At 44.8% G+C, this 57,642-nt stretch carries 55 protein-coding genes and 1 riboswitch; of the genes, 17 read left to right on the top strand and 38 right to left on the bottom strand.

What is annotated here, in order from left to right; all coding sequences use genetic code 11:
• Positions 1 to 545: 545 nt before the first annotated feature.
• Positions 546 to 998 (top strand): RNA-binding protein, encoded by a 453-nt coding sequence (locus tag F0251_RS20890; protein ID WP_102425826.1) that lies wholly within the window; start codon positions 546 to 548, stop codon positions 996 to 998.
• On the opposite strand, the gene murI is transcribed toward F0251_RS20890, so the two are convergent.
• From murI to btuB, 3 genes are read right to left on the bottom strand one after another with little or no spacing between them, the layout of a single operon-like run.
• Positions 961 to 1,767 carry a glutamate racemase gene (murI, locus tag F0251_RS20885; RefSeq protein WP_205416605.1) on the bottom strand — a complete coding sequence of 269 codons (807 nt, stop codon included), beginning with the start codon at positions 1,765 to 1,767 and terminating at the stop codon, positions 961 to 963. The two genes, F0251_RS20890 and murI, sit on opposite strands and share 38 nt — an antisense overlap.
• 60 nt (positions 1,768 to 1,827) lie before the next feature.
• Positions 1,828 to 2,493, bottom strand: coding sequence for an ATPase (locus tag F0251_RS20880; protein WP_105057896.1), 666 nt, complete (start codon positions 2,491 to 2,493; stop codon positions 1,828 to 1,830).
• A 48-nt stretch (positions 2,494 to 2,541) separates the two neighbouring features.
• Positions 2,542 to 4,377, bottom strand: coding sequence for a TonB-dependent vitamin B12 receptor (gene btuB, locus F0251_RS20875; protein WP_105057897.1), 1,836 nt, complete (start codon positions 4,375 to 4,377; stop codon positions 2,542 to 2,544).
• Between the two features lie 39 nt (positions 4,378 to 4,416).
• A riboswitch (cobalamin riboswitch) is annotated at positions 4,417 to 4,621 on the bottom strand.
• Between the two features lie 154 nt (positions 4,622 to 4,775).
• Here btuB and trmA point away from each other — a divergent pair.
• Positions 4,776 to 5,885 (top strand): tRNA (uridine(54)-C5)-methyltransferase TrmA, encoded by a 1,110-nt coding sequence (gene trmA / locus F0251_RS20870; RefSeq protein WP_055318286.1) that lies wholly within the window; start codon positions 4,776 to 4,778, stop codon positions 5,883 to 5,885.
• A gap of 86 nt (positions 5,886 to 5,971) precedes the next feature.
• Here the strand turns inward: trmA and F0251_RS20865 are convergent, their stop codons facing one another.
• Together F0251_RS20865 and fabR are read right to left on the bottom strand one after the other, a co-directional pair.
• Positions 5,972 to 6,343, bottom strand: coding sequence for a YijD family membrane protein (locus tag F0251_RS20865; protein WP_004740556.1), 372 nt, complete (start codon positions 6,341 to 6,343; stop codon positions 5,972 to 5,974).
• Positions 6,343 to 6,984 (bottom strand): HTH-type transcriptional repressor FabR, encoded by a 642-nt coding sequence (gene fabR, locus F0251_RS20860; protein ID WP_004740554.1) that lies wholly within the window; start codon positions 6,982 to 6,984, stop codon positions 6,343 to 6,345. Before fabR ends, F0251_RS20865 begins: the two co-directional genes overlap by 1 nt.
• A gap of 327 nt (positions 6,985 to 7,311) precedes the next feature.
• On the opposite strand from fabR, the gene sthA reads away from it, so the two are divergent.
• Positions 7,312 to 8,712 carry a Si-specific NAD(P)(+) transhydrogenase gene (gene sthA / locus F0251_RS20855; protein WP_105057898.1) on the top strand — a complete coding sequence of 467 codons (1,401 nt, stop codon included), beginning with the start codon at positions 7,312 to 7,314 and terminating at the stop codon, positions 8,710 to 8,712.
• 172 nt (positions 8,713 to 8,884) lie between these two features.
• Here sthA and dinF read toward each other — a convergent pair whose 3' ends face one another.
• The 4 genes from dinF to F0251_RS20835 all read right to left on the bottom strand — a co-directional run bounded on the left by dinF (position 8,885) and on the right by F0251_RS20835 (position 12,413).
• Positions 8,885 to 10,240 (bottom strand): MATE family efflux transporter DinF, encoded by a 1,356-nt coding sequence (dinF, locus tag F0251_RS20850; RefSeq protein ID WP_171731728.1) that lies wholly within the window; start codon positions 10,238 to 10,240, stop codon positions 8,885 to 8,887.
• A gap of 119 nt (positions 10,241 to 10,359) precedes the next feature.
• Positions 10,360 to 11,238, bottom strand: coding sequence for a class I SAM-dependent methyltransferase (locus F0251_RS20845; protein ID WP_105057899.1), 879 nt, complete (start codon positions 11,236 to 11,238; stop codon positions 10,360 to 10,362).
• A 97-nt stretch (positions 11,239 to 11,335) separates the two neighbouring features.
• A complete protein-coding gene (gene lexA, locus F0251_RS20840) occupies positions 11,336 to 11,956 on the bottom strand; it encodes a transcriptional repressor LexA (protein WP_004740541.1) in 621 nt (206 codons plus the stop codon).
• 94 nt (positions 11,957 to 12,050) lie between these two features.
• Positions 12,051 to 12,413 (bottom strand): diacylglycerol kinase, encoded by a 363-nt coding sequence (locus tag F0251_RS20835; RefSeq protein ID WP_061034231.1) that lies wholly within the window; start codon positions 12,411 to 12,413, stop codon positions 12,051 to 12,053.
• Positions 12,414 to 12,634: 221 nt separating this feature from the next.
• Between F0251_RS20835 and plsB the strand changes: the two genes are divergently transcribed.
• Positions 12,635 to 15,058: a glycerol-3-phosphate 1-O-acyltransferase PlsB gene (plsB, locus tag F0251_RS20830; RefSeq protein ID WP_171731727.1), complete on the top strand. Its 2,424-nt coding sequence runs from the start codon at positions 12,635 to 12,637 to the stop codon at positions 15,056 to 15,058.
• Between the two features lie 100 nt (positions 15,059 to 15,158).
• Here the strand turns inward: plsB and ubiA are convergent, their stop codons facing one another.
• Positions 15,159 to 16,013, bottom strand: a complete 855-nt coding sequence (ubiA, locus tag F0251_RS20825; RefSeq protein ID WP_008224247.1) for a 4-hydroxybenzoate octaprenyltransferase — start codon at positions 16,011 to 16,013, stop codon at positions 15,159 to 15,161.
• Positions 16,014 to 16,553: a chorismate lyase gene (locus F0251_RS20820; RefSeq protein WP_162884274.1), complete on the bottom strand. Its 540-nt coding sequence runs from the start codon at positions 16,551 to 16,553 to the stop codon at positions 16,014 to 16,016.
• 161 nt (positions 16,554 to 16,714) lie between these two features.
• Here F0251_RS20820 and F0251_RS20815 point away from each other — a divergent pair, with 161 nt between their 5' ends.
• The gene (locus F0251_RS20815) at positions 16,715 to 17,122 is read left to right on the top strand and encodes a flagellar basal body-associated protein FliL (protein WP_004740536.1); all 408 of its coding nucleotides are present in this window, start codon (positions 16,715 to 16,717) and stop codon (positions 17,120 to 17,122) included.
• 72 nt (positions 17,123 to 17,194) lie between these two features.
• On the opposite strand, the gene glpG is transcribed toward F0251_RS20815, so the two are convergent.
• The 6 genes from glpG to ftsY form a co-directional block, all read right to left on the bottom strand.
• The gene (glpG, locus tag F0251_RS20810; RefSeq protein WP_171731726.1) at positions 17,195 to 18,037 is read right to left on the bottom strand and encodes a rhomboid family intramembrane serine protease GlpG; all 843 of its coding nucleotides are present in this window, start codon (positions 18,035 to 18,037) and stop codon (positions 17,195 to 17,197) included.
• A gap of 48 nt (positions 18,038 to 18,085) precedes the next feature.
• Positions 18,086 to 18,406 (bottom strand): thiosulfate sulfurtransferase GlpE, encoded by a 321-nt coding sequence (glpE, locus tag F0251_RS20805; RefSeq protein WP_171731725.1) that lies wholly within the window; start codon positions 18,404 to 18,406, stop codon positions 18,086 to 18,088.
• Positions 18,407 to 18,831: 425 nt separating this feature from the next.
• Entirely contained in the window at positions 18,832 to 19,689 is an 858-nt protein-coding gene (gene rpoH / locus F0251_RS20800; protein ID WP_004740532.1) for an RNA polymerase sigma factor RpoH, read from the bottom strand.
• 177 nt (positions 19,690 to 19,866) lie between these two features.
• Positions 19,867 to 20,835 (bottom strand): permease-like cell division protein FtsX, encoded by a 969-nt coding sequence (gene ftsX / locus F0251_RS20795; RefSeq protein ID WP_105057902.1) that lies wholly within the window; start codon positions 20,833 to 20,835, stop codon positions 19,867 to 19,869.
• Positions 20,825 to 21,499, bottom strand: a complete 675-nt coding sequence (gene ftsE / locus F0251_RS20790) for a cell division ATP-binding protein FtsE (RefSeq protein ID WP_004740528.1) — start codon at positions 21,497 to 21,499, stop codon at positions 20,825 to 20,827. Before ftsE ends, ftsX begins: the two co-directional genes overlap by 11 nt.
• Positions 21,500 to 21,576: 77 nt before the next feature.
• Positions 21,577 to 22,806, bottom strand: a complete 1,230-nt coding sequence (gene ftsY, locus F0251_RS20785; protein WP_171731724.1) for a signal recognition particle-docking protein FtsY — start codon at positions 22,804 to 22,806, stop codon at positions 21,577 to 21,579.
• 230 nt (positions 22,807 to 23,036) lie between these two features.
• On the opposite strand from ftsY, the gene rsmD reads away from it, so the two are divergent.
• Complete coding sequence (gene rsmD, locus F0251_RS20780) at positions 23,037 to 23,639, top strand: 16S rRNA (guanine(966)-N(2))-methyltransferase RsmD (protein ID WP_171731723.1); 603 nt, start codon at positions 23,037 to 23,039, stop codon at positions 23,637 to 23,639.
• A gap of 10 nt (positions 23,640 to 23,649) precedes the next feature.
• On the top strand, positions 23,650 to 23,916 hold the full coding sequence (locus tag F0251_RS20775; protein ID WP_004740523.1) for a DUF1145 domain-containing protein: 267 nt from the start codon (positions 23,650 to 23,652) through the stop codon (positions 23,914 to 23,916).
• Between the two features lie 77 nt (positions 23,917 to 23,993).
• Here the strand turns inward: F0251_RS20775 and F0251_RS20770 are convergent, their stop codons facing one another.
• From F0251_RS20770 to F0251_RS20755, 4 genes are all read right to left on the bottom strand, one after another.
• Positions 23,994 to 24,578 carry a YhgN family NAAT transporter gene (locus F0251_RS20770; protein WP_008221866.1) on the bottom strand — a complete coding sequence of 195 codons (585 nt, stop codon included), beginning with the start codon at positions 24,576 to 24,578 and terminating at the stop codon, positions 23,994 to 23,996.
• 171 nt (positions 24,579 to 24,749) lie between these two features.
• Positions 24,750 to 24,986 carry a YecH family metal-binding protein gene (locus F0251_RS20765; protein WP_008221868.1) on the bottom strand — a complete coding sequence of 79 codons (237 nt, stop codon included), beginning with the start codon at positions 24,984 to 24,986 and terminating at the stop codon, positions 24,750 to 24,752.
• A gap of 90 nt (positions 24,987 to 25,076) precedes the next feature.
• A complete protein-coding gene (locus F0251_RS20760) occupies positions 25,077 to 25,697 on the bottom strand; it encodes a lysoplasmalogenase (RefSeq protein ID WP_061034239.1) in 621 nt (206 codons plus the stop codon).
• A gap of 927 nt (positions 25,698 to 26,624) precedes the next feature.
• The gene (locus F0251_RS20755; RefSeq protein WP_171731722.1) at positions 26,625 to 26,999 is read right to left on the bottom strand and encodes a DUF4145 domain-containing protein; all 375 of its coding nucleotides are present in this window, start codon (positions 26,997 to 26,999) and stop codon (positions 26,625 to 26,627) included.
• A gap of 244 nt (positions 27,000 to 27,243) precedes the next feature.
• On the opposite strand from F0251_RS20755, the gene F0251_RS20750 reads away from it, so the two are divergent.
• Complete coding sequence (locus F0251_RS20750; RefSeq protein ID WP_004740515.1) at positions 27,244 to 27,573, top strand: DUF2500 domain-containing protein; 330 nt, start codon at positions 27,244 to 27,246, stop codon at positions 27,571 to 27,573.
• Positions 27,574 to 27,642: 69 nt separating this feature from the next.
• On the opposite strand, the gene F0251_RS20745 is transcribed toward F0251_RS20750, so the two are convergent.
• From F0251_RS20745 to rhtB, 7 genes are all read right to left on the bottom strand, one after another.
• Entirely contained in the window at positions 27,643 to 28,656 is a 1,014-nt protein-coding gene (locus F0251_RS20745) for an acyltransferase (RefSeq protein WP_171731721.1), read from the bottom strand.
• Positions 28,657 to 28,780: 124 nt separating this feature from the next.
• Positions 28,781 to 30,001, bottom strand: a complete 1,221-nt coding sequence (gene arsJ / locus F0251_RS20740; protein ID WP_116869917.1) for an organoarsenical effux MFS transporter ArsJ — start codon at positions 29,999 to 30,001, stop codon at positions 28,781 to 28,783.
• Between the two features lie 222 nt (positions 30,002 to 30,223).
• On the bottom strand, positions 30,224 to 30,715 hold the full coding sequence (locus tag F0251_RS20735) for a cyclin-dependent kinase inhibitor 3 family protein (protein ID WP_171731720.1): 492 nt from the start codon (positions 30,713 to 30,715) through the stop codon (positions 30,224 to 30,226).
• Between the two features lie 18 nt (positions 30,716 to 30,733).
• Positions 30,734 to 31,738 carry an ArsJ-associated glyceraldehyde-3-phosphate dehydrogenase gene (locus F0251_RS20730; protein WP_171731719.1) on the bottom strand — a complete coding sequence of 335 codons (1,005 nt, stop codon included), beginning with the start codon at positions 31,736 to 31,738 and terminating at the stop codon, positions 30,734 to 30,736.
• Positions 31,739 to 31,896: 158 nt separating this feature from the next.
• Positions 31,897 to 32,238 (bottom strand): helix-turn-helix transcriptional regulator, encoded by a 342-nt coding sequence (locus F0251_RS20725; protein WP_004740493.1) that lies wholly within the window; start codon positions 32,236 to 32,238, stop codon positions 31,897 to 31,899.
• Between the two features lie 99 nt (positions 32,239 to 32,337).
• Positions 32,338 to 33,558, bottom strand: coding sequence for an EAL and HDOD domain-containing protein (locus tag F0251_RS20720; RefSeq protein WP_102423317.1), 1,221 nt, complete (start codon positions 33,556 to 33,558; stop codon positions 32,338 to 32,340).
• 45 nt (positions 33,559 to 33,603) lie between these two features.
• Positions 33,604 to 34,221 (bottom strand): homoserine/homoserine lactone efflux protein, encoded by a 618-nt coding sequence (gene rhtB / locus F0251_RS20715; RefSeq protein WP_171731718.1) that lies wholly within the window; start codon positions 34,219 to 34,221, stop codon positions 33,604 to 33,606.
• 81 nt (positions 34,222 to 34,302) lie between these two features.
• Here rhtB and F0251_RS20710 point away from each other — a divergent pair, with 81 nt between their 5' ends.
• Positions 34,303 to 35,283, top strand: coding sequence for an alpha/beta fold hydrolase (locus F0251_RS20710; RefSeq protein ID WP_171731717.1), 981 nt, complete (start codon positions 34,303 to 34,305; stop codon positions 35,281 to 35,283).
• Positions 35,284 to 35,476: 193 nt separating this feature from the next.
• On the top strand, positions 35,477 to 36,304 hold the full coding sequence (locus F0251_RS20705; protein WP_171731716.1) for a Cof-type HAD-IIB family hydrolase: 828 nt from the start codon (positions 35,477 to 35,479) through the stop codon (positions 36,302 to 36,304).
• 66 nt (positions 36,305 to 36,370) lie between these two features.
• On the opposite strand, the gene F0251_RS20700 is transcribed toward F0251_RS20705, so the two are convergent.
• Positions 36,371 to 36,838, bottom strand: coding sequence for an EVE domain-containing protein (locus F0251_RS20700; protein WP_004740480.1), 468 nt, complete (start codon positions 36,836 to 36,838; stop codon positions 36,371 to 36,373).
• A gap of 39 nt (positions 36,839 to 36,877) precedes the next feature.
• On the opposite strand from F0251_RS20700, the gene F0251_RS20695 reads away from it, so the two are divergent.
• Positions 36,878 to 38,413, top strand: coding sequence for a COG3650 family protein (locus tag F0251_RS20695; protein WP_116869915.1), 1,536 nt, complete (start codon positions 36,878 to 36,880; stop codon positions 38,411 to 38,413).
• 2 nt (positions 38,414 to 38,415) lie between these two features.
• Positions 38,416 to 39,012 (top strand): tRNA-uridine aminocarboxypropyltransferase, encoded by a 597-nt coding sequence (locus F0251_RS20690; protein ID WP_171731715.1) that lies wholly within the window; start codon positions 38,416 to 38,418, stop codon positions 39,010 to 39,012.
• A 127-nt stretch (positions 39,013 to 39,139) separates the two neighbouring features.
• On the opposite strand, the gene F0251_RS20685 is transcribed toward F0251_RS20690, so the two are convergent.
• The 8 genes from F0251_RS20685 to F0251_RS20650 all read right to left on the bottom strand — a co-directional run bounded on the left by F0251_RS20685 (position 39,140) and on the right by F0251_RS20650 (position 49,208).
• Positions 39,140 to 41,620, bottom strand: coding sequence for an EAL domain-containing protein (locus F0251_RS20685; protein WP_171731714.1), 2,481 nt, complete (start codon positions 41,618 to 41,620; stop codon positions 39,140 to 39,142).
• A gap of 193 nt (positions 41,621 to 41,813) precedes the next feature.
• Complete coding sequence (locus F0251_RS20680; protein ID WP_061034251.1) at positions 41,814 to 44,312, bottom strand: EAL domain-containing protein; 2,499 nt, start codon at positions 44,310 to 44,312, stop codon at positions 41,814 to 41,816.
• A gap of 169 nt (positions 44,313 to 44,481) precedes the next feature.
• On the bottom strand, positions 44,482 to 45,198 hold the full coding sequence (yigB, locus tag F0251_RS20675; protein ID WP_171731713.1) for a 5-amino-6-(5-phospho-D-ribitylamino)uracil phosphatase YigB: 717 nt from the start codon (positions 45,196 to 45,198) through the stop codon (positions 44,482 to 44,484).
• Between the two features lie 15 nt (positions 45,199 to 45,213).
• Entirely contained in the window at positions 45,214 to 46,146 is a 933-nt protein-coding gene (xerC, locus tag F0251_RS20670) for a tyrosine recombinase XerC (RefSeq protein ID WP_061034253.1), read from the bottom strand.
• Positions 46,115 to 46,813 carry a DUF484 family protein gene (locus F0251_RS20665; protein WP_116869913.1) on the bottom strand — a complete coding sequence of 233 codons (699 nt, stop codon included), beginning with the start codon at positions 46,811 to 46,813 and terminating at the stop codon, positions 46,115 to 46,117. Before F0251_RS20665 ends, xerC begins: the two co-directional genes overlap by 32 nt.
• A 45-nt stretch (positions 46,814 to 46,858) precedes the next feature.
• A complete protein-coding gene (gene dapF / locus F0251_RS20660) occupies positions 46,859 to 47,689 on the bottom strand; it encodes a diaminopimelate epimerase (RefSeq protein WP_008221911.1) in 831 nt (276 codons plus the stop codon).
• An 11-nt stretch (positions 47,690 to 47,700) separates the two neighbouring features.
• Positions 47,701 to 48,954, bottom strand: coding sequence for a diaminopimelate decarboxylase (lysA, locus tag F0251_RS20655; RefSeq protein WP_061034255.1), 1,254 nt, complete (start codon positions 48,952 to 48,954; stop codon positions 47,701 to 47,703).
• A gap of 41 nt (positions 48,955 to 48,995) precedes the next feature.
• Positions 48,996 to 49,208 carry a lipoprotein gene (locus F0251_RS20650; protein ID WP_017061011.1) on the bottom strand — a complete coding sequence of 71 codons (213 nt, stop codon included), beginning with the start codon at positions 49,206 to 49,208 and terminating at the stop codon, positions 48,996 to 48,998.
• Between F0251_RS20650 and cyaY the strand changes: the two genes are divergently transcribed.
• Complete coding sequence (cyaY, locus tag F0251_RS20645) at positions 49,188 to 49,502, top strand: iron donor protein CyaY (RefSeq protein ID WP_008221918.1); 315 nt, start codon at positions 49,188 to 49,190, stop codon at positions 49,500 to 49,502. The two genes, F0251_RS20650 and cyaY, sit on opposite strands and share 21 nt — an antisense overlap.
• Positions 49,503 to 49,572: 70 nt before the next feature.
• On the opposite strand, the gene F0251_RS20640 is transcribed toward cyaY, so the two are convergent.
• Complete coding sequence (locus F0251_RS20640; protein ID WP_061034256.1) at positions 49,573 to 52,101, bottom strand: class I adenylate cyclase; 2,529 nt, start codon at positions 52,099 to 52,101, stop codon at positions 49,573 to 49,575.
• Positions 52,102 to 52,445: 344 nt separating this feature from the next.
• On the opposite strand from F0251_RS20640, the gene hemC reads away from it, so the two are divergent.
• The 4 genes from hemC to F0251_RS20620 are packed head-to-tail and all read left to right on the top strand — an operon-like array spanning position 52,446 to position 56,533.
• On the top strand, positions 52,446 to 53,384 hold the full coding sequence (gene hemC, locus F0251_RS20635; RefSeq protein ID WP_171731712.1) for a hydroxymethylbilane synthase: 939 nt from the start codon (positions 52,446 to 52,448) through the stop codon (positions 53,382 to 53,384).
• Positions 53,385 to 53,386: 2 nt separating this feature from the next.
• Positions 53,387 to 54,115, top strand: a complete 729-nt coding sequence (locus F0251_RS20630) for a uroporphyrinogen-III synthase (RefSeq protein WP_061034257.1) — start codon at positions 53,387 to 53,389, stop codon at positions 54,113 to 54,115.
• 19 nt (positions 54,116 to 54,134) lie between these two features.
• Complete coding sequence (locus F0251_RS20625; RefSeq protein WP_105057918.1) at positions 54,135 to 55,352, top strand: uroporphyrinogen-III C-methyltransferase; 1,218 nt, start codon at positions 54,135 to 54,137, stop codon at positions 55,350 to 55,352.
• Positions 55,352 to 56,533, top strand: a complete 1,182-nt coding sequence (locus F0251_RS20620; protein ID WP_105057919.1) for a heme biosynthesis protein HemY — start codon at positions 55,352 to 55,354, stop codon at positions 56,531 to 56,533. Before F0251_RS20625 ends, F0251_RS20620 begins: the two co-directional genes overlap by 1 nt.
• The last annotated feature ends 1,109 nt before the right edge of the window (positions 56,534 to 57,642 follow it).

The following is a 57,642-nucleotide window of genomic DNA, read 5'->3' as shown; positions in this document are numbered from 1 at the left end:
ACTACTGTGTAATTTTAAAGCTATTACCATTCCAACAGAATGATAATGAATTGACTGTGCCGATAATAAATTATCGATTGGTCACTCAGTTCATTGAAATCAATTTGAAACCGAAGTTTCATTTTTTGATATTCATCAACGAGTGCCCACACAGATTGATAGGTTTAAATTGTTAAAGAGCGCTAGCGTTTTGTGATTAACATCTCAGTCGCTAGGGGTGCGTACTATACTCGCACCGTTTTTAGAGTCAAGGGTTATTTTCAAACTCTTTTTCTCTACCGATTTCGCTGTGTGACTTTCGTCTCACTCCGTGTCGGTGAGGCGGCATTATAGAGAGATTGAGAAGGAGCACAAGAGCTTTTTCAAATAAAAGTTTTGTTCGCCTAAAAAGCCACCAGATCCGCATTTTTCGAATAAAAACTAAACATTTGAGACGTATCACAGCAATACATTGGAAAAATGAAAGGCATGAACGTAAGATTCATGTGTCTATTTTGTTAATGGTAGATGCGTCTATTTCGTTTATTAATATGTAGTATTCCGATATGAACTCAAAAAAATCGATGTTGTTAATTGTCGCACTGGCTGTATTAGGCGGCATTGTTTTCTCTCAGGTAGATATATCGCCTGCAATTACCTTTATCCTTGGTGTCTTGGCTTCCGCTTTTGTTGTTAACTTTTCAAGCACCGACTCAAAATCAGATTCAGAACCTAAAGCTTCAACAAAAACGCTTTATGTGGGTAACCTTCCATACAAGGCGAACGAATCGCATGTTCGTGAATTATTCTCAGAACATGGTGAAGTGTTTGCAGTACGCTTAATGAAAGACAAGCGAACTGGTAAAAGAAGAGGCTTCGGATTTGTTGTTATGGCAAGTAATGATGTGAATCATGCAATCTCTGCCCTTAACGACAAAGATTACATGCAACGAACTTTAAAAGTACGTGTTGCGAATGATCCTAAGCATCCTGAAGCGGACGAATCTGAACAGAACTAAACCCTAACTGCTTCAACATACTATTTAGTGCACTTTCTTTCTTGGGAAGTGCACTACAAAAAACCTCTCTTACTCCCCCTTCTTCATGACCATCTTCTAAACCCAACAAATCTTGGACTCGTTTCGCTATCGCTTTACCCGAATCCACCAATGCCACACTTTCGCCTAATACTTGCTGAATCTCAGACTTTATCAGTGGGAAATGGGTACAGCCTAAAACAGCAACATCAATGGTATTAATCATCGGCTGAAGGATTTGCTTGAGCTCTTCTAAGTTGATTGCCTCTCCTCTGAGCTTATCTTCGGCCATATCCACCAGCCTCGTCGAGCCAAGAAGTTCAACCCTCTTATTAATTGAGAAGTTTTTGATCAGTTCGTGCGTGTATTCACGGGTAATGGTCGCCGGAGTAGCAATCAGCCCCACCGCTTTGTTTGCTAGCAAAGAAGCCGGCTTGATTGCCGGAACAACACCGACAATAGGGATAAGATTATTGGCTCTGAGTGTAGGTAAGACAATCGTGCTCGCTGTATTACAAGCTATCACTACGATATCTATCGCGTGACTAGCCACAAAACTGGCGACTATGCTCTGAACTCTTCTAATCAGAACCTGCTGATTGAGCTCACCATATGGGTAAGCTTCATTATCGAATACATAGATATAGTTATGATTAGGCAATAGCTGACTTATCTCTTTATAGACAGATAGCCCACCCACCCCTGAATCAAAGACCAATATGTTTTTTTGTAGACTATCCGACACGACGATTACCTATATGTAGTTTCGCAGCAATAATACCCCTTCACTTAGTTTTCGCCAATCTTCACGCTATAGAATACAAGCTCGATAACGTTGATGTACAAAACGCTCACCTTGCTCTATCGCTTCTAGTTCTATATCAAGCTTTCCTTTAAAGCATGGTGCAGAGGTCACTAAGGTATGGAATTCTCCATCTTCACCACACGGATCCACATGGTTAGGTAATCCCTCTATTAGTTCATTGGTATATTTCAACCCACAGTAGCTAATATCTAGTGCGTTGCTGTCTACTGTGACTAGAAAGGTTTCGATTTCTCTGTCTATTATCTCTCGAGCTAACGCCTTACTGCTCTCTCCCATGAGAGGGAACACACATTCCCAGCCAGCAGGTTCAATATAGCTTCTTCGGTAGTCGGCAATACCGTTACAAAACATGTCACCAAATGCCACGCTATCAATTGATAAGCCAGAATCTTTCAATGCAGAAACAATCGTACTTTGATAGACCTCATTACTTGGGAACACTTCCGGAAGCTCGATTGTGATAAGCGGCAAACCGATTAATTGCGCTTGCATGGCAACCACATCAATAGGAGTGACTTGGAAAGGAACTTCATCTCCAACATAGGTAGTATAGAGAGCAACAACTTCATACTCAGCACTCTCAAGCAAACGCTCTAGGGTTAAGGTGGAGTCTTTGCCTGATGACCAACTTATGACGACTTTCTTTTTCATTGATATACCCAATAATAAAAAACCGCCCGAGGGCGGTTTAGGTGTTAGTTAGAACTGGTAAGTAGCATTGACGTAATATGTACGCTCTGGCGATGGGTATCCACCAGCAGTTTCATACTCTTCGTCTGTTAAGTTATCTACTCGACCATTTAAGGTTAGGTTTTCATTCGCATAGTAGTTAACTGAAACATCGAACAAGCTATACGCGGCAAGATCTTCAGAGAAGTCAGGTCGCTCACCTACATATTGGTAACCTAGTGAAACATCAACCTCGTCGAAACTAGCCACTGCATTATACTTGTATATCTTCTTAGCTCGGCGTATTAGTTGCTCACCAGATTGATCTTCTGGGTCTTGAAAGTTAGCGCTCACTTGATGATTAATAAAGCTAGTATCAAATCCAACGACCATTTCCACACCACGCAGTTGGCTTTCGCCATCGGTATTGTAGTACTTGCTTGTTGCGTAGTTGTAATCAATTAGGTCTTCGACGTTCGTGTCATAGCCAGTAATCGACCAGTCAATACCCTTGATTAAGCCACCAAAGGTCAGCTCAAATGAATCTGCCTTTTCAGCTTCTAACTGTGCATTCCCGTAGTAGCTATATAGTTGATACAAGTTAGGTGCTTTGAAGGATGTACCATAAGCTGCTTTTACAACAAGCCACTCAGCATAACGATAGCCTAACCCTGTATTGTAAGTAGTTTCTGTACCAAACTGCTCATTGTCATCAACACGAAGACTCAATTCTCCGAACACTTTATCCGCATCTGCGTTTAATGCAGCGAAGTACGCAACATTCGTTCTGTCGTATTCAGTATTCGAAGGCTTAACAATATAAGCCTCATCACGCCAATCTACACCGCCACTAAGAGTCATTGCCGAAGTCAGTTTGTATGAATTCACCCATTGAACATTTAGCTGTTCAAGCTCATCAGATGTTGCTGACGCTGAGTTCTTGCCTAAAGCCTGTTCGTAGTTCCAGTTATCTTGATTCTGATAGTTAACTAGGAAATCAGACTTAAGTTCACTGCCACTATATTTAACACCAGCAGCAAAGGTAGAGTTCTGAACTTCTGCCTCTTTGTAAGAGTGGACAGGAGCTCCCGTTATATAGTCAACATACGAACCATCATATTGAGAGATAGTCTCAAACATGCGGAAGTTAGCAAAACCACTCCATTGCTGATCAAAGTTATGAACATAGCCAATAAGTGCATTGCGCGATTCAAAACCATGTCGGTCACCATCATTTATTCCCGACATAGGATGAACGTTGTATCCCTCATCGGAGTCATAGCCAACAGATACGTTTAAGTGACCATTTTCACCAACCTTAGTACCACTAACAAAGCTCAACTCTTCATAATCTAAGCTTCCGAGACCAGCACTTACTGCCGTTTTTTCATTGTCGGAATTTGCAACGGTAATAATGTTGATAACGCCACCGATAGCTTCAGAACCATACATAGCAGCACGGGCACCTCGAACGTATTCCACTCGATCGACAAATGTAATTGGTAATTGGCTAAAATCGACACCACCTTTTGCTGCTCGCGCAAAACGAATACCATCAATTAGAACAAGTACTTGATCAGAGTTAGCACCACGAACAAAGATCGAAGCTTGCTGACCTCGACCTCCATTTTGTGAAACCTGAATACCCGTCAATCGTCTAAACACATCTGTTAGAGACTTAGCTTGGATTCGATCGATATCTTGGCGTGTTACTACTTCAACTTGAGCGACAACACTTTCCGTGCTCTGCTCAAAACGGTTAGCCGTAACCACCATGGTTTCATCAGCAGATGCTTGTTGGGCGTGTAAATTGGAGATAGGTGAAAGCAGCGATGCTACAGCAACCGCTAAAAGGGATTTGTTCATGTTGTGATCCTAAATCGCGTAAATTCCTACCAAACCACATGTTATGGTTTAGCCGCTGGCAGGTATTCGGACTCAAGAGCACAACCTTATGGTTACCTGATATTCGACTTCCCACAAAAAGCTATTTGCAGTGTCTTATGAATACTCGTTCTCTTTTACCGCTGCGCGTCAGTTCTGGATTCACACCAGATTCCCTCTTCAGCCATCTATACATCTAAATGGCACCAGCTTGCCGAAGATAGTATTGACCTCTGAATCATTTGTCTAGTCTAAGATAGTTATAAGCTATAGTTTTCATGGCCTATTTACACTGATTGGCTCTCAACACTGGACAAGCGCCTGTGATTGAATAAAATCTGCGCTCTTGATTTAAAAGCACGACAGCAAAAGGCATAACAATGGCGAATTTAGATGTAAACCCGCAACGCTACCAAGAACAACTGGCAGAAAAGACTGAGCGTCTGACTGAAATGTTCTCAGAATATAATGTGCCTGAGCTGGAAGTGTACGAATCTCCAGAACAACACTACCGCATGCGTGCTGAGTTCCGCGTGTGGCATGAAGGTGACGATATGTATTACGTCATGTTCAATCAAGAAACTAAAGAAAAATACCGTGTAGACCAGTTCCCTGCTGCTAGCCGTCTTATCAATGACTTAATGCCTTTGTTAGTTGATGCAATGAAGGACAACCACTCTCTACGCCACAAGCTATTCCAAGTAGACTTCTTATCTACGCTTAGCGGTGAGATTTTGGTGTCTCTGCTTTACCACCGTCAACTAGGGGAGCAATGGATTCAAGATGCTAAAGCGCTAAAACAACAATTGAACGATGAAGGTTTCAACCTAAACCTGATTGGTCGTGCACGTAAGATGAAGATCGTATTAGACCGTGATTACGTTATTGAGAAACTAGACGTAAATGGCGATAGCTACATCTACCAACAAGTAGAGAACAGCTTCACTCAACCAAACGGTAAAGTGGCTGAGAAAATGTTGGAGTGGGCCGTTGACTGTACTCAAGACAGTAAAGGCGATCTACTAGAGCTTTACTGTGGTAACGGTAACTTCTCATTAGCACTGGCACAAAACTTCGAGCGTGTATTAGCGACTGAGCTAGCGAAACCATCAGTTGAATCAGCGCAATACAACATTGCAGCCAACAAGATTGATAATGTTCAGATCATCCGTATGTCTGCGGAAGACTTTACGGTAGCGATGGAAGGCAAACGTGAGTTCCGCCGTCTGCAACAAGCAAACATCGATTTGAAGAGCTACAACTGCAACACTATTTTTGTTGATCCACCACGTTCAGGTATGGATGTAGACACTTGTAAGATGGTTCAAGGCTACGAGCGCATCATGTACATCTCTTGTAACCCTGAAACATTGAAAGAGAACCTAGAAATCTTAAGCGAAACACACGATATTACTCGTTTTGCTCTGTTCGACCAGTTCCCTTACACACACCACATGGAAGCAGGCGTATTCCTAGAACGTAAAGCATAACACTCGCTTTCCTAATCTAGGTAAAAGCCAAACTGCAGATACAAAAAAACGAGCCAATCGGCTCGTTTTTTTATTTATAGGTTGGGTTAAGCTGTCTTACCGATAAAGCCTAACTTCTTACCTACCCAAGCGAGCAGTAGCATGGCAACGATAATCGCGAAAAAGTTAGAGCCCGCATCTGGGTGTTGTGCTTTGACAAACGCAGAGTGACCAAATGCGCCCACGAAGAAACACGCTAAACCAACTAGCGGGATATCTTCCGATACTGGGTTAGTGAGGTACTCTTGGTAAAGTGCTTGTACAGCTAAAACTAAAGCAATCAGTGGGAAGATTGAGAAGCCCACTTCGCTCATTGTTACCCAAGATAAAAGTGCATCGCCACACACACCAGCAATCAGAGCCAGTACCAGTGTTTTTCTTTCTGAGCCACGGTTTACAGTATTATTTTCATTCGACATTATTCTATCCCGCCTTTTAATCGGTTACGTTCACGTTCTTTACGATACCAAAAAGCCCCTTTGGCCATCATTCGCAATTGCATGATCAAGCGCTCAGCCAGTTCGTCTCGCTGACGTCGATCTAAATCTAATGCTTCTGCCCCTGAGTTAAAGACCAATATGACCGAAGCTTCTGCTTGCGTAAAAGCTTCATCTCGTGTCATGCCAGTCGTGATTAGGTATTCGGTTAACTCAGCAGAAAAGTGCTGTATCTCACGAGCCACCGCTGTACGAAACTCAAATGAAGTTCCTGAGCGCTCTCGCAATAACAGTCTGAATACGTTAGGGCTGCTTTCAATGAACTCCATAAAGGTTTCAACCGATGTGCGAATAACACTGCCTTCTTTTACTATACGCTGCCTAGCTTGACGCATTAGCTGGCGCAGTAGTAAGCCCCCCTCATCTACCATGGTTAAGCCAAGCTCATCCATATCTTTGAAGTGACGATAAAAGGAAGTCGGTGCTATTCCAGCCTCACGAGCGACTTCTCTCAAGCTTAGGTTGGAAAAACTACGATCGGCACTGAGTTGGCTAAATGCTGCATCGATTAAGCTGCGACGAGTTTTTTCTTTTTGCTGTGCGCGAATGCCCATTGGTTTCATACTTTATCAATTTCTTCTTTTACAGCCTAAACAGGCATGTCTAATACTCTGTTCAATATAACGCGAATCACTTATTTATATAAGATACTCCGGTTATATAAGACACCAAACACGCCTCTTTGTTCACGTACCGAAGTAAATACGTTCGCAGAAAAAATTTCAATATCCACACCGCCATTTGGAGACATACGACATACCAAAAATTATTTTTTCGCTAGCACTGCGTGATCCCGCCGACTCTCTGATGCCCTTTTCATGTACGCAAGAACAGAATCAGTTAAAATCCCGCTACAGCAATGTTAATCAAATATAACAAGGAAGATATCTATGCCACACTCCAACCACTTTGATGTAATCGTAATTGGTAGTGGCCCCGGAGGCGAAGGGGCAGCGATGGGATTAACCAAAGCCGGGTTGAACGTTGCAATCATTGAAAAAGAGAGCAGCGTTGGTGGTGGTTGTACCCACTGGGGAACCATTCCTTCGAAAGCTCTGCGTCATGCTGTAAGCCGTATTATCGAATTTAACAATAACCCTTTATTCTGTCAGAACAACAAAAGCATTCACTCGACGTTTTCCAACATTCTGGGGCATGCGAAATCCGTTATCGATAAACAGACTCGACTGCGTCAGGGCTTCTACGATCGTAACCAATGTACGCTGGTGTTTGGTACAGCTCGTTTCATTGATACCAACACTATTTCTGTAATGCAAAGTGATGGTACTGAAGAGCATTACAGTGCCGACAAGTTTGTCATTGCGACAGGTTCTCGTCCATATCAACCAGACAACGTCGATTTTCTACATGAACGTATCTACGACAGCGACTCGATTCTTTCTCTTAAACACGACCCGCAACACATCATCATCTATGGTGCCGGTGTTATAGGTTGTGAGTACGCGTCTATCTTCCGTGGTTTGGGCGTAAAGACCGATCTCATTAATACTCGAGACCGTCTGCTGTCATTCCTAGATAATGAAACCTCTGACGCACTTTCTTACCACTTCTGGAACAGCGGTGTGGTGATTCGTAACGATGAGACCTTTGAGAAAATCGAGGGCACTGACGATGGCGTTATCATTCACCTGGAGTCAGGCAAAAAGATGCGTGCTGACTGCTTGCTGTATGCCAATGGTCGAACCGGTAACACTGATAAACTGAATTTAGGCGCGGTTGGTCTAGAAGCGGACTCTCGTGGTCAAGTATCAGTGAATACCAATTACCAAACTAATGTTGACCATGTATACGCGGTCGGTGATGTGATTGGCTACCCTAGCCTAGCAAGTGCTGCTTATGACCAAGGTCGTTTTGTTGCACAAGCGATTGTTAAAGGTGAAGCGGAAGGTCACTTGATTGAAGATATCCCTACGGGAATCTATACCATTCCTGAAATCAGCTCAGTCGGTAAAACCGAGCAAGAGCTGACGGCAGCGAAAGTACCTTACGAAGTAGGACGCTCTTCATTCAAGCACTTAGCTCGCGCTCAAATCGCTGGTAAAGACATCGGCAGTTTGAAGATTCTGTTCCACCGTGAAACCAAAGAAATTCTAGGTATCCACGTATTTGGTGAGCGTGCCGCAGAAATCATTCATATCGGCCAGGCAATCATGGAGCAAAAAGGAGAAGCGAATACTATCGAGTACTTCGTTAATACCACCTTTAACTACCCTACAATGGCTGAGGCGTATCGTGTTGCCGCTCTTAACGGCCTCAACCGTTTGTTCTAAATAAAGAACTAGTAGGAGTATTTGACCACCCATAGGCCAAATACATAAACAGCAAGCCATGAGCTTGCTGTTTTTATTTAAGGTATTGAAATAGTATAGTAGCAAGAGTAATTAGATCATGATGTTCTAAATGCCATTTGGTCTGTACACCTTCTATTTATACCCATTAGAACTAGGCGAGAAATTCGCCCTTCTTCCACTGCGACACAAATAACACACCAAGACCTATACCACGCATTGCCATAAAGCTGAGCATCGCAAGCCACAGAGCATGATTTTCTAAGCTAGCCGCTAGGAAGAAAATCGCAAAGAAGCTGCAGGTCGCGACAAACATACTATTACGCATGTCCTTGCCTTTAGTTGCGCCAACAAAAATACCATCGAGTAAGAAGCACCACATTGAAACCAGTGGCATTGCGATCAACCAAGGCAGATACACCTCAGCTTGGCTTTTTACATCTGGGATGGTGGTGATCATATTAATTAGATTAGACCCAGCGATCGCGAACACTATGGTCAGAACCAAACAAATGTTGAAGCTCCAAAAGAAAGTACCAATCAACGACTGATTTAATTCATCTTTGTCTTTGGCTCCTATCGCCTTACCCACCATAGCTTCCATCGCATAGGCAAAGCCATCCATTCCGTAAGAAATGATCATCAAGAAACTCATCAATACCGCATTGGCTGCCACGACATCATCACCGAAGCTTGCCCCTTGGAAAGTCATGAAAGTGAACGTAGCTTGCAAGCACAAAGAGCGTAGGAAGATATCGCGATTCAGTTTTACGAAGCGGCTTAGACCTTGGCTGGTTTTCTTAATCAAAGCCCACGGTGATGGTAACTGTCTCTTTATCCAGATTCGATAAACGCAGATCAGTCCAAACGTTAGACCTGCATAGTCAGCCAATACCGATGCCAGTGCAGCACCTTCCACCTGCCAACCGAAACCAATCACAAAAACAACGTCCAACACGATATTGGTGATGTTAGTAATAATCACCATCCACATCGGCGCTTTTGCATTCTGAGTTCCAAGTAGCCAACCCAAAATAACGAAATTCGTCAGTGCTGCCGGTGCACTCCATGCTCGAATCGAGAAATACTGTTGGCCATAATGCTTCACTTGATCACTGGCACTACTTAATGAAAAAACCAGGTCAGCCACTAGGCCATGTAACAGTAAGAAGACACCAGCAAACCCGAGAGCCATAGTCGCGCCCTGCACGAAGACCAAACCAAGCTGCTTACCATCATTTGCACCGTAAGACTGCGCGGCAAGTCCGGTTGTCGACATACGTAAGAAACCAAGCAGCCAGAAAGTCACACTGATCATGGTGCCACCTAACGCAACACCACCTAAATACCAAGAATGTTCTAAGTGACCGATAACAGCAGCATCCACTAAACCCAGCAGTGGGACAGTAATATTAGAGAGCACCATCGGGATCGCGAGCAATAGCACTTGTTTGTGCATTGCTTGATTGGATAGCATTTGGAAAATAGTTTGGGGATTAAATAGCTTCACGACCACCTCTTTGATTAGAGGCGATAGTTTAACCTAGTGAGTGTGCTTTCACTATGTTGTGAGATTTTGGCTTATAACAGATGTAGCTTCGAGTATGTGTAAGTAGTGCTGCTCTAGCGCTACCACTTCACCAGTACCAGTTGCGGCGTTAAACGCTTTTTAACCTGAGAAATTTTGCACAATAGTCGCTGCCATAACTTCCAACGATTGCATTGCTGTTCTAAAGGCGAAAATGCTTTAACCCATTGCGCCCATGGTAGCCAATTAAGAATGCTGTCGACTGGAGAAGATAAGCCATGCGCATAGTCACCAGAGCCTAGCTTTTTCCCTAAAGTACTTGAGCTCTTATCTCCCGCTAACACAACACACGCATGCGCATGAGTAAAGTAACGGCTCAGCGATTGAATAAAGTGCGCGGTTTGCTGCTCATTGCAATCCAACAGTGCATGTTCACATACCACCATTACCGAAGCTTGCTCTGGAATATTGAGTTCATCCAACCATGTTAAGTCATCTACTGAGCCACACTCCAAGCGGTAGCGTTCATTTTTGTGGAACAAGCGTTGTCGCCAAAGTAGATTCTCGGTTACATCCAGCTCTACCCAGTGACAGCGGCCATTGTCTAATCGGTAAAAACGGGTGTCGAGCCCTGCTCCCACATTAATAATCCAAGCATCAGGATTGTGAGATAGAAATTGCTGAACTTGAGAGTCACAAAGTTGAGTCAATGTCGCGTAGAGAAGTTGTTGTTGGTCGAGTTCGCCAGTAAGGCACTCAGGTGCTAGCTGGCAACGCTTACAAGCTTGAGCTGCAATAGGGTCATAGACTAGGCCATCATCGGCAAGGCTTTCTCGGCTGCGAAACCAAAGGTGTTGAACGAGGTTTGTCGGAACTTGAAGTTCTTGGTGTGTAGATGCTTGATCAGCGGAAACCTTTTGATCAGAGGAGCGCGGCTTAGCTGTAAGCGGCTTTATTTGAGGCTTGGTTTGGATTGGCATCATCATCTTCCTTGTATCTCGACAAAGAAGATGATAATGAATATCAATTACAATAACAAGTTATTGAGAATAAATATCAATAAGATGTTTGTACTGATTACATCCAGTCCGTGTTGCGAATGATACCAACAGCAAGACCTTCAATAGACAAGTGCTGAGATTCTAGATCGACACGGATTGGAGAAAACTCTTCGTTTTCAGCATGTAACAGCACTGTCGAACCTTTGCGTTCTAGGCGTTTTACCGTTACATCATCATCAACACGAGCAACCACAACCTGACCGTCGCGGACGTCTTGTGTTTTGTGAACAGCAAGCAGATCGCCATCCATAATACCGATGTCTTTCATACTTTCGCCATTTACACGAAGTAAGAAGTCAGCTTGAGGTTTGAACATGCCTGGGTCAACTTGGTAATGCATTTCTACATGTTCTTGAGCCAAAATAGGCTCACCTGCGGCAACCTGACCGATCAAAGGCAGACCTTGCTCTTCGTTCGCTGCATCTTCAAGCAAAATACGAATACCACGAGACGCACCCGGGATAATCTCAATCGCCTCTTTACGAGCAAGAGCTTTCAAATGTTCTTCTGCAGCATTTGCAGAACGGAAGCCTAATTCACGGGCAATTTCTGCGCGTGTCGGTGGCATACCGGAATCTTCAATCTTACCTTTGATAAGGTCAAAGACTTGTTGTTGGCGGGGCGTTAACGGCTTCATGATTCACCTGTCTTTTTATACAGTTGACTGTGAGTATATCCAGTAACTGGACAAAAGCAAAGCAATTGGTTGTTTTTAGTTCATTTTTCGCTAATTACAAAACCAAGATCTCGAACCACACATAAGCCGCAAGCGCTAAACAGATGAAAACGGCTGCCGAACCGACATCTTTCGCCATTCCCGAAAGTTCATGATGTTCACTACCAATACGATCAACAACTGCTTCAATTGCAGTATTGATAAGCTCAACCACCATTACCAGCACGACCGATGACACCATTAAGATTCGCTCGACCTGGCTTACATCTAAGTAAAATGCTAACGGAATAAGAACCGTAGCCATAAAGACTTCTTGTCGAAATGCTGCCTCGTTTTTAAACGAACTTGTGATGCCTTGCCATGAAAAGCCTGCTGCTTTCACGATGCGTTTTAATCCGGTGTTTGATTTTTTGGTCATTTTTAACCCTATACTCAATCAGTCGATGAATGATATTCCACAAACTTAACGGCAATATGACTATTTCCATTAAAAGGTTAGACCAGTTTCTGGTATTCTTGCATCGATTAAATTTACGCCTAGGCTTATCCCTATTTTACTTGAAAGGGTTACCCTCTCTCATCATAGAAATAGAGATACGCTTAAGCACATTGAAATAACTATTGAGGCTGTGAACCTATATGTCTTCTGGACAATCTTTTTCACGTTCATTAATGAAGCTACCTTTATCCGTATTGGTAAAAGGCACATCAATCCCTTCGAATCCAGTTGAAGATTTGAACATTGATTTAGGCAAACCAATTGTATACGCCTTACCGTTTCGCTCAAGCGTCGACCTACTGACACTACAAAAGCATGCGCTAGAACTGGGATTACCGGATCCGCTAAGCAAGCTTGAAATCAGTGGTAAATCACTGCCACGCTACGTTTTTATCTCTTCACGCAAAACTCTGTTGCAAGACGATGATTACGTACCAGCCTCTTCTATTGAAGTCTTCTCTGAGCTACTTGCATTGCATGCAGACGACTCAGAGCTGGATGTGCAAGTTATCCCTGCAACCGTATTATGGGGCCGTAAGCCTGGTAAAGAGAATAACCAGAAGCCTTACCTACAAGCAATGAACGGCTTAGAAAAATCGAAAGCTGTACTACTCGCAGGCCGCGACTGCCTAGTGCGCTTCAGCCCTGTAGTATCTCTGCGTTACATGGCGAATTCACACGGTACCGACAGCACCATCGCACACAAGCTGGCGCGTGTAGCTCGAATCCACTTCTCTCGTCAAAAACTGGCAGCCTCTGGTCCTAACCTGCCAAGCCGTCAAGCATTGTTCGATCGCCTACTAAAATCAGAAGCGATCAAGAAGGCGATTGAAGACGAAGCGAAGTCAAAGAACATCTCCATCGAGAAAGCGAGCAAAGAAGCTCAAGACATCATGGATGAGATCGCAGCGAACTTCTCTTACTCACTGATCAAACGTGGCGAGAAGATTCTAGGTTGGTTGTGGAACAAGCTTTACCAAGGCCTACATATCAACAACGCTTCAACCGTTCGTAAGCTAGCACAAGATGGTCACGAGATTGTTTATGTCCCTTGTCACCGCAGCCATATGGACTATTTACTGTTGTCTTACGTGCTTTACCATGAAGGTATGGTGCCTCCGCATATCGCTGCCGGTATCAACTTGAATTTCTTTCCTGCCGGCCCGATTTTCCGTCACGGTGGTGCGTTCTTCATTCGTCGTAGCTTTAAAGGTAATAAGCTGTACTCAACGATCTTCCGTGAATACCTCGCAGAGCTGTTCGCTAAAGGTTACTCGGTGGAGTACTTTAGTGAAGGTGGCCGTTCTCGCACCGGTCGTCTGTTACAAGCGAAAACCGGTATGTTAGCGATGACGATTCAGGCAATGCTGCGCGGCATGAACCGCCCAGTAACGCTCGTGCCTGTTTACATCGGCTACGAGCACGTAATGGAAGTGGCGACTTACGCGAAAGAACTACGTGGTAAGCGTAAAGAGAAAGAAAACGCGAGCCTAGTAATTCGTACTATCCGTAAGCTACGTAACTTTGGTAAAGGCTACGTGAACTTCGGTGAGCCGATTCAACTTAACCAATACCTAAATGAACACTCTCCAGAGTGGACGAAAGACATCGACCCAATGGGTACCAGCAAGCCACAATGGATGACACCTGTGGTTAATGACTTGGCAACCAAGATGATGACACACATCAACGATGCGGCAGCGACCAACGCACTGACACTATGTGCAACCGCTCTGCTTGCCTCACGTCAGCGTGCATTGTCTCGTGACTCTCTGGTTTCTCAGATCAATTGCTACCTGTCTCTACTTAACAATGTGCCTTACTCAGACACATTTACGGTACCGAAAGACAGCGCGGAAGAGTTAGTGAAACATGCAGAATCTCTGAACAAGTTCTTAATTGAGTCAGACTCAATGGGTGACATCATTTCACTAGACCGTCACCAGTCTATTCTGATGACTTACTACCGCAACAACATCATTCACTTGTTTGCTCTGCCATCGTTAATTGCTCAGATGACCATTCGTCAGCACGGCCTAACGATCGATGCGATTCAACAGAACGTAGCGGCAATCTACCCGTTCTTGAAGAAAGAGCTGTTCCTAAGCTACGACGAAGATCAGCTAGAGACTGTAGTTGCAAACATCATCGATGAATTGGTTAGCCAAGGTATGCTTGTTGTGTCTGACAACCAAGTCACCATTAACCAGTCAAACAGCCAAGCACTGATGCTACTAGGTCGCACGATCTCAGAAACACTTCAGCGTTACTCGATTGCTCTGAACCTATTGGCAGAGAATCCGGAGCTGGATAAATCTGACCTTGAGCAGAAGAGCCAAGATATTGCACAACGTCTAGGTCGCCTGCAAGGTATCAACGCACCTGAGTTCTTCGATAAAGGTGTATTTGCTTCGATGTTTGCTACGCTCAAACAGCAGCAATACCTGGACAACGACGGTAACTGCGATTTAGAAAAGACTCAGCAGTTCGCTAAGCTTCTTTACTCAATGCTTTACCCAGAAGTTCGCTTGACGATTCAAGAGAGCATCCACCAAGCAGAATAGTTTGTTGGTTAACTCGCTTTAAGCGCTCAGCTGAAAACGATCAAAAAAGGCACCCACTGTGGGTGCCTTTTTATTTGTGTTCATGTTGCCAAACCATCGCTTACCAAAAAGTGATGAACAAACCGATGGTGACGGCCATTCCTACATAATTGTTATTAAGGAAAGCCTGGAAGCATAAATCTCTATCGCGATGACGCATCAGGTGTTGTTGATAAACAAACAAACCACCTGCTACCAACAGTGCCCAGTAGAAAGTATCACCTAGGTGGTAATGCATGCCTAACGCAATCAACATCGCTAAAGTCACTAACTGCAGTGAGCCAACAATCAGTTTGTCAAAACGGCCAAATAAAATCGCCGTCGATTTAATACCAATCTTCAGGTCGTCATCTCGATCAACCATCGCATATTGCGTGTCATAAGCGATTGTCCACAGTGCGTTAATCACGAATATAAACCACACAATGCTTGGTAGCTCATTGGTTTGCGCAGCCCATGCCATTGGAATCGCCCAGCTAAACGCCAAACCAAGGAACAACTGTGGAAGATGCGTAAAACGCTTCATGAAAGGGTAAATGAACGCTAGGCCCACCCCAATGAAAGAGAGCTTAATGGTCAGCGGATTCATAGTCAGTACTAACAAGAATGAAATCACGGCTAGCACTAAAAAAAGGATAACGGCTTCTTTACTCGACACCAAACCTGACGGCAGTGGACGCTGCTTGGTACGCTTTACATGACCATCCACCTTACGGTCAGCAAAATCATTAATCACGCAGCCTGCTGAGCGCATTAGTACAACACCCAACACAAATACGACCAAGACATCCAAATCTGGCATACCTTGTGCGGCGATAATCAACGACCATAACGTAGGCCAAAGGAGTAACAAGGTACCAATCGGGCGATTCATTCGCGTTAATTGCCAGTACGCTTTCGCTTTGGTGGCAAGCATTTACACACTCTCCTTAGAGTAAATGGGTGATGTTGGTAAAAACAGTTCTGCTACAAGCATCGGTTTATGGTTCATCCATAATCGAGAGCGGCGTGCGAGTAATCGTTCGTCGCCAGCGATAACCCAACCGACTTGCAGCGCGTCTCGCTCGACGTTCTCCGCACTAAAAACGGTCAACCCTAACGGGACATTACCTTGTTGAGAAAGGTCTGAATGCTGATCTTCTAATGTCACTCGAGGAATTAAGGTTCGGCCTAATACCCATGGTTCATCATCCCCATTCAAAATTACTTTGCGAAGTAAGCAATCAGACGATGATAAAAGGTGCTGCTCATCTTGTTGCACAATTGAGCGTTCTACAACTTGATTGTGAAGCAACTCCACAGACAGATGTTGGCAACACTTACCCAACTTACGGGAAAGAGAACCTTGCTCCATCAGCCACTCTTTGGTGGTTTCATTAGGAAAATCAAATGTTTCTGTACTTTGCCAATCTACATTCATTAAAGAATTAAGATACAGCGATATTGGCTGATTCATACTAGTATTCAATAGGTGACTTTACACGTACAATAAAGCTTCAACTTTCGAACAAAATTAAAGCGTCTTCGAATTGTAAACGTATTTAGATTTAGACCGTTCATTGTAACAAGACTAATGCGTTTCGAATATCGCGAATAAACTAAAGAAAAGTCACAAATATGCACAAACGTTATGTAGCCCAAATATTTCTTGCGATTACTCTACTCTTTTCAGCATCAAGTTTCGCAGAAGAGGAATCGGAACCTAAACTAGCCTACTTCACGCTAGAACCAGACCTGACCACCAATTTTTACACTAAAGGTAAAAAACTGGGCTACATTCAAGTTCGTCTCGATATCATGGTGGCGAATAGCAAAGATTTAGCAACCATCGAGCATCACCAACCATTGATTCGTGATGCAGTAATCGAGCTATTGGGCAAACAAAACGAAGAGACGATTAAGTCACTGTCCGGTCGTGAAGATTTAAGAAAAACGTTAGTTGAGCATCTCAACAAGATTTTACTTCCTGAGACGGGCAAAACCCTGATTGCGGATTTGCTGTTTACCAAATACCTCTATCAGTAACAGCGGGTATAAAACGAATCTAAAAAAAGCGGCTCATTTGGCCGCTTTTTTTGTTTCTATCGATGCTAGGAACTAACTTCTTGCCGATTTCGGCGCTTTCATTGAATCAACGAAACCGATAATCACACCCGCCGCTAGACCCGCTAGGTGAGCGGTATTGGCGATCGCCATAAATGGCTGCATGTACCCAAGTACCAACCACACCAGCATAAAGCCAACGATCTGTCTTGGGATTCCCAAACCAAGTTGCGGTGCTTTTGCGCCCACCACCCACAGGTAGCCAACCAGGGCATACACAACACCAGATAAGCCACCGAAGTTGGCCCCTTCAACCCAGTATTGCCCAGCTCCCGACAACGCCGAAGAGACTGCAAAGATCTGAAGTAGCTTAAGACCACCTAACTTTTTCTCAATATCTCCACCCAGTTGCCACCACCACAAAATATTGAAAGCGATGTGCATAACCGAGAAATGAAGCACGGCATGGCTCAACCAACGCCACAATTGCCACTGCTGCCCGTCCACCGCAGGGAAGTGCAACGCATTAAAAATAGCTTGGCCAAAACCGATCTGCTGCAGTGCAAAAATCACCACACAAACCAACATGATGCTGAGTGTCACAGGACCAGCCTTGGCTTTTATCATCCCCATGAAGCTAGGCGTGTGATAATGGAAGTGACTCTTTCTAGTCTCAGCCATATCCCAAGAAGCCGCTTGGTAGCGCTTATGATTGGGTTCCGACAAGAAGCGGTTGAGCTCCGCTTCAGTTTCAACTTGAAACTGGCCATCAAGCAGCCAAAGCGCAAAGCGCCCTTCTCCCTCAGGTGACATCTGAATAGGTATCTGGCGAGAGGCCATGTAATCAATAAATGCTTGAGCAAGACGTGGATTATCTAACACCATCAGTCTAATCATTGTTATTTCCTATTCATGCTATGAGAGATGTTTAAGCGATAAAGGTCATTAGCCAGCAATCACAGGAAGTTCAGCACGGTGCCATGCTTCGAAACCACCATCAACACTATATACCTCTTCAAAGCCTTGGTTCACTAAATATTGTGCCGCACCTTGGCTACTAATGCCGTGGTAACACATTACCAAAATAGGTTGTTCAAACTCCACCTCATCCATAAACGAGACCATAGTGTCATTTGTTAGGTGATAAGCGTTTTTTGAGTGAGCAACCGCGAAAGATTGCGGGTCGCGGATATCAACAAGTCGAGCTTGGCCTTGTTCAATAAGGGCCTGAGCACCTTGCACGTCGATATGTTTAAACTGGTCCATGACTTTCTCTTTTTATACTGATTTACTTTGCTGCCATTGTAACCTATCCCAAGGCTAACAATCACATCCACTTAATAAGGTTATCCACCAGCGATCACTTTTACACCATTTGTGGATAAATCTGTGAATTGCGTGAATAAAGTGCCTTTGAAAAAATAGATCCACAACATGTAGTGATGATCCTGATCTAACTGTGGGTTAACTAAAACATATCCCCACTCAAAAAACACGCTCAAAGCCTTACTACACCCTGCTTTTAGACAGCTGACGAATAAACTTGTCACAGAGTTATCCACAAAATCATTTTGCAAATTACGATCGCAAAAGTTGAGAATTCGATCCAAAACAAAAAGGCCGAGATCTCTCGATCTCGGCCTTTTCAAAATTCAGTTTTTTGCTAGCTACTATTTAGAAACTAAGTGCTATTAGAAATCGCCAACGGCTTGTTTCAATTTCTTCATCGCATTCTTTTCTAACTGGCGAACACGCTCTGCTGAGATACTGTAGGTATCCGCTAAGTCTTGCAGCGTTGCTTTATTGTCATCTAACCAACGTGAGCGAACAATGTGTTGGCTACGCTCATCTAGGCTTGCTAGTGCTAGACCTAAACGGTTATTGGTGTGAGACTCCCAGTTAGATGCTTCAACCGTTTCAGCAACGTCTGACGCTTTATCTTCTAGGTAGTAAACCGGAGCTGTGTAAGCAGAACCGCCGTCATCGTCATCCATTGGTGCTTCAAACGTTGCATCTTGCGCTGCCAAGCGAGATTCCATCTCACGAACTTCAGAGGGCTCAACACCCAGTTCACGAGCGACTGTCTCAACTTCACCGTTATTAAACCAACCTAAACGCTTTTTAGATTTACGAAGGTTAAAGAACAGTTTGCGCTGTGCCTTAGTTGTCGCAATCTTAACGATACGCCAGTTACGCAGAACGTACTCATGAATCTCAGCTTTGATCCAGTGAACTGCGAAAGAAACCAATCGAACGCCAACCTCTGGGTTGAAACGCTTAACGGCTTTCATTAGACCGATGTTACCTTCTTGAACGAGATCAGCCATAGGCAGCCCGTAGCCAGAGTAACCTCTTGCAACGTGCACCACGAATCGTAGGTGTGAAAGGATCAAGCCTTTCGCAGCGTCGATCTCACCTTTGTAATGTAATCGCTCTGCAAGTCCACGTTCCTCTTCAGGCGTCAGCATTGGGTAGCTGTTCGCTGAGCGGATATAGCTGTCTAAACTATCTTGTGTGACTAAAGCCATTTGATACGCTTGGTTTGCCATTCGGTTCCTCATCAATCTCTGATCTGGAGTAGTACATCTATTAAAACCCAACAATCTTGAACCTAAAATGAACAGGTTTCAAGAAGGGGGAAGTAATTATGCATAATCAATTCGTCTATACAAGGCAAAAACTGGTTAAGAAGTGCCTATTTTTCGTCTAAATATGACTCTATTCACCTAAACAGGTTCAATTTCTTTTAGGTGACGCTGTGCAGAAAGCTTCGCAGCCACACTACCCAGCAGGGTTCCAACGATCAAAAGCAGTAAAGATTCATCCCAGCTTAGGCCAATTAAGCGGAAGTGGCTGTCGTAAAGCTGAGCCAAGTCATCCACTGCGCTGTTCAGTAACACGGTAATTAATGCCGTCATTACCCATGCGCTAATCGAACCTAATACGCCGAACCACATACCTGAATATAGATATGGTCGAAGAATGTAGCTGTCGGTGGCACCAATCAGCTTCATGGTTTGAATCTCTTCCTTATGCGCCAACACATTAAATCGTAATGTGTTGCCGATAATCAAAAACACAGCGCCTAACATCAATACCGTTAGGGTAATGACGATGACAGCGGCTAGCGCTTTAATCGCGTCTAATCTTGCTAACCAATCTTCGTCTAAACGAACATCAGTCACTAATTCTTGTTTTTTAACTTGGCCTGCCAGCTCTTTGATTTGAGCATCGCTTTGTACGCTTGGTGTTATCACTAACACGCCTGGCAGTGAATAGTCGTCGAGAATAGTTAGGGCATCATCAAAGCCAGAATACTGGCTGAGGTCAGCAAGCCCTTGTTGAGGTGAAATGTACTCCACCAGCTCAACTTGCTCCCAACTCTCGATTTCATCCTTAAGCACCATCACTCGAGGCTCAGGAATGCCATCCTCTACATAAGCACTAATTTGTGACGGGCTGGTGACATCTTTTGCCACTTCACCTACGTTTTTCCCTAGTAGGTACAAACACGCAGGCATTGCTAAAGCCATAGAAATAACCGCAAGCGTCAGTAAGTTACCTAACGGACGTTGCCACATCTGCGAGAACGATGACTTAGCTTGCTTCCAATGCACCACGAAGAAACCGTCACTTGAAGTGCGGTTTGTAGCGCGATTAGATTGAGGTTTTTTGATGCGCTTATTAGCGGCCATAGTCTTCAACCTCACTCAAAAAGCCTTGGTTTAATTCAAGATGACGGTATTGAGGGCGAGTGTTCACTAACCCGATATCGTGCGTCGCTAGGATGATCGTCACACCGGCACGGTTAAACTCTTCAAACAGTCGCAATACGCGGTTAGATAATTCCGGGTCTAGGTTACCCGTAGGCTCATCCGCAAGCAGCAGAGTTGGGCGGTTGACCACAGCACGGGCAATGCCCACTCGTTGCTGTTCACCACCAGAAAGCTGGCTTGGCAAACAGCGTGCTTTATCTAATAAGCCAGTCTTGTCCAACGCAGCACTGACTCGGCGCTTTATTTCATTTTCAGAAATAGATTCGATACGCATAGGCAGAGCAACGTTATCGAAGATAGAGCGATCCATCAGCAGACGATGGTCTTGAAAGACAATCCCAATATTACGACGTAAGAATGGGATGTCTTTAGCAGGAATACGAGTGATATCGTGATCGTTGAACCAGACACGCCCATCAGTCGGGCGCTCAATCGCGCAAATCAACTTCAGCAAGGTACTTTTACCTGCACCGGAATGCCCGCCTAAAAATGCCATCTCTCCACGTTTGAGATGGAAATCCACTTTTTGGAGTGCTTGGCGTCCGCCTCGGTAGGCTTTGCTCACTTGCTGAAATTTGATCACCGAAAATTCCTCTTACGATCACTAATATCAAATTTAAAACGATAGCAGGTTAAGGATAAACCACTTTGCTACTCGCGTTACTCTTCGCGGCTAAATAGCGCTTCAATAAAGTCTTTTGACTCAAATGGACGCAAATCATCAATACCTTCACCAACACCAATGTAACGAATTGGAATCTGGAACTGGTCGGCAATTGAGAAAATCACACCACCTTTAGCAGTTCCGTCTAACTTCGTTAGCGTAATACCGGTTACTGGTGCAACTTCACTGAACAGTTTCGCTTGGCTGATAGCATTCTGACCTGTACCAGCGTCAAGTGTTAGCATGATTTCGTGCGGTGCAGAGTCATCAATCTTCTTCATGACACGAACAATCTTGCGTAGCTCTTCCATCAGGTTGCTCTTGTTCTGCAAACGACCCGCTGTATCGGCAATCACGACATCCACGCCACGAGCTTTAGCAGCTTCAATCGCATCGTAGATAACAGATGCACTGTCTGCGCCTGTGTGTTGAGCGATAACCGGCACATCGTTACGCAGGCCCCAAACCTGAAGTTGTTCAACAGCTGCTGCACGGAAGGTATCACCCGCCGCTAGCATCACTTTCTTGCCTTCATTTTGGAATTGTTTCGCTAGCTTACCGATAGTCGTTGTCTTACCAACACCATTCACACCAACCATTAAGATAACGTAAGGCGTTTTCGTAGTATCAACCACTAATGGCTGTTCCACTTGGCTTAAGATGTCTGCCATCTCTTCTTTCAGCAGACCATAAAGCGCTTCGCCATCTTTTAGGTCATTGCGAGATGCTTTTTCTGTCAGGTTTTCAATGATCTTAACGGTGGTGTTCATACCCACATCCGCGATCAGCAGCTGCTCTTCTAGCTCTTCGAACAGATCATCATCGATTTTCTTGCCTTTGAACAAACCAAAGAAGCCAGCACCAATGTTTGCTTTAGTGCGGCTTAGGCTACGCTTAAGGCGAGCAAAGAAGCTTTCTGTTGGCTTCTCTTGTACTTCTTCAACCTGAGCTTGAGGCACAACTTCTTGTTCCTGTTCTGCTTCTGCTGCGACTGGTTGCTGCTCATCTTGAGCCTCTTCCAGAGTTTGCTCTGACTCATCAGGCTGAGATTCTACTGACTGAGCGGTTTCCGCTTCAGGCGCGACTGGTTCAGCCTCGACTTGTGATTCAACTTCAGTTTGATCTTCAACGTTTTCTACGTTCGCTTCATTCTGAGTTTTTGGGCTTTGTTCTTCTTCACCAAAACCAAGCCACGATAATAATCCGCGCTTCTTTTTTTCCGTCATCAGAGGAGTTTCCTAGATCTACTAATTAGCTGTATTGGCTTAATGCACGTCGACTCTTTGCTATTGTTATACAATACAAGCTTGTACAAACGAATAGTAAAGAAAAATGACAAAGCAGTGATAAGTTTGCTTTTAGCTTGATACACTTTGTCATTGCAAATTTATTTAATACTCGAACCAACTTAAATTGGGCTCGGTATAGTATCACTTTATTAGCGGTCAAAAAATCTATGGTAAGACGTCGCCAGCAAAACACATCACAAAAAAAGCCTTCCGGTGGCTTTGTTCGAATTATTAGTGGTTCATGGAGAGGTAGAAAGCTGCCTGTTCATGATTTAGAAGGCTTACGCCCAACCATTGACCGAGTAAAAGAGACACTCTTTAACTGGGTCGCACAAGATATCCCAAATTCGACCTGCTTAGACGTATTTGCAGGTTCTGGTGGTTTAGGTTTTGAAGCAGCTTCTCGCCAAGCAAAAATGGTGACACTGCTCGAAATGAATCAAAAGGCCGCTAAGCAGCTTTCTGATAATGCTAAAGAGCTCAAAGCAGACAACATCAATGTGGTAAATACTGATGCTATCTCTTTCCTCAAAAAGCCAGGAACACCTTACGATGTGGTATTCCTTGATCCACCATTTCGTAAAGGCTTGCTAGCAGAAACGGTACAGCTACTTGAGAACAATGGTTGGCTTGCGGACGACGCGATTATTTACGTCGAAACAGAGAAAGAACTCAAGCTAGAAGCAATGCCAGAAAACTGGGAACTGCACCGCGATAAGACAACTGGGCAATCGAGCTACCGACTGTTCAACCGAATCACTGAAGAATAGGAATGATTGAATGAATATCTTGCTTCCATTAGCCAAAGCCGCTATTGCCTTTGTATGGTTTGTGTTGATCGTCAACATTTTCCATCCGTTCCCTGGTAATGCTGCAATTGCGCTTTACATCATGACAGCGTTCTTGTTCTTTATGCACGGCTTACAAATGCTGATCTTTATCGGTGCGTTCGGCGATAAAATCGAAATGACGCGTTGGGAAAAATGGTCCATTCTGATTTTTGGAATCTTCGCCCTGCTCGATATCCGTCGTAAGTACATGATGTAATTGAAGCTGTTACCAAGCAACAGATACCAAAACGCCGCTCAGTTGAGCGGCGTTTTTATTGAATGATGATAGCAATACTAAGCCATGTAGCCCTTCACACCGTCTAAGAACATCTGTGTCGACAACATAACAAGCAATAGGCCCATCAGACGTTCAATCGCTTTAAGCCCTCTCTCACCCAATACACGCAAGAAGAAGCCATTAAACATCAGAATAAAGAAGGTAGCGCCCCATGCCAGCATCACAGCGGCTGAAAGCTCGAGCATGTTGTCCGGGTGCTGGGTTGATAACAGAATCAATGCCGCAATCACTGAGGGACCTGCAATCATTGGGATCGCCATCGGCACGATAAACGGCTCTTCCCCTGCCGCAAGTCCTGTAATGCTGCCTGCGCTCGGGAAAATCATCTTAATCGCGATGATAAATAGAATGATACCGCCAGAGATGCTCAAGGTTTCAGGCTGTACGTGTAGGAAGTTCATGATGCTTTGACCCGCAAACAAGAACAGCAGCAAGATAACCAGTGCGAACATCAGCTCACGAATCAGAACAATACGGCGACGCTTCGGATCAATATGCTTAAGGATAGAGAGCACGATTGGCAGATTGCCAAGCGGGTCCATGATAAGAAACAGCATGGTTGCTGCAGATAAGATTTCCATAAGTTTGTCTCGAAAAGCGAAGATGCGCGGAGTATAGCAGTCTCAACATTGATTTTCGAACGCAGTCATCAGCTGACTAACTTATGTCATTGCAGCATGTTAACGAGAACAAACAGGCAAGAATAGACAGAGCGGATACCACAAATGCATCCACTCTCAAATCACTCAAGATTAGTGATTACACACTCGCTCGCGATTCGTGCACAACTTGTCATCGACAAGCACGACCTTTTCCATCTTCAGGAAAAATTTCAGCAAGCCATCCAGATCGAGACCATTAAGCTTACAAGTATGGAAACGAGCTTCAGTGCCATACATCTGAGCCAGTTCTTGTGTCAGCTCTTCTCGAGTCAGAGGCTTTTCACTGAGTAGGTTTAAAACGTTGTGTGCGTGAATTTCGGTAGTCATAACTCAATCTCATGTTTAATGAATTACACGTAGAGTACCGAGTTTGAGTGAAGCTGCCTTGATATAGCTCAGGCTTGGAGACGCTCTACCCTAAATGGTCAGAGAGGCTACGATAAGAGCATGGGCGAGAAAGTAGCTGCCCGTTACCCAGAAGTAAGCACTTTTGATTGGGCTGCGGTAACAGTTAAGTGCATAAGCCAGTGCCGAGAGCAGCAATACGCTACAACCTGCAAATCCAACCGCGTGCGATAACTTAGGGTCAAGCAACCAAACCTCACCAGAAGCCCAAGTTAACTGAATAAGTACAATCCCCATAATCACAACTGGGAAAACAAGTTTATCTAGACGTGGTAGCAGTAAGAAGAAAGCCACAACACAAGCAGCTAAGAGTAAAGCGAACAACCACCAGACCATTTCTCCAGACAACTGCAACCAAAAGGCTTTGCTATAGCAGAGTTGAGCTAGCAGAAAGCAAACAAAATATAGGGGACGTTTTTGAGTGAGGGTGTGAAATACATCTGCGATCGCCGAGATCGCGAGGCCAGCAACGACCCAATACGTATAGTCAGCAACAACAGACTGAGTTAAAGCAATGATCGCTAATAATACAAAGGTAAATACCTTATACGATAAGGCCTGACCGATATGTCCTTGTTTCGTTCCTGCTACTGCTCCGATACCAGATAAGGAAACCGCTAACCAACTCCACATACCACTTGCCCTATTGCTTTAAATCGTCGCCAGTCTAGGCACACGAATATTGATGTAAAGCCTCAGCCCCTCAAAATTGGATCTTGATTACGCTTCCACTAAAAAGAGCATCTTTAGATTGAAGTCGTCACAATTAACGATTCGAGAATGGTGATTCGTTTAAAACTGCAGCAAATCATTATAAAACCCTCTTAAACTTCGCTTAGAGAAGCCAGATCCCGTTTTCACCTAGTTATTCTCTCAAGATTTCCTTCTTTGCCCCTAAAAAACGCCCATTATCGACTTTAAAAAATAAAACAACGAACATAAAAACCAACTATTAACAGCAACTTACAAACGAAAAACATGAATTAATTGGAAAGTAAAAACGTCATTCCAACCTAGACTTATAAAGTGGAAAAGTTACTTTTAAAATGACGAGTTTTGTCAGTTTTTTTTAAGCTCCATGTAAAAATCACCACAAAAACCAAAGCAAAAACCATAAAAACCATCAAACCCACACCCATAAAGCACCAAGCCTTATTAATACAATTTAACAACCATTAACAATATAAATTACACAAAACAACCATTATAAAACAACGACTTAAATCAATTTAGAACAAACATAAATCACAACGAACAAAATAAGAACACACCAAAAACCACACTTAAACACACCAAAAAAAGCCATATACCAATACTTTTCTACTACTTTTGAGGCTTTCGAAAGTAATTCTTGATCTAAAGCTATAAGTAGTGCTATTCTTTAAAACATAGCGAGAGACAACCAAATTTAGGAGTAGTGTTATGATTTCATCTTCGCAAAGACAAGGACTTGTAATGATCGCGGTAGTTGTTGGTCTAATGACACTACCGATGATGTACTAAGCAAGTTACAGATAAAAAAAGGGACGCCATGAGCGTCCCTTTTTTTATTCAATTTTTTCATTTCGAAAACAGATGTAACGTTAATACATCCCAATTCGCATAGTAGAAACCCGCGGCAGCCAAAGTCATTGCCATCATCAGCAAAATCGCAACTCGCCATATAAAACGACCACTACGTGGAGTCAGCTCCTTCTCGCAGTCGTTACACATCATGATGAACTTATGTTGATCTTCCAACTTAGCATCATGTTCGTTCACTACTTTATTTCGGCACGTCGCGATATAACGCAACTTGCTTACCATATCGTGCGGTAGCCTTTCTTCACAGCTTGTTACGAGCTCATGCAATCCTTCGCCTTCAGCGTGATATTGAAGTCTCAATAATTTCTCTATATTGCAAGTTCTTGTCACCACTTTTTCAATATCGGTCATCTTGGCCCTCCCACTCCACACTATAATTCTAGTCGAGCATTTCCTTATTCTTATACAAAATCACTGCTATTTACGAGAGAAAGAGACAATAAATAACAGTGCTTTATCCCAAACTGGCCATTAAATGTGATATCTGCCGAAAAATAATCAGCTTTGCTTACAGCAGTTCACGAATAGCGGCTTTAAACACATATCCCTATTGCCCGAAAGACTAGAATAACCATTACGACTACATGGAGGTTATATGCCTAACTCACTCTTTTTTGCCATCTTTGCACTCGCAGGTCTCGCGGCCTGGGTATTTCTTGTTTTTTATCGAAAACACATGCAAGGCGAGAACGCACCAGAAAAGAAAGTGAACGTCACGGTATTAGATAAACAATCCATCGACCTTCCTGATGCAGAACCAGGTCAAGAAGACCAAGAGTATTGGATTTATGTTCAACGCGGTGTAGTTGGTCCGAAACGTGAATTCCAAGTCGGCATTCACTACTTCCACGCTCTTAACCCTGGTGACAAAGGGACTTTAACCTACCAAGGCGATAAATTCTTACACTTTGCGTTGAAGCGCTAACCTTAGCGCTTCATCCTTTCCTCATCGATAATCAGCAACAAACCAATATCGAAATGCCTTAGCGTATCGCTAAGGCAATAGCCAACGTGTCTTCTCTGACTTAGAAACGATCCAGCTCATCCACAGTGCACCCGCTCCGCTAATCACTATCCATAATGGAATAACCCAAGCTGGGTGACCTTGGTACCAACCAAACTCTTTCATTGGCCACAAGAAGATTGGGTGCAGTAGGTAGATACCCAAACTGTGTTTACTGATGAAACCAACCACTTGATTGCCTTTGTCTGACAACCCTTCTCCAAAGTAACGACACAACATAAACACCATGCTCGCAGCTAATACCGTATTCAAGGTTTTGTAGGAGAACCAACGACCAACCGTGTACTCTTCTGCAGCTAAGCTCGCATCAACCACCATATAGACTGTGGTCAACAGTGCCAATACGCCAAGTCCAGCACTCACGCTAACGGTAAACTTATTAAGTGGGACTTTCTTGTACAGCAGATACCCCAGTGGCAAGTAGCCAGTGTAAAGCCACAGCTCATGGCTCCAAGGACCATCGATTCTGAGTAAGAACAGTAACGAGGTAAACAACCACACCGCAGTGAAGCTATAAACCGCCTTATCACCATACTTTCTCACCATGATCTGTAAGAACGGAATCACAAAATAGAGTGGAATGAAGTAGTAGAAGAAACCTAAGTGATAGTAGGTGTAGTGGTGATAACTATTGAGCAGTACATCCCAACTGACATTGGCATCAAAGCCCATCGCCGACCATCCAGACAGGTAGGTATAAAAAAGCGACCAGACAATAAAAGGAATCAATACCTTACCCAAACGGCGCTTTAGATAATACTTGGCATCAAATGGGCGCTGGTCACTGAGCATCAGGGCGCCAGTTATCAATATAAAGACAGGCACCGCCCAACGGCTGAAACCATTGACCGTGATCGCCGTTAGCCACTCACCAAAAGGAATGGTTCCTAGCTCGTTGCGATAAGGTGCCAAAACATGAATCGCGATAACCGCTACGGCCGCGACACATCGTGCTAAATCAAAGAAGAGAATTCGCTGCTTCATGTAAATGCCTGATTAATATTCAATCATTCTACTATAGCAATAAAAAAGCTGACCGGAATAAATACCAAGTCAGCTTATTGTTAAAGGAGAAGCATATCGCGATTTTATCGAATCCGACGGAAGCTTATGCCGCTGAGGTTTGTGGCACCTTAGGCAAGCGTAACGAAATCACCGTCGTTATTGCTAAGAACGCGAACGAGACCCACAAACAAGCTGACAAGCCGCCGATTTGGAATACCAAGCCAGATAGGATTGTGCCTATTAAGCGACCCATCGCGTTCGCCATGTAGTAGAAACCCACATCAAGCGACACACCATCGCCTTTCGCGTAACTGACAATCAGGTATGAGTGAAGCGATGAATTAACCGCGAAGATGGCACCAAACACCATCAAGCCGCCAATGATCACCAGTTCTGGTTGCCATGCTATCTGCACCGCATAAGCGATACCCGCCGTTACCAGAGCCAGTGCGCCCGCCCATAAAAGTGCTGCATCTCCATCAGGCACCTTGCCCTTCGCTTTACCGGTAATCTTAGGCGCTATGCCTTGTACAAAGCCGTAAGCGATGGTCCAAGCCGCTAAAAAGCCACCTACCCAAGAGTGATCCCAACCAAATACGCTACCAAGATAAATTGGCAGAGCAATCACGAACCACACGTCACGAGCACCAAACAGGAACATGCGCGCCGCCGACAGGATATTGATGGATTCAGACTTAGAGAAGATCTGTTTGAACTTAGGCTTGGTTTTCGCCTTACCCATGTCTGCCTCTAAGCTCACCACACTGCCGATGAAGACCAGTGTTAGCACAGCCGCCATCGCAAGCACAGCGTATTGGAAGCCAATGGTTGAAAGCAGCAAACCACCAATAAAGAAGCCTGCACCTTTAAGCGCATTCTTAGACCCGGTCAGAATCGCGATCCACTTATACAAGGCACCTTGTTGCTCATCCGGCACCAAAGTCTTGATTGAGCTCTTGGCACTCATCTTGTTGAGGTCTTTAGCAATACCTGACAACGCCTGCGCTGCCATTACCCATGGGATGGTCAACATCGCTGATGGCAATGCGAGCATCCCCAAGGCGAAGACTTGCATCCCGAGGCCAATGTTCATGGTCTTGTTGAGGCCAAGACGCGCCCCCAGCCAGCCACCAATTAGGTTCGTCACCACTCCAAAGAATTCATAGAAAAGGAACAGTGAGGCGATCTCTAACGAGCTGTAACCAAGGTCGTAGAAATACAGCACCACCAGCATGCGCAGTGCACCATCAGTAATGGTGAAATTCCAGTAGTTGAAAGTCACCAACATGTATTGGCGAACACTCTTGCTTAGATTTGAAAACATAACGCTATCTCTGCAATCAAAACAAAAAGAGCTTTTAGATCATAGGTGTCCAAAAGCTCTAATTCCTTACTTTCCACTTAACTCATACTCAAAATAATTGGAGTTGCAGCTAGGCAACAAGCAAGTTCAGCCCTATGAGCACAGGTGTTCTATGTGATTAGGGCGGCCGGCGCTCCGGTGAACTTGCGCAGTTAACAACGCTGCAGCTTCAAGTATGAAGAGCTACGCAGAAGCAACGCCACTGATGTACTCAACCTGGATAGGTTTAGTGAAAGCACCTGGACGCAGTGCTTGAACTTCTTGAACGATCTTGTCGAGGTCCCAGCCTTTTTCTAAAAGCAGGTGAGCTGCGAACAAACCTGTACGACCTGAACCACCCATGCAGTGCATCGCTACTTTCGCACCGCTATCGACGATTTTATGTAGCTCTGGGCTTGCTGCAGACCATTTCGCTGCAAACTCGGCACCCGGTGCACAATCGTCTTCGATTTCGATTTGGAACCACTGCATGCCTAGTGCACGTGTTTTCTCACCCAGTGCTGCTACGTCTTTGCTTGTTAGCTCTGCATCATCAAGTGCCGTTACGATAGCTTCAACACCCTGCTCTTTCAGTTGTGCTAGAGATGCATCAAGGTCAGCATCTTTAGTACCTGGGCATGGAGTCAGGATTAATGCGCCTTTCTCAAGGTCTAGTTGCCACGTTGGATGTGTCATAGTGTCTTCTCCAGATTCTTATTTAGAAAGGCCGACAGTACGCACTAACTCAGCGGTGCGTGTCGCGTAACCCATCTCGTTGTCGTACCAAGCGTAGATCTTAACCATACGCTTACCAACCAACATGGTAGACAGTGCGTCAACGATAGTAGAACGTTGGTCGCCTTTGTAATCGATAGAAACCAGTGGACGCTCTTCAAAGCCAAGAATGCCTTTTAACTCATTCTCAGACGCTTCTTTCAGCATCGCGTTAACTTCTTCTGCTGTCGTGTCTTGCTTCACTTCGAAGATGATGTCAGTCAGAGACGCGTTCGCTAGTGGTACACGAACTGCGTGGCCGTTGATGCGGTTTTCTAACTCAGGGAAGATCTCAACAATCGCCTTAGCAGAGCCAGTTGTTGTTGGGATTAGGCTCATGCCACATGCACGTGCACGACGTAAGTCTTTGTGCGGCGCATCTAGGATAGTTTGCGTGTTGGTTAGGTCGTGAATTGTGGTGAATGACGCGTTCTCGATACCTAGCTTCTCGTTGATTACCTTAACCACAGGAGCGATACAGTTAGTTGTACAAGATGCTGCAGTCACAATCTTATGTACTGCTGGGTCAAAAATGTTGTCGTTAACACCAACAACGATGTTTGCAATGCCTTCTTCTTTCACTGGCGCCGATACCACAACACGCTTCACGCCTTGCTCTAGGTATTTGTTTAGGAAAGACGTTTTGCGGTGAACACCTGTCGCTTCAATCACAACATCACAGTCAGACCAATCGATCGCATCGATGTCGCGCTCTTGTGTGGTTTTAATGCGTTGACCATTGATGATCATCTCGTCACCTTCCGCGGTTACTTCATGGTTCCAGCGACCTTGAACTGAATCGAACTCTAGAAGATGTGCAAGCGTTGCTGTATCGCCAGCTACATCGTTAATCTGTACAAACTCTAGCTCTTCCCAATCGAAAGCTGCGCGAAGTGCTAGACGGCCGATACGGCCAAAACCATTAATACCTACTTTGACTGTCATGTTCTTTTCTCTCAGTTAGTTGCCTTCATATTTGAAGCAGCAGCGTTGTTGACTGCATTCACTTCCCCTAATCACATAGGAAACCTATATTCATAGGGAGAAGTTCACTTGTCGCCTAGCTGCAACTTCAACTATCTTGGCAATAAATTTTTGTAGATTTAAACGCAACATTGAGGGCGTGAAGTCATCGCTTCTAGGCGCTCAATGTCTTGTTGGTATTCAGTTTTCAAACAGTTCGATGCGATAAGGTCATCAATTAACTTTAGCATCCAACCCGGTAAATCATTGGCAAGGCGATAGAACACCCATTGCCCTTGGCGAACGTCAGTCAAAATGCCGTTTGAACGCAGCTGCGCAAGGTGGCGTGATACCTTTGGCTGACTTTCTTGTAATGCCTGAGTCAACTCACCAACGGAAAGGCACTCTTGGCGCACAATCAACATTAAGCAACGCACTCGCGTTTCGTCAGACAGTAATTTAAAAAATTGGTGAGGAAGCATAACTATATACTCATATATGGATATTCGTATATATTAGTTATAAAAAAACGCACGTCAAGGCGTGCGTTTTAAATGTCATAAAAGTTTAATAAAGCAACACTACAGCTTGTTGGTCACAGTGTGACTCCAGCGACGCGCTTCTGTAAGTTCAGTTTTCACCTGATCCACGCTAAGCCCTAAGTCAGCGCAGTGCTCATCAATCTGCTGCCAATCCGCATGCTCAAAGCTCTCCTCAAGGGCAAGCAAGGTACCGTAAGGCCCTTCCCTACGTAATAGAGCAACCTTGATACTTTTACACAGCGGCAACTGCTCGACTAAGTTCTCTAACGACAAGTCCAACAGAGCATCCAACAAGGAGAATAAGCCAATCATAAAGGCCTGCTCTCTATACCCTTCAAATGCCTGATAGCGAGACATACGCTGACAAAACTGAGCACGCTGTAGAGACAATCCATACAGCTCTTTCGGCTTTTTATCGGACACATAAGAAGCGACGGCTAACGAGACAAACATTTTCAGTTTCTCTTGCCCTAGATACACCAAAGCCTGACGAAAAGAAGAGATGGTCACTTCAAGACGCGGCGACATAGTATTCACAAACCGCAACAGCTTATATGAGAGCGCCACATCTTTCGCAACAATGCTTTCCACCCGCTGAAAGTCCACATCGGGCTTACACACTTCTTGGAACAGCTCCATAGCAATCACTTGCTCAGGGCTAATGTATTTACTCTTGATGATTTCCGGCTTATTGAAGAAATAGCCTTGAAAAAACTTAAAACCAGCCTCTTTGGCTTGCTGGAATTCTTGCTCGGTCTCAACACGCTCCGCCAAAAAGCTAAACTTCTTCCCTTGATGCGCCCTAACTAAATCACACGCTTCATCCAAACCCATCTGCATGATATCGAGCTTTACGATATGCGTGTATTTAAGGAAACGTTCCCATTCTGGGGTCGAAGTAAAATCATCTAAGGCGATCATATAACCCGCTTGGTAAAGGTCTTTAACCGCTTCCAACAATTCATCTGTCGGTTTACAGGTTTCCAGAATCTCTACCACCACCTTATCTTTTGGCAAACTTAAGGGCAGTCGACGAATCAAACTTTGATAAGGGAAGTTGATAAAACAGCGTGAAGATGGAATGGAAGGGTTAAGACCCACAGACAAGAAGTTCTCAACAATCAGACGATACGTTGCTCGATTAGACTCAATATGCGCTGGGTACGCATTCTTTTCTCCATCGCGAAATAACAACTCATAGCCAAGTGTATTCCTCTTGCGATTTAAGATAGGTTGTCGAGCAACGTATGTAGCGGTCATTTCTTAATAACTCTGATTGGTTTAACTATAACTCAGTCGCTTAATCTAAGCTTTCGCGGCAGCTAGCAAAGCACCGCAGCCCATGAACATACCACCAAATATTTTATTTATCTTACCCATTATGCGATCAGAGCGAATAAAACGTCCCATTTGTGACGCTAATGAGGTGTAACCCAACATAACAACGCTATCAATGAATACTGTCGTCACACCTAGCACTAATAACTGCGGTGCTTGAGGTTTTGTAGGGTCAATAAATTGAGGAAACAGAGCCACCAAAAACACGATGGATTTCGGGTTAGTTAGGTTGATAAGCACAGCGTTTCTCAGCAGTTTTCCACTCGACAGAGTAGAGCTCTCTTCAGATGCCACTAGGCTCGAGCTATCACGCCACTTTTGAATACCTAACCAAACTAAGTAAACCACGCCGACCCACTTAATGATGGTGAACGCCAACGCAGACTTAGCAACGAGCGCGCCGATACCCGCGCCCACCAGCATAATGTGGAACGCAAGACCAAGCTGTAAGCCAACAATTGATGCGAGTGACTTTTTAGTGCCATAGCTAAGCCCATTACTGATTGAGTTAACGGTACCCGAGCCCGGAGCCAAGCTAAACAAAATCGCTGTGACAACATAAGCAAGCCAAACATGAGTATCCATTTGCATTTCCTTACTAGTTCTTTAATCTAACAACATTAGTAGCAATAAAGCTCTCACACGCATCAGTTCAGGTAATTTCCCATGGAAAACCACAGCGAAGCCACCTTCCCTTACACTCAAGAACCTCAGTTCGATCATGCGATTAAACACCCGATCAACGCTCTTTGGCAACAAAGAAAAGAGGGGTATTTAACATCGTCTGGTAAAAAGAAACTGTACTGGTGCAGCCTCACCTCAGAGAAGCACAGCAAAGCCATTGTGATTTCAAATGGCCGTATTGAATGCTGCCAAAAATACCAAGAAATCTTTTATGATTTTTATCAACAAGGCTATGACGTTTATTCATTTGACCATCAAGGTCAAGGCCAGTCGGAACGTATGGTAGCAGACTCTGACATTGGTCACATTCATGAGTTTGATGATTATGCATCTGATATGTCTGACATGATTGCTAGTTTTGACCTCAGCAAGTATGCCAAGCGATATCTGTTAGCCCACTCAATGGGTAGCACTATCGCAACACGCTATCTACAAACCCATCCAGACCACCCATTTGATAAGGTCACCTTGTGCGCCCCAATGTTTGGTATCAACACCGAGTGGTACTTAAAGCCTATCGCGATGATTGTTGGGCAAGTGCTTACCGCGTATCACGCCAAACCGGTTTACGCGCCAGGTCAGCAAGCCTACTACTCGAAACCTTTCGAGAATAACCTCCTGAGCCAAAGCCAGGTGCGTTATCAGTGGTTTCGCCGACTTTACGAAGATAACCCGTCACTGCAAGTCGGTGGTGCTAGCACTCGCTGGGTATGGCAAGGGTTAATGGCAGCCAAGCAGTCAATCCAACAGACTCGTCAAATCAAGATCCCTCTATTGCTGATTCAAGCTGGTGAAGAAAAAATTGTGAGTAACGATGCTCAGGTGAAGTTCATCAATAAACTGAAGAAAACCAACTCGGCTTGCCAATTTAAAGTCATTGAAGGCTCAAGGCATGAAGTGTTGTTTGAGCAAGACAAATACCGCAATCAAACACTGGATGCCATTAATCAGTTTTTTGCTTAGCACTCATCACATCAACAACACAAGAAACAGCGACCCATAAGATAACAATTAAAGAGGAAAAGAAGTAAGTGAGCTTTGCCCTCTTTTCTTGCATGATTTTGGCATACAATTTCTGGGTAGATATATTGTAGTTAAAACGATGCTAGCGCTGGCTAGTGTTGATATTGGTTAAGCACTTTGCAATGAGGGTTAAATGACTATTCCTGCACTTAAAGATTCCGTGAAAATCGTTGCCTCTGATTTAGATGGTACGCTTTTGGCTCCCAACCATCAGTTGAGCGATTTTACTAAGCTAACGCTTAAGAAGTTACACGAGCAAGGTTATACCTTTATCTTCGCAACGGGTCGCCATCACGTCGATGTAGCTGGGATTCGTCAAATCGCAGGGATTCCGGCGTACATGATCACGTCAAACGGTGCTCGCGTGCACGACCAGAATGATCAGCTAATGTATAGCCAAAACGTACCTCAAGAACTCGTTCAACAGGTTATTGATATTGTGCGCCAAGATCCAAACATCTTCATTCACATGTACCAAAATGAAGATTGGCTACTCGATCGTGAAGATGAAATGCTAGCTAAGTTCCACAGTGAATCTGGCTTCAGCTACAAGCGCTTTGAAGCAGACAATGCGCCGAGCGACGGCATTGCCAAGGTTTTCTTCACCCACCCAGAGCAAGACCACGAATATCTAGTTACGTTTGAGCAAAAGCTAAAAGAAGCATTTGGAGACAAGCTAAACGTTGCCTTCTCAACGCCTTGGTGTCTGGAAGTGATGGCCGCTGAAGTATCTAAAGGCCACGCTTTAGACGCCGTTGCGAAATCCCTGAACCTAACGCTGGATAACTGTGTTGCCTTTGGAGATGGTATGAATGACGCTGAGATGCTGGCAATGGCAGGTAAAGGCCTAATCATGGGCACTTCACACGAGAAAGTGATGCAAGCACTACCAGACAATGAAGTGATTGGTAGCAACGCTGATGATGCCGTTGCGCACTACTTAGAGAAACACCTACTCTAAACAACCCCATCATACAAAAAGGCAGCCAATGGCTGCCTTTTTTGAACCTTACGCTAAAAGATTCCTCTAACGAGAACCGAGCACTTCTTTGCTTAAGATCGCCTGCCACTCTTGTTCCGTCACAGGCATGATCGATAAACGATTGCCGCGCTTCACCAATGGCATTTCAGATAGTTCCGGCATGGCTTTAAGAGTCGCTAATGGGATCAAGCGTTCAGTCACTCGAACAAACTCAACATCAACCATTATCCAACGCGGGTTATCGGGTGAAGATTTAGGGTCGTAGTAATCACTCTCAGGGTCGAATTGAAAATGGTCTGGGTAAGCTTCTCTGGTTACTTTTGCGATCCCCGCTACACCCACTTTTTTACATGATGAGTGGTATATCATCACTAGGTCGCCAAGCTTGACCTCATCACGCATCATGTTTCGAGCTTGATAGTTACGAACTCCCTCCCAACAAGAGGTTTTTTGTACTCTCAGCGTCTGAATAGAAAAGGTGTCGGGTTCTGTTTTAAATAACCAATATGCCATAATAAATCCAATTAACGGTTGCTCCGAGGAAGATATAACATGAAGGTAATGAAAAACCCAGTGACATGGCTAGCCGCATTCGCGCTACAAGGCTGTGTAACCGCTCCAGAAACACCGCAACAACCTGAAGTTCCACCAGCAACCTTAGATGAACCTCTGAGTGTTCAACCACAAACCTTCATCATGCGCGGTCAAGTTGTCGTAGGCCATGAAAGCCGCACGTTCACCCCTTGTGGTAGCCAACAACAATACTGGTTAGATATGTCCCCTGAGCTAGCGCTAGAAGCACAAGGGCTAGCAGCCAGACCTTATCAAGCTCTGTATGGCGAACTGATTGGTCACCTTACCGTACCTAGCCAAACCGGCTACAACGCTGATTTCACGGCACGTTTCGTGGTTGATCAAGTCAATATCTTAACGGCAGAAAACCCTGAACGCTGCAACCAACCGCTACGCTCCACACGAGTCTTTGGTAATGAGCCATTCTGGTCAGCCACCTTTGATAAAGACCAGCTGACCTACACCAAGATGGGCGAAGCACCTCAGGCTCTCAACATCGAATCAAGCCGCACCACGCCAATCAGTCGTGATTACCAACTAGAAGGTAAAGCAACGCAAGGCAAGCTCAATCTGAAAAAAGAGAACTGCAGTGACGGCATGAGTGACTCTATCTACGGCTGGGAAGCGAAACTCAACCTTAATGACAGCAAGTACAACGGTTGTGCAACAGTTTCAAACCAAGATCCTACACTGGACTGGAGTGGTACCTATTTCGCTAGCTCAACGCAGAACTCAGGGTTCTCTATTAACCTCGAGCTCAACGATGATCACAGCGCAGTAACAACCTACTCTTACAGCAACGGGGATCCTTCTATTGTTGAGCAAGGCTTCTGGCAGCAACTCAACCAAAACCAGGTTCAGGTTGTGATGACTCGCCACCAACAGCAATACCTAATCTCTGAGCGTATCTTCACACTCGATAACGGTAAGTTGGTCGCAGAGAAAGAAAAGGTCGGCAATATCGTCTACCCGATTGCCAACGGCGGTCTAGTACTATTCGAAGCAAAGCATGTACAAACACAAACTAACACGGTTTATCTAAAAGCGAAGCAAGTGAACTCCAGTGATCAATTTGATCCAAAAGTAGACCAAGCGATCCGCGAATATTTTAAGATCAACAACAGCTCGCCTGATGATACTAAATACCGCTGGCTGACCTACGACCTCAACGGTGATGGTAAAGAAGAGTTGTTCGCCCAACTCGATTGGTGTGGATCAGGCGGCTGTACACTGCTGATTTTCGAGAACCATCAAGACAAGTGGCGCTTCAATAGCCGAGTAACACTGGTAAAAGGCGACATACGTGTAGGTAAGTCTAAAAATCACGGTTGGCACGATCTGATCTTCAATGTCAGCGGTGGTGGCGCAACAGCAGCCAAACACGCACTCTCATACACAGGTGTCAGCTACCCACTCAACCCAAGTGTTGCACCAGTAGCCGATGATGCTGATATCAGCGATGTGGTTTTGTTTGCTAACGACATCTCACCAGTACAAAGCGGAGTTAAGCTATAACCATGAGCGATCAGCAAGCTTGCATTGGGTGTGGTTTCACTCATCAATGTATTTGTCATCGAATACCGAATACTGAAAGCCAAATCCAGTTAGTGTTACTCACTCACGAGAATGAGCTAACACGAGACACCAATACCGGAAAGCTACTGCAACAATCACTCAAGCAGTGTCAGTCTTTTGTTTGGCAGCGCAAGACGCCTCCAGCCGAACTACTGGCTTTGCTTGAAGATAAAACTCATCAGCCTTTGCTGTTATTTCCAAGTGATGAAAGCATTGAGTGCCAGCAAGCGGTATCGGATGCAGTGAGTGAACGAACGCCGTTATTCATCATCTTGGATGGTACGTGGCAAGAAGCGAAAAAGATGCTCAACAAAAGTCCTTGGTTACAGACGATTCCTCAAGTGCACCTCGATGTAACCAGTGAATCTTCATATACATTGCGCCGCAATCAAGACAATGGACACCTGTGTACCTGTGAGGTTGGCATCGAGCTACTCAAGGCTTTAGATGAAACTCAATCGGCAAACCAGATAGAGGATTACTATCAGCACTATCTAAAAGTATTCCAAGCGGACAAAAGTGGACACGCTCTAAGATAGATTAATACGAAGTGCTTAAGTACTAAAATAAAAAGGGTGAGCCACCAGCTCACCCTTTTCACATCTCGCTTTAATTCATTGAACAGAATAGTGTTTCACGTGAAACAACCAGACGTTTTGCCAGTCATCAGAACAGCCGTTTAGGCTCTCCGAAGTAATAACCTTGTAGGTAGTCGACACCCATGTCTTCTGCAATTCGGCAGATTTGCTCATTATGAACAAATTCAGCGACCGTCTTCGCATTCAAGATCTGACATAAGCTAACCAACTGCTGAGCTATCTTACGCTGCTTTTTGTCTTGATCGATATTTCGAATCAGGCTGCCATCGAGCTTAATAACCTGAGGCTCAAGCTTGAGTATCTCGTCGATGTTCGAATAACCTGAGCCAAAATCATCAACAATGATATTCACACCCAGATCGCGGAAGTGGTTACACACCTCGATTAAACGACCGTAGTCCTGAATTTGTTCGGTTTCTAGCACCTCTAAACCAATACGCTGAGGGTGACTGATTTTCTTGATCGCCTGCTCAAGGTGAAGAATGGTTTTCTCGTTATTGAAATCCTGCGGTGCCAAGTTAATCGAGAACGAATCGATTCGCTGACTCATAAAATCAAAGGTACGCGTAATCATCTGACGACTTAATCGAGTATAGAGATGCGTCCCCTCGATAATCGGCAAGAATTTCCCTGGCGCAATCAACTGGCCCTCTTCTTCAATTCGAACCAAACACTCATAGCTTTCGACCTGATGATCATGTGCCGACACAATAGGCTGTGCACAGGCCACGATATTCTGGTTGAGTACCGCACGGCTCACACAAGACAACCACCCCAACTGCTCTTGGCGGTGCTTCTCTAGCTGAATAAGCGTCTTAGCACTCACTAAATGTTTGTTCTGACTGACGGCACTGCGCCTCGCATCAATTGCCTTCAGTAATAAGTCATCAATCGAGGTGGTTGGAAAATCCCGACGACTCGCAATGCCCGCACAGATAGACACAGAAAGATAATCAATATCTGGCAAGCCGGAGGGTTCAAAGTTAACGTGCTCGGTTTGGTCAGAAAACTCCGAGAAACGTTGATGGATATGTTCTTGGCTCGCCCAGCTATCAAATACCACCGCCCATTCGCCAATACCGATACTGTAAAGCTGACACCCTTTATCAAAGAACTGCCACAACGCTTTCTGAAAGTAATCACTCAAGTCATGAAGAAGTTTGTCACCGACTCGATAACCATACTTCTCATTGATTTGACCAAAGGTCGTCACCTTGAGAGCCAATAAGTGGCTATCAATCGTCATCTTCGATAACTTCTCACGCAGCACACTTCGATTGGGCAAACCTGTACGACGATCGATTCGATAACTTGCGGTTAATGCCGTGGCTTGCTGCTCAATCTTGGTCGCCATGCTGTTATTCATGTCATCGACATCTAAAAGAGCATTACGAATCAGAGAAAACAGTGGCGAGATGTTGGTCGCTGGTTGGCTCTCAAACAGAGGATCAGCCTTACCCTCACCCTCCCTAAGCGCAAGATACGTTAAGCTATGGTGCAGAATTCTTTGTTGCCCATTGTCTTGAAACAACTCGCCCATACAGTACACACCATAGGTGTCGGCAAGCTTTTGGAAAACCTCAACCTCTTGGTTACCATCAATAAAGTCTAGCCGTGAGATACAGTTGTAAATAAAGAATTGCTCGGGGCGATGAGCAGCGACCTGCTGCACACCTAAACGAACTTGCTCCAAGGTTAATGATGGATGGTCGTAACAAAACCTAACCTCATCGCCAACCTCAAATGAACCGCTAAACTCAATCTCACCACTTTCCTTAACCTTGAGTGGCATGTAAATATTTTGAGCTTTTGGATCACCAACCATCATCGGAAAGTTATGCAGTTGCTCAAACGGAACCTCGAGCCCATCGGCCAGGTAACGATTATAGAGTTCACGAATCGGCATGCCGTCTAATTCTGCTAAGCAGTTATCGTGAGCCGCCGTCACTCGGAAAGTACGACCAATCGGATTCCACTCAGTGTAATAACCTTTAGTGATTGCCAGGTCATCACTATGCAGCGCTACCATCACGTAGGCACTCTCATAGCACACGCCATCCAGCATGACCCATCGACCGCTGTCTGTTGATGTTGAGGCACCACCGCAGATAGGAAATGAATATCCCGATTGCTCAAAAGCAGCAAATAAAGCTCGATTATTGATCTGCAAGCGATCGGCAAAGCAGATAATACTCTGTGTTTTCTGATGACAACCCAGTTGCTGATACATAGCTTGGCTATCAAGCACTGGTTGTTCACTGTATTGAACTACACCACAAGAGTACGAAGTCGCATCAAAGCGAGTGATAATCAGGTAAAGACCTTGGTGGAGAATGACACCTTGACGGATGTAGTGGTTGGCACTGCAACCTATCAATTTAGCCTTGGGGAAGTTTGATTGGATGACTTGGCAGGCAGCCAAAACCTCGTCTTTCTGGAAAGACGAAAACACCTGAATCAGTAGAGGTTCATGACGATGAAAACCTAGCTTTTCCAATTCACGATGGGTTTGTTCTATGTCTTGTATCAGAAGAGAGGTCGACTGCATATTCACATTAATCGTTGTGTTAATGATCAGTTATTGTGCTTTCTATCGATAAGGCATGCACGGAATACTTACGATCATCTTATGAATAATGTGACCTAAGTTAGACATCATTCACCCCACCACAAAACAGTCACTAATGGTGGTTTAACGGTTTCGCAAGCAGCTGGTATAGCTAGCTTACTCGCTTTAATAACTAAAACAGGCGCTTAGGCTCACCGAAGTAATAACCTTGTAGATAATCGACACCCATCTGTTCGGCTATCTCACAAACCTGTTGATTGTGAACAAACTCAGCGACCGTTTTGGCATTAAACACTTGGCACAATCGCACCAGCTGAGAAGCAATGTTTCTCTGCTTCTGGTCTTTGTCTATGTTACGAATCAAACTGCCGTCGAGCTTAATAATCTGTGGTTCCAGCTTGATGATCTCATCAATGTTGGAGTAACCAGAGCCAAAATCATCCACGATGATTCTTGCTCCTAGCGAGCGGAAGTGGTCACACACCTCAATCATACGGCCATAATCTTTGATCTGCTCAGATTCGAGCACCTCGAGCCCAAGTCGAGTGGGATCGTTCATTCCACTAATCGCAGTCTCAAGTACCTCCAGTGTCTTATCACTTAGGAGATCTTGCGGAGAAAGGTTAATTGAGAACGGACTCTGCTTATCTGCCATATAGCCGATGGTGTTCTTAATCATGTGACGACTAAGACGTGTATACAGATGGGTGTCGGCAATCATAGGTAAGAACTTACCTGGTGGCACAATCGTCCCATCAGACTCCATGATTCTCACCAAGCACTCTTGACCAATCATTTCGTGCGTCCCCGCCTCCACAATCGGCTGTGAGTAAGTGATGATGTTCTGATCTAAAATCGCTCGGCTTACGCAGCTCAACCAACCGAGCTGCTCTTTACGATCTTCTTCGCTCACCTGAATATCTTTAGCGTTGGTAATATGGGTGTTGTTACGCACGCCATAACGTCGAGCTTCAATCGCTTTCAGCAAGATTTCATCACCGCTGTCAGTCAAGAAATCACAACGACTGGCAAAACCACCACACAGAGACACCGACAAATAATCAATGTCGGTTAAGCCATACGGCTCAAAGTTAATGTGTTCGATATCATCCGCAAATTCAACGAAACCTTCTTTTATGCGCGCACTGTCAACACTCGCATTAAAAATGATCGCCCATTCACCCACACCAATACTGAACAACTCAACCTTCACGTTCGGTTCTTTCACCACACGAAGCTGCAAGCGTTCAACAAAGTGATTGGAGAGATCAAGCAACAACTGGTCACCGACTTGATAACCATACTTCTCATTCACTTGATGGAAATTAGTAAGCTTCAGAGTTAGCAAGTGCTCACTAAAAAGAATCGTGTTGAGTCGCTCTTTCAAAACAATACGGTTAGGCAGCCCAGTACGAGAGTCGATACGATAACTCTCAGTTAAGCGGCGTGCCTGTTGATGAAGTTTCTTCTCCATCTGTGTGTTCATGCTATCAAGATCAGCCACTGCATTTCGTACCAAGTTAAGTAGCGGTGAAACCGTAGAGTCACACTTAAAGTCTTCACAACGAAACTCATTAATCTCGTCAGACTCTCTCATCGCGATATAAGTTAGGCTGTGGTGAAGAATGTCTTGACGCTCTTCTGTACGATAAAGCTCACCCATACAGTAAGCACCACACGTATTCACGATCCCTTCAAACGGCTTCAGTTCCAGTTTGCTATCGATGAACTCCAAGCGAGAAACACAGTTATAGATGATTACAGACTCAGGTTGATGCATGGCAAGCATCTCTGCACCATGGCGCACCTTTTCTGCAGTGAGTGACGGGTGGTTATAACAAAACTGAGCTTCTTCACCTATCTGCCAAGGACTATCAAATTCGATACTGCCATCATCATTGATGCGCAACGGCGTAGAAATGCCTTTCTTTCTACCAAGCTCACGATAGAGCGGAAAGCTCATTAGTTGGCTAAAAGGGAGATCTTTGCCATCAGCCAGGTAGTGCTTGAACACCTCAATCGCTGGCTTATCATTCAGCGCATATAGGCGGTTCCCTACCGCATGAGTCACTCGTAGCTTCATCCCAATAGGGTTCCACTCAGAGTACGCGTCTGACCAAACCTTCAACCTCGGATTGGTCAAAGCGACCGCTACACACGCGTGTTGGTAAGTTTGTTCATTATGCATGACCCAACGCCCGTGCTCATTTTCGTGACACAATCCACCAGCCACAGGCAATGCGTAAGAGCGATTTTCAAAGGCGCCGTAAATAGGGTAGTCACGACCTTCAACCTGATCACACAGGCTGATGACGGTTTTGGTATCTTTCGAGAGATCGAGTTGAGAAGCGAGGGCTTGGCTATCTTGGTTTGGGTTACCAGTAAAAGGCTGCACCGCTGAGGTTAAACGAGTTTCGTTGAACTCACTAACAATCACTAAGGTACAGGTGCTCTCAAGACAGTTATCACAGATAACATGACGGGCACTCTGGCCGATCAGTGTCGCATGGCTTAGGTGCCCCAGTGCCACACTGGCAATTTGACGAGCCATATCAGGTGATTGAGTAGAGAAAAGTTGAATTAGGTATTGTTTGCTGTCACACCATTCGCGCTGAGCAAATTCGGATCTAAATTGCTCCTCTGTATTTGCGAGAAATGTATATGTTTGCATGCCAACCCTTGTTCAAATTCTAATGGAGTAGAGAACCCGCAACCACCGCTATGACTGAAATGAATCGTAAAAAGTAATCGCCAATTATCCTAGCCTAAACAGGCTGTTAATGGCGACTAATGTAACAATTCACTATCATAAATGCGACACAATAAGCTCGCAGTAGAAATTAAATTAGTCGCATAAGGTCACTGAGTTGATCTATTTCAACATCAGGAAGCACACTCGCCTTCGAAGAAAGGTATAAATTGGAACCAGTGTCATTAAACCAGCATGCTTGGAAGCCATTTTTCTTCGCTCCGTAGACATCAGTTCTCAGGTGATCCCCCACATGAAGAATATTATTCGCATCAAAACCTAGGTATTGCTGCGCTTTATCAAACATGTCTGGGTAGGGTTTTGCTCTGCCGTCAGGGCCAGCTTTGAGGATTAACTGGAAGTATTGCCCAAGGCCAATTTTATAGGGGTCGACATTACCATTGGTTATCGCCACTAAAGGAACACGCTGGGTAAGTTCCGCCATGACGCGGTGTGTTTCTTGAGGGACATCGACTTGATTACGCAACCACAACGCGTGCTCGATACCATCATGAGCCGCTTGTTCCGCTTGCTGCTGCGAGTAACCCAACTGCAGTAAACCAGTCTTAATCTGGGTTTCACGCCACAAGGTGACATCGTGCTTTAGCTGTGGGTTTTCCAATGCGACTTGTTGTTTTACAGCTTGCCACTCTTCCAAAGATAAAGAAGTAGACACAGGGTGCTCTTGAAAAAGCCACTGCGCCATCTCCTTCTCAACCTTCATGATCACAGGCCAGTTGTCGTATAGGGTGTCATCCAAGTCAAAGGTCATGGCTTTGATGGGCTGTAACCCTCGATAAATTCGCATAGTAAAACCTTTAATCTAATCTTTGTTCTTCTTACGAGCTCTGGGATGAGCCTGATCATAAGCTTGTGCTAAGTGTTGAAAATCCAAATGAGTGTACACTTGAGTAGTCGAAATGTTTTCATGACCCAGCAATTCTTGAACAGCACGTAGATTTTGGCTCGATTCAAGTACGTGGGTCGCAAAGGAGTGACGCAGTTTGTGCGGGCTAATATGGCTCGCTACAGATTGCTTCTTGCCCCACTCTTCCATACGTTTTTGCACACTGCGGTGTGAGATGCGTGTTCCCAGCTTGGAAACAAACAGCGCGTCCTCTCCCGGAGAAGCCAATTCACCGCGGACTCGCAGCCACTTATCGACCCACTCTTTGGCTAAGCCCGAAAATGGCGCCTTGCGCTCTTTGTCACCTTTACCGATGACTCGGATTTCTCCTTGGCGGCTCAGCACGTCTTTGAGGTTAATACCAACCAGTTCAGCAAGACGCAAGCCAGCACCGTACATCACCTCCATCATCGCTCGATCACGAATCGACAGCGGATCGTCTTCATTCACGTCAAGCAACTGACCGACTTCATCTACATCGAGGTTTTTTGGTAACGGGCGCTGCTTACGAGGTGCAGAGACCCCTTTTGCAGGGTTTGCAGTGATTTCGCCACGTAAGACAAGAAAATCAAAGAAGCTACGCAGTGACGATAAGCGAGTCGCAATACTGCTTGCCTTCATTCCATCACGCATGCCTTTACTGGCAAGTTGTCTTACCCAAGCCGCATCGACTTGGCGCCAATCCTTTAGCCCCAGAGTGACTAAGTGTTCAGCCATGGTTTCAAGTTGTTGTTTGTAGTTTCGCTGGGTGTGTAGGCTGAGTCCCTTCTCGCTTCTGAGATATTCATAGAAGCGAGAAAGAGGCTTTTGAAGGCTATTAGGAAGAGGTGTTTTGGGCTCTAGGCTCATTATTTATCTGCCAAGGTAAGGTGTCCGCCAGATGAGACACAACAAGTGCTAAGTGGCGTAAAAAGAGCGTATCCATATGAGGTTGGAAATGCCCGCCATCTTCACTAGAAAAGGCGAGTAACCCCAATGGAGACTGCTTAGCGAGCGGTAGTACTACATAAGAGCCTAGCTCTGGAACCGGGAAATCACCAAACAAATCTTGTCTGTCAGCTTTTCTTAAGCGCCCAAGGTAGGCATCTTTGCCATTAAAGTGGTTGAGTGAAAACTTCGAGTAGCCCTCTTCGCTGAGCTGATAAAAACCCGTTTGCGAAAGGATTCGCAAATGAGCCTTCAACCCTAGGTCGAGTGCCTTTTGCTCAACCGCTTTAATCACCTGCATGAAGTCACTGCATTTCAGTACTTGCGCTTGCAGGTCCATAAACTCATAGAAGGTTTTATCGTTACTCGCCGCCAAAGACATCAAGCCAGTGATCTCTTCTTCTAGCTCTTCGATTCTCTGGCGTTGACGTTTAAGCTGAATCTCCACCAGAGAAACGGCACCCTGCTCAACGTTATTAATAGCAAGGCGATCCACCAAATCTTTTCGGTCTTGGAAAAAATCTGGGGTATCACGTAAATATTCCGCGACCACTTCTGCGGTGAGAGCGTCGGCTTCAACGTTAGACAAAACCTATCCTTTATTTTTTATGTATCTATCTGTTATATGTCGAAATCAGCAAGAAAGCTGACCATCAAACACATGCGTAGCAGGGCCTGTCATATACAGAGGTTTACCCGGGCCTTGCCAACTAATGTGTAAGTCACCGCCCGGTAGACGAACTTTCACATTTTCAGCCAGTAAGCCTTGAGTGATACCCACTGCAACAGCACCACACGCACCGCTACCACAAGCCTGAGTTTCGCCCGCTCCACGTTCGTAAACACGTAGACGAACTTCTTCACGGTTAACCACCTGCATAAAACCAGCATTGACACGCTCAGGGAAACGCTCATGTGATTCAAGCAGTGGACCCAAGGTATCCACATCGGCCGTATCGACATCATCAACGACAGTGACCACATGCGGGTTGCCCATGCTGACCGCGCCACAGAATAAAGTATGTGCATCGGTTCTTAGGATGTAGGTCTTTTCAGGTTGCTTCGCTTTAAATGGGATCTTGCTTGGTTCGAACTCAGGAATGCCCATGTTCACGGTGATCAGGTCATTCTCTTCAATCTTGAGAACCATTTTACCTTTCTTGGTGCTGACGTTGATGCTGTACTTATTCGTTAAGCCTTTCATACGAACAAAGCGTGCAAAACAACGAGCACCATTACCACACTGCTCCACTTCACTGCCATCTGCATTAAATATGCGGTAATGGAAATCAGTTTCTGGATCATAGGGAGCCTCAACCACAAGTAGCTGGTCAAAGCCCACACCAGTGTGACGATCCGCCAAACGACGGATCAAATCTGGAGAAAAGAAAATATTTTGAGTAATGCAGTCCACGACCATGAAATCATTGCCCAAACCATGCATTTTAGAAAAGTGGAAGTGCATAACGCTTTAAATTACTCCGGAAGAATGTTTTCAAGTTCCCACAAGCTCGTAAGCTCTTCACGCTGACGAACCAAATGAGTTTTGTTGCCATCAACCATCACTTCAGCCGCACGCGAACGAGTGTTGTAGTTTGAAGACATGACAAAACCATAAGCACCAGCTGAGCGAACAGCAAGTAAATCGCCCTCTTCAAGCACTAGCTCACGATCTTTACCTAGGAAGTCACCTGTCTCACAGATAGGACCAACCAAATCATAAGTCACAGCTTCACCCTGACGCGGGCTTACAGGAACGATGTCTTGCCAAGCTTGGTAAAGCGCTGGACGCATCAAATCGTTCATTGCTGCATCGATAATGGCAAAGTTCTTGTGTTCAGTTGGCTTGAGGAACTCAACTTTCGTTAATAGTACACCAGCGTTAGCAGCAATCGCTCTTCCAGGCTCGAAAATCAGCTCTAGGTCAGAATGATTGTCTAGACGCGCCAATAGTGCTTTTGCGTAATCTGACGGTTGTGGTGGTAATTCATCACGATATACCACACCCAAACCACCACCAACATCAAGGTGCTTAATGTTAATACCATCAGCACGTAGTTGGTCGATCAGAGCAAGCAAACGATCAGTCGCATCAATGAAAGGCTCGATGTCAGTTAATTGAGAACCGATGTGGCAATCAATACCATGGATAGACAAGTTCTCAAGTGTTTGTGCAAAAGCGTAAACGGCAGGCGCACGGTCGAAGGCAATACCAAATTTGTTATCACGCAGACCTGTCGAGATATAAGGGTGAGTGTTTGCATCAACGTCTGGGTTGATACGCAGTGAAATCGGCGCCTTAACACCAAGCTCACCAGCGACTTTATTCAGTCTCTCTAGCTCTGGCTCAGACTCTACGTTGAAACACTTAATGTTTAACTCAAGCGCACGTTTCATTTCAGCGGCTGTTTTGCCGACACCAGAGAACACAACTTTCGCCGGATCGCCACCTGCAGCCACAACACGCTCTAGCTCACCGCCAGAAACGATATCAAAGCCAGAACCTAATCGAGCTAGGGTATTCAATACGCCAAGGTTCGAGTTCGCCTTAACGGCATAGCATACCAAGTGTGGATGCTCACCAACCGATGAATCAAACGCATTCCAGTGGCGTTCTAATGTAGCACGAGAATATACATACAGCGGTGTACCATATTGCTCTGCTAGTTGTGAAAGTGCGACGTCCTCAGCCCAAAGCTGGCCATCTTCCTGATAGTTGAAGTAATCCAAAGTTCTTATCCCTTATAAATAACGATTTCTGCGTGTTTCACTTATTGTGATTGTTCAGTCTGCTGAACTTCATCAGGATCGTACAAAGGACCCGTTTGACCACAACCAGAAAGTCCAATAACGGACATCATAAATAGAGCAGTAATTAATTTTTTCATTTTGCATATCGTGATTATTAACTCAATGCCCCCTATAATCGCACCACACTCAGGAAAAGCAATAGGATAGAAAGGATGAACGAGACTGAATTTCATCAGCTAGTCGATATACAGATGCAAAACATCGAAGAAGCTATCGATGAATCAGAGGCAGATATTGATTACGAAGTGACGGGCAACGTGATGACGCTGGAGTTTGAGAACCGCAGCCAAATCATCATTAACCGCCAAGAACCAATGAAAGAAATCTGGTTAGCGTCTAAATCTGGTGGCTTTCACTTCAAGCTAGTTGACGACAAGTGGACATGTTCAAAGACGGGCATGGAGCTGTTTGAGATGGTTAAAGAAGAATGCGTGAAGCACGCAGGTGAAGATATCGACTGGGTCTAACCACTGATAAGCAAAACAAAAAAAGGAGTGATTCAATCACTCCTTTTTACTATCTATCTGTCTAAATCAACTAGATGTTAACTATCTTTGAGCTCCGAGAAGCTAAAGTGGCATCATTACGGTAAGGCACAACATAAGAGTTGCCCTCTTCTGGATGAACGATTTGGTAGTACTGAGGTAAGTTAAAGTTAATCAACTTTGACGACATCTTCGACTCATCTTTTACCGACGTGTAGAAAGAGTTTACGCTCGCGATCATCTCATCTTTTTCACCGCTGTACTGGTGATACACCTCAACCTGATTCGACTCGTCCAATACATAAATATTGAAACCTTTATCGGTATCTTCAAAGAAGAACTGAATTAAGCCCTCACTCGCAAAACCATCCACCACTTCTGGCAGTTGATACTCTTGCTCTTTATCGAGCATCAGCAAAGGTGAACCCTTCAACTTATTGGTTGAGATACTACGGTAGAAATCAACCGAGTTTTCCAACATCTGTACCGACACACCACGGCGTTCGAAGAACAGGCCAAACATCTTGTTGGCTAAACGAATAGCCTTAAAACGACGGCGTTTCTCTGGTTCAATCGGTTTTAATCGTAAATCGATACACTCAGCAAGCAGTTGATACACCATATTACGCATCACACCACGCAGGTTTTTGCTGTAACAAAACACATCAACCGACTCTGGCGGCAACGCATCTTGGTGCATTTTACCAAGTACCGTCTTAAGGGCATCCAGCATTGCCGTATCACCTTGGAAATGCAGCGTACGTACTTCATGCCAAGAGTTACGATAAACCAAATCGACACTGCCGACTAAGCTCTTACCTTCTTCACCAAAGCTGAAGATATCGGCATTCTTCAAATCGACCTTCAAGGCACGACCGCTTAATTCAGAAGTCGGATCGTTTTCAAAGTTGATGAACATCGCCAGCTGGCTGATCTCACACGGACTCGCCAGTGCTTGCATACTCGGACGGCGTTTACGTAAAGAGAAGGTATTACGTAGGTCGCTCACCATTTGATAGAACTTATCGATATCAATATGGGCGTCACGAACCACAGAATGCAAACGTGTCGATTCCGTAATCAAACCATTAAAGAATGACCATGCAACTAGCTTACTCAAGTACTCATGGTGCTCGAGCGAAGGCTGACCAAGAATGCGGTGCGCAATAAGCGGCTGTTTGTACAAGTACCAACCCGCTTTATTCGATTGCCCTTGGCGAACCTCTATAAAGCTCAAGTCAGGTTCATGCAGATCCGGAGAGATTTGCGGATTCAGTAGCGTCACTTTGCCCGGTAACACCTCAAACGCAGCATAAAGCTTACGTGCCAAGATACTGATATCTTGTGGGCTGATTGCCGATGTGATGTCGTTACGACGTGCAAATTGAATCAGGTTACGATAGCTCAACATCAAGGCATCAAGCAGTGCGTGGTGCACCACTTTCACCTGCTCAACCTTCCAGTTACGTCGGTTATCGAGCTCAGCAATGGTTTCCTGTCCCCAATTCCAAGACTTAGTCATCTCGGTTAGGGCTTCACGGCGCCATGCTACAGAACCGATACCTGCTTCACGCGACAACTTCTCGTGGGTCTTAAGGTAGAAACAGCGTCTCACCAAATCCAAACGAGTGTGGTCGTTAATACGCTCTAGGTAGCGAGTTACCTTTTCTAGCATCAGATAGTAGCTATCCATGCCATACAGATCCGGTTCATCCGCAAAAAAGCGACGCTTGGTATCGATACTCAAGAGTTGGGTGTTTGGGTATTCCCATGAATAGGCTTCTAGCAAGATCGCCTTTAACACCGATTTATACGGTGAGTCGATACTCTTATAGAGCTGCCACAAGTTAGAACCAAAGTACTCTTCTGCAGGAATGCGATTCAGCTTACCGAAATCAATCCACTGCGAACAATCAAGATAGCCATCCTGGCACAAGCCTTGAACATATTCGTCATAGCACTCTTCCATTTCTGGCGGAATGATTTGCCACAACAAACGTTGACCAGCCAAGCGAACCGCTGAGCGATAGAACTCATCAAGCAGTAATAAGTGCTGTGAAGAACCACAGTTATCACCGGTCATCTCTTCTGAATGGTTCGAACGGAAACGCTCTTCATCCATTAAGAAGAAGTTAGCTTCAACGCCTAAGGTTTCAGCCCAGTCGGTAATCAACAGACATTTATTGGTAAGGCTATCGCGAGCTGGGCCGTCCATATCCGGAGATACACACACCCAGATATCGAGGTCGCTTGACGTGCTTTGACCAATAGAAGAGGTACTACCCATGGTGTAAAGGCCAAGAATTGCGGGCTCCGCAGACTCGGTTAGCTTGCCACCTAAAGTAAGTTCAGTATCAGAGACAAATTGCTTTTGGAATTCATTAAGCGTGAAGCTACGAATTCCAAAAGGAACTTGTTGATCATAATAACCAGGCATCATTGGATGATTGAAGTGAAGCAATGCGGGAATAAGATTGAAAACTCGTTGACCTTGCACATTCATCAACGCCAACGCACGATCAATGCGCTGTTGATTTAGATTGTCTAATCGTTGAATCAATGTTTGAGTGTAAGCCTGCAAGGTAAGTCCTTGGTTTGAGATTAAATGCACTTCTGTTTAGTTACTGAACGAAAGCAGCAACAAAACGTGATCAATTTAACACTTTTACCCCTAATGGTAAAGCAAAGGAAGCCGCCAGACCGGCCAATTCCTTAATGACAAAAAGTTAAACTCACGGCGCCGTAGTGTCCTCTTTATTGACTATTTCTAATAATAGCCCATGTTTCAAATGAGATACCAATCACACTATTTTGGTGAACTTATGAAAATCTCTCAGCTATCAAAGCATGGAATGATCAAACAGTAAGAATTTTCGCCTCACAATGGTAGGATTAGGCTATTACAGAACCTATATCGGAAACACCATGACAAATTCAGCACCAATCCGTATCGCAACCAGAAAAAGCCCTCTTGCCCTTTGGCAGGCATACTTTGTAAGGGATGCTCTTCAAGCTGCTCACCCTGGTTTAGAGGTTGAGTTGGTAACTATGGTGACCAAAGGTGACATCATCCTAGACACTCCGCTTGCCAAAGTGGGTGGTAAAGGTCTGTTCGTAAAAGAACTTGAAGTGGCAATGCTAGAAGGTCGTGCTGACCTTGCAGTTCACTCAATGAAAGATGTACCTGTCGACTTTCCTGAAGGCCTAGGTCTAGTGACGATTTGTGAACGTGAAGATCCTCGTGACGCATTCGTATCAAACACATACAACAACATTGATGAACTACCACAGGGTGCTGTCGTAGGAACATGTAGCCTGCGTCGTCAGTGTCAGCTTCTAGAATACCGCCCTGATTTGGTCATCAAAGAGCTGCGCGGCAATGTTGGCACTCGTCTGGGTAAACTCGATGACGGCCAATACGATGCTATCGTTCTGGCAGCAGCAGGCCTTAAGCGTCTGGAACTAGAAGAGCGTATCCGTAGCTTTATCGAACCAGAGCAATCTCTACCAGCAGTAGGCCAAGGCGCTGTAGGTATCGAGTGTCGTCTTGATGATGAGCGTCTGATTAAACTTCTTGAGCCACTGAACCACCAAGACACAGCAGACCGCGTACTTTGCGAACGTGCAATGAACCTGACTCTGGAGGGTGGTTGCCAGGTGCCTATCGGTAGCTACTCACTATTAGATGGCGACAACATCTGGCTACGTGCACTTGTAGGTGAACCTGATGGTTCTAAGATGGTTCGCGGTGAGATCTCCGGCCCTCGTAAAGATGCTGAAGCACTTGGCGTTACTCTGGCTAATCAACTGCTGGATGACGGTGCGAGAGAAATCTTAACCAAGCTATACGCAGACCAAGAATAATCATGACTGTGTTGGTAACTCGTCCCGGTGTAGAGGGACAATCGCTTTGCCAACAACTAGCGGATGAAGGGGTTCAAGCGATCCATCATCCGCTTATTCGTATCATTGATAATCCAGACACAGCCAACTTAAGCGTCCGGCTCAACAACAGCGATATCATCATCGCTGTCAGCCATCATGCCGTGACCGCGGCTCAAAATATCCTTTCTAAAACTTCGTCCGTTTGGCCTACTTCGCCGCTTTATCTTGGCGTTGGTCAAAAAACTGCGCACGTTTTAAGCAAAGTCTGTAAACAAAAAGTAAACTATCCTCAAGTTAGTGATAGTGAACATCTTCTTAAACTTGCTGAACTGAGAGACGTAAATAACAAATCCATTTTGATACTACGTGGGAATGGTGGGCGAGAGCTCATTCGAGATTCTTTGCTCAACCTAGGTGCACAAGTCTCTTATTGTGAGACCTACCGTAGAGAATATATTCCAATAAACGATCACAATACCTATCAAACATGGATAAACAAAAAAACGTCCAAAGTAGTCGTCACAAGTCAGGAACAACTGGAGTATCTGTGCTCCATTACCCCTGGTGAGTATTCTGCTTGGCTTTCAACGAGACATTTGTTTGTTCCAAGCAAGCGCATAGCACAACGAGCACAACAGCTCGGCTTCTCTAACGTTACGAATACTCAAAGTGCTGCGAACCAAATATTACTGGCTGCTCTCCAGCCCTAGCTAGAAACAGGAAATAAGCATGACAAGCAAAAAAAATAATGAGCATATTGAACCTGAACAGAACCAAGATACTCAGCCAGTAGCGACCAAAGACGAAAGCGCTGAATCAAAAGAAGCTGAGTCAAAGCTTGAGGCCCCAGCACCGAATACGACTCACACTGAGCAGACTCAAGCCGACCACAAAGAACAAATTGAGAAAGCAGAAAAGCAAGGCAAGCGCGGTGTGAAATTCGGCGCTATCGCTATCGCAATTTCTATTATCTTCAGCGGTGGTATTGCCTTCCAAATGCAGCAAAAGAGTGCTGAATATTCAGATCAAATCGCAGCACTTCAAGCCCAGCTACAAAATACCCAATCTGCTGTAAATAAAGACCTGCAAGCCATCAAACAAGAGACCATCCAAGAAGCATCACATGCGGTAGAGAAAACTCAGGTTGTACAATCTCAACAACAAAAGAGCATTCAAAGCCTGCAACTAGCGGTAGCTGATGTCAAAGGTCGTCGTCCGAATGACTGGCTGCTTGCTGAAGCCGATTACCTAGTAAAACTTGCTGGCCGCAAACTATTCCTTGAGCATGATGCTGTTAGCGCAACCAAACTTATGGAAAGTGCCGATCAGCGTATCGCCGCACTCAACGATCCAAGCCTAGTATCTCTGCGCCAGTCTATGACTAACGACATCACTAAGCTTCGTACTATTCCTCTGATCGACCGCGATGGTTTGGTGCTACGTATCACAAGCCTTCAGCAACAAGTCGATAAGCTACCTCTAGCGAATGCGATTCTTCCTGAGGCTGAAATCGTCGAGAAAAAAGCCGTATCTCAAGACATTAATGACTGGCAAAGCAACCTGATGACGTCGATGAAAGACTTCTCAGAAAACTTTATCACTTTCCGTAGTCGAGATGGCGAGGTTATCCCTCTACTATCACCAGAACAGCACTTCTACCTGCGTGAAAACATCAAGGGTAAACTGGAAACTGCAATTCGTGCAGTCTACAAAGAGCAAGGTGAAGTTTATAGCGCAGCTCTAAAGACAGCTAACGAGTGGTCTAAGTCGTACCTAAACCAAGATAACAACTCAGTCATCGAATTCGAGAAGGCAATCAAGCAATTAAGCGAACAGAACATCACTGTTAAATACCCTGTGAAGCTTGAGTCTCAGAATCAGTTATCTGATGTGATTCGTGAACGTCTACGCCGTGAGGTGACGGTAATGACCTCGGAGGAGAAATAATGATTCGTTTGATTTTTCTTTTCCTTGTACTCGGTGCAGGTCTGTTTGTCGGCACTCAGTTTTCAGGTCAACAAGGTTATGTGCTGATCTCAATTGCCAACAAGACGATTGAGATGAGTGTGACAACAATGGCTATCTTTGTGATTGTCCTTTTGGCTGCACTGTTTGGCTTAGAGTACCTATTTAAGAAGCTTATTTACGCTAGCTCAACAACTTGGAACTGGTTCAGTGTTCGTAAACTTAAGCGCTCTCGCCGTTATACCAATGAAGGCATAATCAAGCTTCTTGAAGGTGACTGGAAAGGTGCTGAGAAGAAAGTGACACGTTGGGCAAATCACCACGACATGCCTCTGCTTTGTTACCTAGTGGCCTCTCAAGCAGCGCATGAGCAGGGCAATACCGCTGAACGCGATAAATACATCGAACTGGCTAGCCAACAAGACGATTCTCTATTGGCCGTTGAGCTAACTAAAGCCAAACAACAGATCAGCGAATCAAACTACGAAGCCGCTTTCGATACGCTTTCAAATCTTAAAGGTTCACACCCGAACAACACTGCAGTCCTGGGCTTACTAAAAGCGACCTACATGCAGCTTAAGTTATGGCAACCATTGCTGGAACTAACGCCTAAGCTCGCTAAGAACAAGCTCCTAACAGCAGATGAGCAGCGTGAACTAGAGCAGAAAGCACAATGTGGTTTGCTTCACGATGTGGCACAACAACAAGGCAGCGAAGGCTTAATCAGTCACTGGAACAAGCTTTCAAGAAAACAAAAGCAAAGCTCACACCTTGTCTCTTGTTTCGTAAAACAACTGATCGCACGTAAAGCCGATGCAGAAGCTTTCACAGTTATCAAAGAGAACATTGCTAAAACAGGTTCGAACGAGCTCTACATGCTACTTCCAGAGCTGAATCTTGCTGATCACCATCCAGTGGTTGTTATGCTAGAGCGCGCTATCAACAAAGATAACAATAACGCAGAAGCACACAGTGCATTAGCTCAGTTCTATCTAAGAGAACAAAAATGGGCAGAAGCGCAAAGCCATTTCGAAAAAGCACTAGCACTTCGCTCTAATGTTTCAGATTACGGATATCTATCTGATGCACTAGAGAAGCAGAACTTAACCAAAGCAGCCCACGAGGTATCTCGTAAGGCACTCGCTCTAGTTCAACCAGCTTAAATCTCGCTGTATAAATAAGAAGCCGATGCCCAGCATCGGCTTTTTTGTATCTATAAATTACCTCTCAACAAGCCCTACCTCCACAGTATCCCACCACAGAGCAAAGTCATCTAGACCAATCACATAACCAAAATCAAAGAGGGTTAAGAAATAGCACTAAAATGCAGCCCCTCACTAACGCTTAGCGAAGCATTAATGCCAATTCTAATAAGAGCATCAAAATAAGAAACACCCCCTTTAGACACGATTAGAGGAATGAAATATCCACGATAGACTACCAGTCACATCTTCCATTGTAGGGGAGATCATGTAGCGTCCAACCTCTGAACCTGTTTGTTACCAGAAACTACCAAGGTAAAGTCACTGTTGAGGTTAGGACTTTCATATCACGCTAGACTGAAGAAGTAATTGAAAATAAGTAACCTTATAAGACATTGCCAGAGCGATGAGAGTCTAAGACCTCGTGATCAGTAGCGTAATAATTAGGGGAACGGACATAACCTTTTCGGGAAGGTTTCGACCGCTGCACGTGACACTATGTTTCAGATAGAAGAAAGCCCGCTATTTCTAGCGAAGCTTCTTAATAAAAATCGTAATGACTACCTTGTAAGAGAGAGGAGAGCGTTAGTCAAAGAGCAAATTGTCGAAACCCACAAAGCACGCGACTCTACTCGTAAGACTAGACCTTCAGATAAGTTATGGAGTGTGGGGAGGGTTCTGGGTTGTGGACAAATCTTTTGCTTACTCTATCGACTGAAGAGTGACCACAGTGACTCAAATACAATAAAGCCCAAGCAGTTATACTTGGGCTTAGCATAGTGGTGGAATTGCTGAGCTGGTATTCCATCGGACTCGTACACAAACCGGACTCATTGGTAGAAGACCAAATTATCAAACCCCAGAAACGACGAAAGCCTAGTCGTAAGACTAGGCTTTCTAAAAGGTTTGATGTAGTTGAGTTGTCATTCTATCTATTTGCAAATTGATTACTGAATATACATTTTCGATAGATGTAAAAAAGCCCTGCTATTTCTAGCAGGGCTTCTCTAATAAGTGGCGGAGTGGACGGGACTCGAACCCGCGACCCCCGGCGTGACAGGCCGGTATTC

It is taken from the genome of Vibrio sp. 070316B (assembly GCF_013114115.1).
Classification (GTDB): Bacteria; Pseudomonadota; Gammaproteobacteria; order Enterobacterales; family Vibrionaceae; genus Vibrio; species Vibrio chagasii_B.
The sequence above is the reverse complement of the archived record's forward strand: the minus strand, read 5'-3'. Positions and strand labels throughout refer to the sequence as shown.

Excerpts from the sequence above, each read along its gene's own strand:
- F0251_RS20890 (WP_102425826.1), top strand. The coding sequence starts at position 546 with ATGAACTCAAAAAAATCGATGTTGTTAATTGTCGCACTGGCTGTATTA.
- F0251_RS20880 (WP_105057896.1), bottom strand. The coding sequence starts at position 2,493 with ATGAAAAAGAAAGTCGTCATAAGTTGGTCATCAGGCAAAGACTCCACC.
- btuB (WP_105057897.1), bottom strand. The coding sequence starts at position 4,377 with ATGAACAAATCCCTTTTAGCGGTTGCTGTAGCATCGCTGCTTTCACCT.
- trmA (WP_055318286.1), top strand. The coding sequence starts at position 4,776 with ATGGCGAATTTAGATGTAAACCCGCAACGCTACCAAGAACAACTGGCA.
- F0251_RS20865 (WP_004740556.1), bottom strand. The coding sequence starts at position 6,343 with ATGTCGAATGAAAATAATACTGTAAACCGTGGCTCAGAAAGAAAAACA.
- fabR (WP_004740554.1), bottom strand. The coding sequence starts at position 6,984 with ATGAAACCAATGGGCATTCGCGCACAGCAAAAAGAAAAAACTCGTCGC.
- sthA (WP_105057898.1), top strand. The coding sequence starts at position 7,312 with ATGCCACACTCCAACCACTTTGATGTAATCGTAATTGGTAGTGGCCCC.
- F0251_RS20845 (WP_105057899.1), bottom strand. The coding sequence starts at position 11,238 with ATGCCAATCCAAACCAAGCCTCAAATAAAGCCGCTTACAGCTAAGCCG.
- lexA (WP_004740541.1), bottom strand. The coding sequence starts at position 11,956 with ATGAAGCCGTTAACGCCCCGCCAACAACAAGTCTTTGACCTTATCAAA.
- F0251_RS20835 (WP_061034231.1), bottom strand. The coding sequence starts at position 12,413 with ATGACCAAAAAATCAAACACCGGATTAAAACGCATCGTGAAAGCAGCA.
- plsB (WP_171731727.1), top strand. The coding sequence starts at position 12,635 with ATGTCTTCTGGACAATCTTTTTCACGTTCATTAATGAAGCTACCTTTA.
- ubiA (WP_008224247.1), bottom strand. The coding sequence starts at position 16,013 with ATGCTTGCCACCAAAGCGAAAGCGTACTGGCAATTAACGCGAATGAAT.
- F0251_RS20820 (WP_162884274.1), bottom strand. The coding sequence starts at position 16,553 with ATGAATCAGCCAATATCGCTGTATCTTAATTCTTTAATGAATGTAGAT.
- F0251_RS20815 (WP_004740536.1), top strand. The coding sequence starts at position 16,715 with ATGCACAAACGTTATGTAGCCCAAATATTTCTTGCGATTACTCTACTC.
- glpG (WP_171731726.1), bottom strand. The coding sequence starts at position 18,037 with ATGATTAGACTGATGGTGTTAGATAATCCACGTCTTGCTCAAGCATTT.
- glpE (WP_171731725.1), bottom strand. The coding sequence starts at position 18,406 with ATGGACCAGTTTAAACATATCGACGTGCAAGGTGCTCAGGCCCTTATT.
- rpoH (WP_004740532.1), bottom strand. The coding sequence starts at position 19,689 with ATGGCAAACCAAGCGTATCAAATGGCTTTAGTCACACAAGATAGTTTA.
- ftsX (WP_105057902.1), bottom strand. The coding sequence starts at position 20,835 with ATGGCCGCTAATAAGCGCATCAAAAAACCTCAATCTAATCGCGCTACA.
- ftsY (WP_171731724.1), bottom strand. The coding sequence starts at position 22,806 with ATGACGGAAAAAAAGAAGCGCGGATTATTATCGTGGCTTGGTTTTGGT.
- rsmD (WP_171731723.1), top strand. The coding sequence starts at position 23,037 with ATGGTAAGACGTCGCCAGCAAAACACATCACAAAAAAAGCCTTCCGGT.
- F0251_RS20775 (WP_004740523.1), top strand. The coding sequence starts at position 23,650 with ATGAATATCTTGCTTCCATTAGCCAAAGCCGCTATTGCCTTTGTATGG.
- F0251_RS20770 (WP_008221866.1), bottom strand. The coding sequence starts at position 24,578 with ATGGAAATCTTATCTGCAGCAACCATGCTGTTTCTTATCATGGACCCG.
- F0251_RS20765 (WP_008221868.1), bottom strand. The coding sequence starts at position 24,986 with ATGACTACCGAAATTCACGCACACAACGTTTTAAACCTACTCAGTGAA.
- F0251_RS20760 (WP_061034239.1), bottom strand. The coding sequence starts at position 25,697 with ATGTGGAGTTGGTTAGCGGTTTCCTTATCTGGTATCGGAGCAGTAGCA.
- F0251_RS20755 (WP_171731722.1), bottom strand. The coding sequence starts at position 26,999 with ATGACCGATATTGAAAAAGTGGTGACAAGAACTTGCAATATAGAGAAA.
- F0251_RS20750 (WP_004740515.1), top strand. The coding sequence starts at position 27,244 with ATGCCTAACTCACTCTTTTTTGCCATCTTTGCACTCGCAGGTCTCGCG.
- F0251_RS20745 (WP_171731721.1), bottom strand. The coding sequence starts at position 28,656 with ATGAAGCAGCGAATTCTCTTCTTTGATTTAGCACGATGTGTCGCGGCC.
- arsJ (WP_116869917.1), bottom strand. The coding sequence starts at position 30,001 with ATGTTTTCAAATCTAAGCAAGAGTGTTCGCCAATACATGTTGGTGACT.
- F0251_RS20735 (WP_171731720.1), bottom strand. The coding sequence starts at position 30,715 with ATGACACATCCAACGTGGCAACTAGACCTTGAGAAAGGCGCATTAATC.
- F0251_RS20730 (WP_171731719.1), bottom strand. The coding sequence starts at position 31,738 with ATGACAGTCAAAGTAGGTATTAATGGTTTTGGCCGTATCGGCCGTCTA.
- F0251_RS20725 (WP_004740493.1), bottom strand. The coding sequence starts at position 32,238 with ATGCTTCCTCACCAATTTTTTAAATTACTGTCTGACGAAACGCGAGTG.
- F0251_RS20720 (WP_102423317.1), bottom strand. The coding sequence starts at position 33,558 with ATGACCGCTACATACGTTGCTCGACAACCTATCTTAAATCGCAAGAGG.
- rhtB (WP_171731718.1), bottom strand. The coding sequence starts at position 34,221 with ATGGATACTCATGTTTGGCTTGCTTATGTTGTCACAGCGATTTTGTTT.
- F0251_RS20710 (WP_171731717.1), top strand. The coding sequence starts at position 34,303 with ATGGAAAACCACAGCGAAGCCACCTTCCCTTACACTCAAGAACCTCAG.
- F0251_RS20705 (WP_171731716.1), top strand. The coding sequence starts at position 35,477 with ATGACTATTCCTGCACTTAAAGATTCCGTGAAAATCGTTGCCTCTGAT.
- F0251_RS20700 (WP_004740480.1), bottom strand. The coding sequence starts at position 36,838 with ATGGCATATTGGTTATTTAAAACAGAACCCGACACCTTTTCTATTCAG.
- F0251_RS20695 (WP_116869915.1), top strand. The coding sequence starts at position 36,878 with ATGAAGGTAATGAAAAACCCAGTGACATGGCTAGCCGCATTCGCGCTA.
- F0251_RS20690 (WP_171731715.1), top strand. The coding sequence starts at position 38,416 with ATGAGCGATCAGCAAGCTTGCATTGGGTGTGGTTTCACTCATCAATGT.
- F0251_RS20685 (WP_171731714.1), bottom strand. The coding sequence starts at position 41,620 with ATGCAGTCGACCTCTCTTCTGATACAAGACATAGAACAAACCCATCGT.
- F0251_RS20680 (WP_061034251.1), bottom strand. The coding sequence starts at position 44,312 with ATGCAAACATATACATTTCTCGCAAATACAGAGGAGCAATTTAGATCC.
- yigB (WP_171731713.1), bottom strand. The coding sequence starts at position 45,198 with ATGCGAATTTATCGAGGGTTACAGCCCATCAAAGCCATGACCTTTGAC.
- xerC (WP_061034253.1), bottom strand. The coding sequence starts at position 46,146 with ATGAGCCTAGAGCCCAAAACACCTCTTCCTAATAGCCTTCAAAAGCCT.
- dapF (WP_008221911.1), bottom strand. The coding sequence starts at position 47,689 with ATGCACTTCCACTTTTCTAAAATGCATGGTTTGGGCAATGATTTCATG.
- cyaY (WP_008221918.1), top strand. The coding sequence starts at position 49,188 with ATGAACGAGACTGAATTTCATCAGCTAGTCGATATACAGATGCAAAAC.
- F0251_RS20650 (WP_017061011.1), bottom strand. The coding sequence starts at position 49,208 with ATGAAATTCAGTCTCGTTCATCCTTTCTATCCTATTGCTTTTCCTGAG.
- hemC (WP_171731712.1), top strand. The coding sequence starts at position 52,446 with ATGACAAATTCAGCACCAATCCGTATCGCAACCAGAAAAAGCCCTCTT.
- F0251_RS20630 (WP_061034257.1), top strand. The coding sequence starts at position 53,387 with ATGACTGTGTTGGTAACTCGTCCCGGTGTAGAGGGACAATCGCTTTGC.
- F0251_RS20625 (WP_105057918.1), top strand. The coding sequence starts at position 54,135 with ATGACAAGCAAAAAAAATAATGAGCATATTGAACCTGAACAGAACCAA.
- F0251_RS20620 (WP_105057919.1), top strand. The coding sequence starts at position 55,352 with ATGATTCGTTTGATTTTTCTTTTCCTTGTACTCGGTGCAGGTCTGTTT.